Genomic DNA, 57466 nt, shown 5'->3' with positions numbered 1-57466 from the left:
GCTTCAGAATATGATGAAGGGGAACGGCTTCGTTCGTTTCGTTTCGACTCGCTACCTGCGGGAACTCTGTGCCAGAGCAAATAGACGGTTCCTTCCTTTGACGGGTAAAAGTCTCGCTCTCGAGGTCGACGAGAACGGGGACTTTCAGGTGCGGGACCTCCTTAACGGGGGTAAACTCCGATCCATCAAGACACTTTCCGGCGGGCAGACCTTTCAGGCCGCCTTTTCCCTTGCCGTCTCCCTTTCCGAAAGCGTGAGAAGGGGAGGAGAGAGCTTCTTTTTCATCGATGAAGGCTTTGGCTCGCTGGATAACGAGGCCCTCGGCCAGATCTTCGAAACGCTCAAAACCCTTCGGCGGGAGAGAAGTATCGTCGGGATCATCAGTCATGTCGAGGCCCTGCAGGAGGAGATCGATACCTCACTGATCGTACGGCGGGATCCTGTGCGCGGAAGTATGATAAGCTTTAGTGAAGGAGGGCGGGGATCATGACCTCATTTGGCAGGATGCTGGATACCGACCGTATCCTTATCGTTAAAGCCGATAGGCTTATAGACAAGAAAGAGCTGCTTTCCCTTCTGTGTGAGCGGATCAGCAAGGCTTGGGACCTCGTAGGATCTGAGCAACTTCTTACCCTGGTCCATAAGCGGGAAGAGACCTTTTCCACCCGCCTCGGACCGATGCTGGCTGTTCCCCATGCTGTTATTCCGGGTGGAGAGGAGAACCGGATGGCTGCGGCCGTGATTCCCAATGGTGTGGAATGGGATTCCGATACCGACTACCCTGTCCGTCTGGTTTTTCTTCTCGTAGGGGGGCAAGAGGATCATCTGAAATTGCTCAGCGAATTGGCGGCCGCATTGCAGGACGAAACCTTTTTGCTTAGATTGACGACTGCTACCTCTCCCAAGGCCTTTCTTTCCGTTTTCCGAAGGAGGGATGAGGGCCCTGTTCATCCATTCGTTCACCGTCACCGTGATCTTTCGGCAGCCATCTTTGAACAGGCCCTTCGTCTTCGGGATGCTGTCGATGGTGCCAGAATTATTCTCCATGCCGATGCCCTGGGAGACGGCGAATATATTGACGAGTTGATTCACGGAAAAAATGTCCTTGTTGTGAGCGGCGGGGAGACCCTCTTCGATGCATCGTTCCTTGAGCGCTATAAGCCGATAATCATGCCCTTCAGGGGGGTCAGGCGTTCGATCCATGTCCAGTTTATTCTCCTCTATCTCCTTGGCCGAGGGGTGATAGGTGAAGACGATCTCATTGTGAATGCCTATGGAAAGCCGGGGTCGGGCTTTCTCGATTCAATCAGATTGAGCCATCTAAAGCGTGAACTTAATCTTCCCTTTTCCCCTCAATCGGGAACCTTCCCCGCAGATCTCGAGCTTTCCACCTTCACACGTATCCTGCAACTCGCTTCCCAGCTTGCCGCCGAAGGAAGAGAGGGAAAGCCGGTAGGTACCCTCTTCGTCGTGGGAGATCAGGCCGGTGTCTATCCCTATACCAGGCAGATGATTGTTAATCCCTTTCACGGTTATGCCGATAGCGATAAAAACATCCTCGATCCGGGTATAGAGGAGACGGTGAAGGAGTATGCCAAGATCGACGGGGCCTTTATCATACGGGGCGATGGCACCATTCTTTCTGCCGGAACCTTTCTGTCGGGTCAGCCGACGGCCGACGAAATGCAGTCCGGCCTAGGTGCACGGCATGCTGCAGCTCAGGGCATTACCGCGGTGAGCAAAGCACTGGCGATAGCAATCTCGGAATCGACGAGAAAGGTGACGGTCTTCCAATCGGGGAGACGAGTGATGGAGCTATAGCGTACCGCTTTACCGCTTCCTGTTGCTTCAATTGTCCCAGATATATTGTTCCATCTTTGCAATGAGGAAGTCCTTTTCGGTGATGACCGCCTTAACGATATCGCCGATGGAGATGATACCAATCAGTGCGTTGTTTTCCATTACCGGAAGATGACGGAATCGTTTTTTCGTCATCAGGGCCATGCAGGTCTCGACTCCCGTCTCCGGTTTTATGGCGACAACCTCCGTGGTCATCAGTTCCTTTACGGGAAGGTCGCGGGGACACTCTTGGCTTCCAATGGCTCCGATGGTTTTTCTTGCATAGTCGCGTTCGGAAAAAATACCGATCATCTTTTGCTGCTCGTCAAGGACGACAACCGCACCGACATTTTTCTCACTCATCAGGTTCAGTGCCTGAAATACCGTAGTCTCGGGCCTCACCGACCAGATATCGGCCCCCTTTTGTGCCAGAAGGTCTTTGATTGTTTCCATTTTGTACTTCCTCCTTACCTAAGTATGTGAAAGTAGGACGCTTTCCGTCAAACTTCCGGACGAAAAAATCGCAGCAAAGACCTGCCGTAGCGTCGTGTATCGTAGCAGACAAGGGTTCCGACCTTATCCGGCCACTGTTCTTCGGCGGGATGGTGGATCAGAACCTTTGTTTCGTCCGTTATAAGTGAGGAATCGGAGAGCTTCTTGATGAGATCGATTTTTCCGGGCATGGGGAAGGGGGGATCGAGATAGATAATATCGAACGAGCCCCTGCCACGGCGTAAAAAGGATTCCGCCGACATCATCACCAGGGATATCTTCGATTCAACTATTTCGATGTTTTCCAGGATGGTTTCCCGTTTTCCCCTGTCGTTTTCCACCAATACGACGGGTTCGGCTCCCCTGCTTGCCGCTTCGATGCCGACCAAACCGGATCCCGAAAAGATGTCGAGAAACGAGTAGCCGTCGAGAGGTCCGAGGATGCTGAACATCGACTCTCTCATACGATCCATGGCGGGGCGGATGACCCCCTTTGGGCAGCGCACCCTGCGGCCTCGATATGTTCCACCGGTAATTCTCATCTTTCTAAGCTACCCTTCGGAGGCGATTGAGACAAGATCATCAAAGGGAGGGGCGACGGTGTAGAGCCGCTTCAAAACCTGATGATCGGCGTGTTCGAGTTCTAAATCGCCCGAAACGATAGCCGTCGCCTCCTTTCTGCTTGCTTCGAGGATTTCCCCATCTTTGAGCAGGTCGGCAAACTGAAGATTCAGAACTCCCGCCTGCCTCATCCCCGAGAGCTCTCCTGGTCCCCGTAGTTTCAGATCTTCCTCGGCAATGACAAATCCGTCGTTATTTTCCTTCATGATGCGAAGCCGCTGCTTGCCCGTTTCCGTCAAACCCTCGGAAAAAACGAGGAAACAATAGGATTGGCGGTCGCTCCGGCCCACCCGTCCTCTGAGCTGATGCAGGGCCGAAAGCCCGAATTGTTCCGCATGTTCGATCACCATGCAGCTGGCATTGGGGGCGTCCACGCCGACCTCGACGACGCTGGTTGCAACAAGGATATCAAGTTCTCCGGAAAGAAACCGTCCCATCTCCCGCTCCTTTATCTCCTCATCGATGCGGGAATGAAGAAGGGCGATCCTCCTTTGGGGAAAAATCTCCTCCCGCAGCAGACGGTACATACTCTCCGCACTGTCGATCTTTTCCCTGCTTCCCTCTTCGATCAGGGGGTAGACGAAATAGGCCTGTCCCCCCCGTTCGAGTTCCTTCTCCACCGCGGCATAGACCTTCGGCCTGTTTTCGACCTTTGCAAGATGGGTGATGACCGGTTTCCTTCCCGGCGGCATGGTTTTGATGACCGATACCGCAAGGTCTCCGAAGGCGGTGAGAGCCATGGTTCTGGGAATGGGCGTGGCGGTCATCGTCAGAAGGTCGGGAAATTCCCCCTTGTCCAAAAGTCCCTGCCGCTGCATAACCCCGAACTTATGCTGTTCGTCGATGATACAGTAGCGCAGGCGGCGAAAGCGAACGGAAGAGGAGAAGAGGGTATGGGTCCCAACCACAAGATCGATTTCTCCCTCCTGAAGGGCGACAAGAAGCTCCTTTCTTGCCGGGCTTGGTATACTTCCGGTGAACAGGGCTATTCTCACCCCAAGAGGGGCAAGTATTCTGGCGCTGTTTTCCGCATGCTGACGGGCAAGAAGTTCGGTCGGTGCCATGAAGGCAACCTGATAGCCCGCTTCGATGATCGGCAAGGCGGAAAGGAGGGCCGTGAGGGTTTTCCCCGATCCGACATCCCCCTGCAGGAGCCTTGCCATGGGGTAGGGCCGTTTCAGATCTTCTATGATCTGTCCGACCGCCTGCTTCTGATCGGCGGTGAGAGGAAAGGGAAGTTCCCCGATACAACGATCGACAAGGCCTGCTTCCAAGGCCAAGGAGGGACGTTCCCTGCGTTTGCGAAGGGCCGCGCGTCTTGTGACGGCACATTGCAGATGAAAGAGCTCATTGAAGGCGAGGGCCTTGCGGCCCTCCTCCGGCTCTTCGATCCGGCGAGGACGGTGAATCATGATCAGTGCCTCGGCAAGATGGGGCAGTCCGTAATCCCGGCGTATTGCTTCAGGCAGTTCATCATCCACGAATTTGCCGAAGCCCTCCATCGCCTGCTGCATTAAGTCTCGCAGAGCCCCTTGCGTCAATCCCTCGGTAAGGGGATATACCGGCAGGATGGAACCAATGCCTCCTCGTCCCGAGATCTTCGGCACCTCGCTAAGATAATTCTCTTCCCTGGTGAGGGGGTACTTCCCTGCGGGAACGAAATCAAAGGAGGCTGCCTGAAGTTCTCCAAAGCGATGCTGGAGCGGTGCATAGAGGAGAATATGCGCACCAACAGGCAGTTTTCCGGCCAGGAAATTCCGATTAAAGCAGAGCAGCACGGCAACTGAGGTTTCATCCCGAACAAAAACCTTCAGCGTTTGATTATGAGGTTTTCCAAACCAGTCGTGGGCGACAATTTCCACCACGGTGAGAGCGGGCCTGTCATCGGTGGCCCGGACTATGGGAACAAGGCGGCTCCGGTCCTCCCATTGTCTGGGCAGCAGACGGAGCAGATCGGCAATATGCCTTACCCCAAGACGGGCGAGTCTTTCCGTACTTTTTTTACCGACTCCGTGGAGCACGGTGACCGGCTTGCGCAACTCTCCCAGGAACATCTGTCTTTGAACTTATACCGGAAGGGCCTGCAGGACGTTGTATAGCAGACCGAAGAGTACTTTTCCCGCTATATAGAGAACCAGAAGCGAGGCCCCTGTGGTTGCAAGGATGGTCTTATAGGTAACAAATCGTTTGCGGAAAAAAAGCCTTCGCGTTTTTTCCAGGATAGGAGCGATTAGAAGATCCACGGTGCGGGCGAAGGGGCCCACGCTATTGGCTCCGCTGAGCCCCATGAAAAATCGTATGGCGGTTAAAATGATGAAGAGACTCAACAGAAAGGAGACGACCGACCATAGGGCGGAGGTGATGACTGCCAAAACAATGCCGAGGCTCAGTCTCCCCTCCCTGATGAACTGGGATGCAAAATCGATCAGTACGACGATGACAAGCATAGCCGCTACCGGAGAGAAGTCGATCGCGGAAAAACGAAGGAATTTGATCTTCTGGAAGATGCGGAGATAGGGGTCGGTGGCCGCTGCAAGGATACGGTAGGCTTTACCGTAATCGACCCCCTGAAACCAGGTGAGCATCACCCTGATCAATATGAGCAGAAGGTATCCTGAAAGTACTCCGATAAAAATTTTCAATCCAAGAATCATGCATTGCTCCTTGATGATGTCATGCGGTCCAGACATCTTCGATATGAGGATGGCTTCTGATTTGATCGAGGGCGTCGTCCTCCGAGGAGAGGGATATCTGTCGGTTTACCTGTATGATGGTCTCGCCCTGACCGTTTTTCTTTACTATGTGAAAATAGACGGGGCAGGCGCCCTGAAAATCCACCAGAAAGGAACGAAAACCGAGCAGTTTTTCCTCGGTACAGAGGCCCCTGTCGATTCTTATATGGACTTCATAGCCGCCTTTGACCTCAATCTCCGAGGGATCGGAGAAACTTTCCAGCAGCAGTTTCGGCTCACCCCGGGAGAGGTCCATCTTTCCCGTACAGGCAATCACCCCGTCGGTCTCAACCTTGTCCCGAATCTGCTCCCACAGCTTACTGAAGACCACAGACTCGATCTTTCCGTTGTAATCTTCCAGCTGGAGGAAGGCCATCGGCCGACCTTTTTTCGTGATAATGGTTCTCAGGGATGTCACCATGGCGATGAGGGTATAGGTCCGTTCGGGGATGAAACGGTTGGGTCGGGAAAGGTCGATATTGACGGCACTTTTCCAGCGGTCCTTGAAGTCGTCCATGGGATGACCCGAGAAATAGAAGCCGAGAAGCTCACGCTCTCTTCGTAAAACCTCCATCTTTGGAAGGGGCTCTGCGGGAGTAAGTTCTATCTTCCAGGGCATCTCCTCTTCGTTTCCATCGTCGAAAAGGCTCGACTGGCCGAATTGCTCGCCCTCTTTCTTTTTGCTTACCACCTCCATCACCCGTTCGAGGTTCTCCAAAAGGGTTGAGCGGTTTACACCAAAACTGTCCAGTGCGCCACATTCTATCAAGGTTTCCAGGACCTTGCGGTTTACGGTCTTCATATCGACCCGATCCAGAAGATCGAAGATATCCTCAAAGGATCCCCCCTCTTCACGGGCCCGGACAATCTCTTCCACTGCGTTGGTTCCGACATTTTTGATGCCAATCAAGCCGTAGACGATCTTTCCATCGCTTACCGAGAAATTTTTCTCGGAGATGTTGACTTCGGGAGGCAAAAGGTCGATTCCCATGGTCTTTGCCTCGCCGATGTAGAAAGCAAGTTTATCGGGGTTGTTTATTTCGTTTGTAAGGTTCGCGGCCATGAATTCGGCTGGATAGTTTGCCTTTAGATAGGCGGTTTTATAGGCCACCACCGAGTAGGCAGCCGCATGGCTCTTGTTGAAGCCGTAACCGGCAAAGGGAACGAGCATCTCGAAGATTTCGTCGGCGTGTTCCTTTGTATGTCCCTTCTTTACCGCCCCCTCGATGAACTCGACCTTCATCTTTGCCATCTCTTTGACTTTCTTTTTTCCCATGGCCCGCCGGAGAATGTCTGCTTTTCCGAGGCTGAAACCACCGATGATCTGAGCGACCTGCATAACCTGTTCCTGGTAGACAATGACACCGTAGGTCGGTTTGAGTACCTCTTCGAGGCTCGGATCCGGATAGCGAATCTCCTGCTCTCCGCTCTTGGATGCGATGTACTGGGGGATGTACTGCATCGGTCCGGGCCTGTAGAGGGCGTTCAAGGCGATGAGATCTTCGATGCTGGTCGGATGGGCCTGTTTGAGGATGTTCTGCATCCCTGAGCTTTCAAACTGAAATACACAGGTACTCTTTCCCTCTCCCAGAAGTGTAAAGGTGGCGGGATCATCCTCCGGGACCCTTTCGATGTCGAAATCTTTATCCCGGCGATGGATGAGGTCTTCGGTGTGTTTGATCAGGGTAAGGGTTTTCAGCCCGAGAAAGTCCATCTTGACCAAACCGCACTCCTCAAGCTGGTCCATGGTGAACTGGGTGGAGATGGATCCGGTCTTGGAGTCTCGATAGAGGGGGACATATTCGGTCAGGGCTTTTCGGCCGATGACCACACCGGCGGCGTGGGTGGAGGCGTGGCGGGAAAGCCCCTCGAGCCTTCGTGCTGCATCGATCAACTCGCCGTAGACCCCTCCCTGGTCCATAAGCTCTTTGAGTTGCGGTTCCTGTTCCAGGGCCTTGTCGATGGTGATTTTGAGGTCGTTGGGAATCAGCTTGCTGATTTTATCCGCCTCGGCAAAAGGAATATCCAGAACCCTGGCAACATCCTTGACCACCGCCTTTGCCTTGAGGGTCCCGAAGGTGATAATCTGTCCGACCTTGTCTTTACCGTATTTACGGTTGACATAGTCGATCACCTCCTGACGTCGTTCGAAGCAGAAGTCAACGTCAAAGTCGGGCATCGATACCCGTTCCGGGTTGAGAAACCGCTCGAAGAGCAGCTGATACTTGAGGGGATCGATATCGGTGATGGTCAGGGCGTAGGCGACGATGGAACCGGCGCCGGAACCCCGTCCCGGGCCGACGGGAATGCCGTGTTGTTTTGCATAGTGAATAAAGTCCCAGACGATGAGAAAGTAGCCGGGAAAATGCATACTGTTAATGATTCCCAGTTCCTTTTCGGCCCGCTGGACAATTTCGTCGGTCAGGGTCGTATAACGATTTTTTAGGCCTTCGAAGGTGAGGTGACGGAGATAGTCTCCGAGATTTTCGAATTCGGGAGGTATCTCATACTCGGGAAGTATGGGCCCGGGGAGATCGATTTCCAGGTTGCACTGTTCTGCAACCCTCAGGGTATTGGACAGGGCCTCGGGAATTTCCCTGAAGGTTTCCGCCATCTCTTCCTGACTTTTCATGTAGAACTGATCGGAGTGGAAGCGCATCCGATCCTGTTCCCTTCGCTTCCGGTTGGTTCCTATGCAGAGGAGAATATCCTGGGCACTTGAATCGGCCCGATCGAGATAATGGATGTCGTTGGTTGCAACCAGAGGGATTCCCGTTTTCTTCGATATACGAACCAGTTCTTTATTGACGGTCTTCTGTTCGGGAATACCGTGGTCCTGCATTTCGAGGAAAAAGTGTTCTTTTCCAAACAGCTCACGGTAGTAGTTCGCCTTCTGCTCCGCTTCTTCGGCCTTTCCATTCATGATCATTGACGGAATTGCCCCGGCAAGGCACGCAGAAAGAGCGGTCAGACCGCCGTTGTACTGTTCGAGCAGCTCGTCGTCGATACGCGGTTTGTAGTAAAACCCCTCGGTATAGCCGCGGCTGCAGAGCTGGATAAGGTTTTTATAGCCTTCGCTATTTCTGGCAAGAAGCACCAGGTGCTGGTACCGGTTTCCTTTCTCGCTTCCGTTTTTTACGTGGCGGGAACCTGGGGCGACATAGACCTCGCAGCCGATGAGCGGGTTGATCTCATGGGCCTTGCACGCTTTATAAAATCGGAGAACGCCGAACATATTGCCGTGATCGGTGATTGCAAGATGTTTCATACCGAAGGAGACCGCTTTTTCCACCATTTTATCGATTGGAGCGGCTCCGTCGAGAAGGCTGTAGTCTGTATGATTGTGTAAATGGACAAAATCAGGCATGTGGATCCTCTGTTTGTGAATATACCCCGCTCTCCCTGCTTCTGTAAAGTATGGGGGGGATTTTAGTCCGGTTCCCGTAGCACGTGGATGAACCAGTCGAAAAGCTCCCGCGCCCTGTTTTTCTGGAAGGATGATATTCCGGGGCTTTCGGCAATGGTTTTTTCCATCATTGCGAGGGCTTCTTCACGCTCCTTACGTGCAAAGGGTACCTTTTTGCCCGAAAGGAAGGCTTCCAGCTCGCGATTACGTATCACCAGCGGCGAAAAGGTACCGAAGGCACAGCGAAGATCGGAAACCGTCGCCTTGACGATTTTCCCGGTGCAGCAGAAGCTCAAAGAGCTCCGCAGGTCGTTCATTGGTGTTCCGATCTGGCGAAAATAACCGAGGTCCCACTCTTCAAAGGGAATACGTATCCTGGTGATGAGTTCTCCGCTGTCGAGGCTGGGGTTACCTGCCCGGTCGAAGAGCCGCTGCATCGTGATCCAACGATTTCTGCCCTCTCTTCTTAGTTCTATGCGGGCATCCAGAAGAAGAAGAATCGGATATGCGTTTAGTCTCAGGCCCCGTACGGCAAGATTGCCTCCGAGGGTTGCCAAATTTCTCAGGGGCATGGGGCGGAGTAGCGAAAGCCCCTGGCTGAGGGCTGTGGGCAGTACATGCTGACCGACCTGAAGGATCTTATTGAAGGGAACTGCGGCTCCTATTTCCAAATAACGTTCGGTTCTGCTTACCTTTGCAATCTCACTCACCATTGCAAGGCTGATGATCTTTTTGGGCCGTGCATATTGGGGATCGTTTTTTCGTAGGCCGCCGATAGCTGTTCCGCCGGCCCAGAGCAGGGCATTGGGATTTTGGCGATAGATGGCCAAGAGTTCAGCCATGTTGCCGGGCAAAAAGACCCTTGGGGCGATACCGCTAAGCACGGAGATGCCCCTTTATGATACGCCCTGCGCTCCTGATCGCCTTGACAATCTTTTCAGGATCGGTGCAGCTACAGCTCTTCCCGGAAAAAGCATCCAGAATTTCAGCTTCCTTTGGTTCAAGAGTTCGTTCAAGAATGCTGTAGGCGATGAGCATTGTCGAGGGCCTGCAGTAGTCGCAGGGGTGATAGTCGGCCTCGGCAAAGGCAGCCAGAAGGTCTTTGTATTCCCTCTTTTCCCGCAACCCCTCTTCGGTGATGATGTCGGCCCCGGGGGTACGAAACATGGGGACGAGACAGGACTGGATGGGAACGCCGTCTACCAGCACCGAGCATATGCCGCATAGCCCTCCCTCGCAACCTCGTCTGACAGAGGCTATATGAAAAAAGTTGCGAAGGACGTTTATAAGCATCTGTTCCGGAGCGGCATTGACCGTGACCGCTTTACCGTTAAGAAGAAAGCGAAATTCCATTACTCCTCCTCCCTTTTTGCCATGAATGAGTGGATCAACTCGGGAGTAATGGGAAGCGTGTCCAGATAGATTCCCGTGGCCTGGCTTACGGCAGACACAAAGGCCGAGGGGAAAAGGGCCCCGGGGATCTGGGCGACACCGGATGGTTGTGCCGTTTTATTTTCGAAAAAAGAAATCTCGATGGGGTACATCGACAGCTGCTCCGTCTCTTCAAATATTCCCGCCTCCCTTGCTCTTCTGCTTATTAGGAGGTCTCCATTTGTGCATCGTCTCAGACTCCTTGTGATTGCCGTTCTCACGGCTGATGATGCCTCTTTTCGGTCGTATACGTTTCCACAGTCTATGGCACACCAGATTCCCCGGATTGAGGGTTGCCAACTGAAGGGGTCAAGATCTACTTCCACCACCATCGCTCCCCAGGTAAGACGATGGAAGGGCGTCCCTTTGAGTTTTTCTCTGTCCCATACCGCCTGAGAGGGGGCGCGAAAGTTTTTCCTGACATTGATAGGCAGGGGGACATTAAAGCGTTGCCGTTTGATGGCATTGCAGCATTGCTCCACCAGGGCGGTTGTCACGGAAAGGCGTTGTCCACACACCAGGGGGCCGTTACCGCCGAGATCCTGCCAGATTGGATCAATGTCGATCAGTTCCGGATTAATGCCGAGAATTTCGCCGGCCCGATGCTTCCACAGGGCTTTTACCGAACCGGGAAAGGCACCTGCCCTGGTCTGGATGGTGAGTTTGTCGTTCTTGTCGAGGAGTACCGAGACGCTCCAAGGCTCTCTTCCCGCGGGTTTTGCGGTAAAACCGTCTCCGGTAAAGCCGCTGGCAATGCCTATGCCCCGGAAAATCCCCCCTCTTCCCGGAATTGCGGGCCGTTTCTTCATCAGCTGGTAGGCGGCATGCTTTCTGTGAAAGTCCGAAGCGGAGCAGACCTGTTCGATGAGAAGTCGATCACTTCTCTTTTTAAGGCTTCCGCCTGTTGGAATTCGCTTCTTGTCCGCAGCCTCCAGCTTCCTGTCTGCGGGATCTTTCCCAAGGAGCTGGGCGATTCTCGCTTCATGGACCTCTCTGGAAAAGAGACCGGGAATGATGCCGAAGCCACAACGGAGTCGGGTAGGGGAAAGAGAGGTTTTTACTCCGCGGGCCCTGATCAAGGTATTCGGGGTATAGCGGCTTCCCGCGATCCCGATAACCAGCCTCGCCAGCATCTCTTTAGATAAAAAGGAAAAAGCTCCGAGATCGATGGAGGCATCGATGTTTTCTCCCACAACGTTTCCCTTTTCATCAAGGGCTGTCTGAAAGGCGATCCGGCTTCTGGGAGAACGGAGAAAGGGAAGGGGCGCGGGAGGTACATCCCAGGCAACCTTCACCGCCCTGCCGGTAAAGCGGCATCCCAGGGCCGCCCAGACTGCAATGAGGCTGGGAAGCATGATCTTTTCGCCGTCGGTTGGAAAGGGATTGACCGGTTTGATCCTGATCATCGTCTGTGGGATATCCAAAACCTCGGAGACGCTTTTCTTTACCTGCTCAGGCCAGAGGCTGCTTACCTTTATCTCAAGGACCCCTTCCTTCTCCACCGCCAAGGCTCCTATCGGAGCCATGGCATCCCGGATCGGATCCTGCTGGAGGTATTCGCCTTCGACAATTTGATGGGCAGCGGCAAAGGCCTTTTCCATACTGCCCCTTTTTAGGATTGTCTCCTCGTAAAATTGCTCTTGCCTTGGGTGGTCGAAGTCGTCAAGGGTATAGTTGCTTTCGTAATCAATGATGATCTGTTTTTCCGCTTCTTCCAGGACTTCGGGGGCCTCGCCGAGGATAAGACAGATGGCTTCACCTTCGTAGTGTACCTCGCTTCCCGAAAGCACAGGCATCTGTTCTCCATATATTTCCATGCTCTTGGTTCCTGGAATATCGGATTCCTTGTAGAGAAACAGGCCTGGCGCTTGGTCGGGGTATCTGATCGAAGCGATATTTCCCTTGGGGATGGTTGAAAGGATGGGCCGAAGGTAGAGCATTCCCGGCTCACTAAGATCGTCGGCAAATCCCATGCTCATTGAGTTTACGCCCTCCTACTGTTTGGAGAAAGGAGCTCCTTGATCGCCTCGACAACCCGCTCAACCTGTCCGTCGCTCATGGAGGGGTAGATCGGCAGGCTAAAGCAGCTGTTTGAGACCGCCGTGGCAACGGGAAATTGCTCCGGACTAAGATTATAGCGGCTACGATAATAGGGCATGAGGTGAAGGGCGATGTAATGGACGGAGGTTCCGATACCCCGGGCTTTCAATGCCTCCACCATCCCGTCCCTGTCGATTGCCGAATATCCGGGGCGAAGCCGCACGATGAAGAGGTGCCAGGCATGGTCCTCTCCCCGGCCGGGGGGCTTCGGTAGTTTCAGCGCCTCTATGCCTCCCAATTCCGCTTCATAATAGGAAGCAATACGGCAGCGCCTTTCCTTGAATTCCTGTGCCCGTTTCAGCTGAACCCTTCCGATGGCGGCGGCAAGATCCGTGAGATTGTATTTGTACCCTGCATCAACCACCGCATAGCGCCAGGAGCCTTTCGAAGAGGTGTAACGATCCCAGACATCACGATCGATACCGTGCAGGCGCATCACCGACATCCGTTTTGCCAACGCCTCATTGTCGGTGACAACCATTCCCCCCTCGCCGGTAGTAATAGTCTTCGTTGCGTAAAAGGAAAAGACACCTGCATCACCGATGGTCCCTGCCGCTTTTCCCTTGTAGGAGAGGGGAAAGGCGTGGGCCGCGTCTTCAATAACAAAAAGTCCCCGTTTTTTCGTCTCAGTCATTATCCGGTCCATTTCGGCCATCCTCCCTCCGAGATGAACCGGTATCACCCCTTTTACCTTCGGTTCTCTTTCGAGAATTTCGGCAACGCATCGGGGATCGATGGTTAATGTTTCCTCATCAATATCCGCAAAAATAGGGTCTGCACCGAGGTAGCGCAGAATTTCTGCGGTCGATGTAAAGGTAAAGGGCGACGTAACAACCTTATCACCGGGGGAAACCCCCAGGGCCTCTGCCGCAAGATGCAGTCCGGCCGTGGCCGAGTTTACCGCCAGGGCCGAGTGTGTCGACACCGCTTCGGCAAACTCCTTTTCAAAGGAAATAGCCTCCTTTCCAGTCGTAAGCCACCCACTTCTCAAGACCCGAAGGACTGCCTCCTCTTCCTCCCTGCCGATATCGGGAAGGGCGAAGGGAATGGGCTGTTGTTCCTTTGTTTCCATGTGACCCTCTTGCCTCCTTAATACTCGGGCTCGTTCGATACCGGAATCAGCGACGGGAAATGTGGAGCGAGGATCTCCTTGAGCCGCTTTCTGTTGCGATACTCCTGTTCCTTCCCCCCGATAAGAAAACAGACGCTTCGAAGCTCACTCAATAGCTCTTCAAGGTCTGATTGAAGGTTCGCCTGGCGTTTGAGTCTAAGAATACCGGGAAAGTCGGTCGCTTCGGTGGATTCCGATTCGAGCCAGAGCCGTTCGGTCAGTTTTTCTCCCGGCCTCAGTCCTATGTAGCGGACGGCGATCTCTTCGTGTGGGCGGTAGCCGTAAAAGCGTATCATCTGCTCTGCAAGCTCCTTTATGGAAAGGGGTTCTCCCATATCCAGGATATAGAGGCTGCCTCCCTCTCCGACCCCACCGGTTTTGAGCACGAGGGAAGCGGCTTCCGGGATGGTCATGAAAAAACGGGAGACCTTTGGATCTGTGATGGTCACCGGCCCCCCCTTCAGTATCTGTTTTGTAAAGAGGGGAACGATGCTGCCTCTGCTGGCAAGTACATTCCCAAATCTGACGACCATAAAGGCCCCGCCGCCGCGTCCGTTTCTGCTTAGTACGATTTCTTCCGCAATGGTCTTTGTCGCTCCGTATACACAGGAGGGGGCTACGGCCTTATCGGTAGATACCAGCACAAAGCGGCTGGTTCCCGCCTCCAGGGCCGCATCCACAATGTTGAGGGTCCCAAATACGTTGTTTTTTATCCCCTCTACCGGATTCGCTTCGGTGAGCGGGACATGCTTGTAAGCGGCGCAGTGAAAAATAACATCCGCCCGGAGCCGCTTGATAATGAAATGCATATAGTCGCGGTCTTTTAGATCTCCAATAACGGGCACGATGGTGGCCGCTTCGCCGACTCCCTCTTCCTGGAGGAGTCTCAGTTCCTTCTCTATTTCATAGACATTATTTTCACCGTGGTCGAAAAGGTATAGACGCTGAGCTCCTCCCGAAAGAAGCTGCCTGGAGAGCTCTCCCCCGATACTGCCGCCGGCTCCCGTTATCAGGACCCGCTTTCCCCGAAGGTAGAAAAGACTCTCTTTTAAGGGAATAAGGACCGGATTGCGGCCCAGCAGATCCTGGGCACTCAATTCCCGCGTTTGAATCAGGTGGGCGTCTCCGTCGACGATCTGACTGATTCCCGGAAGGATTCTGATTCTTTCAAGATCTGCACGTTTTAGGGCGAGGTATATCTTCCTCAGCTGCTCGCCGGTGGCCCCGGGGACCGCAATAAGCGCCTCCTGAACACGGTTTCGCTTCAGAATATCCGGGGCCTCCATAACAGGCCCTTCCACAGGGATCCCGTCCAAAAGGCCCCCGACCTTTTTGCCGTCATCATCAAGAAAAACAACAACCTTTCCAAATACGCCCTTATGTTCTATCTCCCCGGCAATTTCCCTACCGGCAAAACCCGCGCCGACGATGGCAAGACGTTTTTCCTTACTCATGCTCTTTACCTTCTGCTTTTTTGATCCCATCGAAAGCGAAATCTATAAGAAACGACTGCTCGTAAAGCATCAGCTCTATCTTCGCCCGCCCTTTTCGTTTGTTCACTTTTCTGATGTTCCCCTCTAAGCCCTTCATGGGGCCGCTTAGCACTACGATTCTGTCTCCCGTTCCAAAGGTGACCGTCGACGTTCCGACAACCTCACCATAGTTGAGAAAGTGAACCAATAGTTCTTTCGATGCCCCTGTCAGTGGTTCTATGTCGTAATTACTCTTAAGAAATCGTATAAAACCGCTGTTCTTTTTCAAAAGCCAGTACACCTCTGGTTCCAAACTTTCTGCCTGCCAGAAAAGGTATCCGGGGAAGATCGGGGCCTGTTCCTGTGTCGTTTTACCTCGTTTTCTGATTTTGAGGCTTCTTCTCGGCCACAGCAGTTTACCGATGATCTTTACTCCCTGCTCTTTTTCGAACTGGGCGATTGCGTTCTCGGCGAGCTGCATAAACCTTTTTTCCTGGTGGGTAATCACCTGCATTGAATAATAGTTCATTATGATACTCTGACAACTCTATGAAAATAGCATGGAAGAGGTGCCGGTGCAAGCGGAGCAAGGATTTTCCCATTCTCTGGTTATCCTTTCAAAAAAAATGTCGATATTCTGAGATAGAGAAGCATTATGCGGAAAGGAGATGTCCTTATGCACCGAAATTATGCAAAACGGGTGGTAGTGCTCGGCGTGATCCTCTCATCCATGGTCCCTCTGTTCGGTTTCGGCGAATCCATTCTCGTTTCGACCCACTATCCCGGGGCAAAGCTGTTTGGGAAGGAGGTCGCCGTCTTGTGTGAATCTGGTATCATGAACAGGCTCTTTGGGGCGGGGCATCTTGTCTTCTCGACCGAGGTGAATGAGGTGGCCTATCATCAAGACTTCGAAGCCAGTTCGGTCAGAATCGCTAAAAATTGTGGTGCACAGTACCTGCTTGAGGTCAGAATTGACTTTGCAACTACAGTTGCGGATATCAACGACCCCGAAAAAGCCGTGTACCGTCTCTACGATGTTGCCGAAGATCACGAGCTGAGTGAAGGAAGCTTCCCCTTTTCCGAGTCGGACGAGGAATCACTTGAAACAGCAGGGGCCGGGCTTGCTTCGGCGGTCTTGGAACGGCTGTAACGGCGTGATATGTGAGGAGTAAAGTATGAAACGTTTGAGAGTCATGACAACCATTCTCATGGTGACATGTCTGTCGCTGAATACCGGTACGCTTATCGGACAAGGTGAAGTTTTCGAAGGGAGTATTGCCGTCGGCAATTATGGCAGATTACCTGCCTCCGGTCTCTATGCCGCCTCCAATGCCTTTCCCAAGAATAGTACCGTTCGAGTGACGGATGCCTCTTCCGGGAAGAGTGTGGATGTTCTGGTCGTCGAAGGCCTCAGTAATCCCAACATTTTTTTACTTTTAAGTCCCGAAGCGGCAGAAAAGGTGGGGATGGCCTCGGATGATGTGATCAGGGCTTCCGTTCTTGAGATTCCTGCAGGAGATCCTGTTCCCATAAGTAGTACAGCCGAACAATCCGTTAATCCCGATCCCGATATCAATCCAGCGGCTTCTGTTCCTTCCGATGGAGAACAGGCGATGATCGCCGCTTTTATTAAAGAGGAGCTGGCCGCTGCCGATAGCGCAGAAGCCGAAAATACAGAGCTTGGCGGTCCGAAGTCTTCCGAAGCGGAAGCGGTCAAACCTGTCGTAAAAGAGGGAGAACCGAAAGAGGCAGCGGCAACTCCCCCGGCTGAACATACCAGTGAACCCGATATTCCCAGGGCGATAGCTCTTTCAGAGCGTCTTCCCGACGATGCTTCGAAGGAGTGGGTCGGTGTCGAAAGCCCGGATTTGCCCCAACCTCCAACTGGTTCCCCGGTTGAGGCATCCTCGTCTGCGCTTGATAACAGCGGTCCCGTCATAGCCTCTCTTCCTTCCGGAACGGAACCCTCTTCGGTTGAATCGGGATATGGCTGGTCGTCGCTTCCCGAACCCGAGGTGAGGGAAGGGGACCAGGCTCTTGCGGCTGAAGGTTCTGCTGGTGAAGCTGCCTCCTCTTCCAGACCGGTAAGGATCCTTGCTCTTCCCGTTCTCACAGCAGAGGCCGATGGGACCGGCTGGGATCGTGTCGATACCCCTCTCGTGCCTCGGCCTCATGAAGACCGGCTGATGGCAGGCAAGGCTCCTACGAACGGATCCTACCGGATTGCGGTATCAGATCTGCCTCCGCTTCCAGAGTCGGCGGAATCGATTTCTTCCGGCCTTCTTCTTGCATCAGCCGAAGAACGGGTCGCTCCCGAAGCCGAAGAGCGTGCCGATGTTTCGGCTCTTGCCGAGCCTTCCCTTGTGGAAAAGGCTGAGGAGCCGGGAATGGAAGAGATAGCTGCGGGGCCGGTCCTTGCAGAGAATGAGGGCCCTCGTCCGCCTGCCGAAACGGAGTCTGAAAAGGATGCCGGGGCTGCGGTTCCCACCCCTCCCGAACGACAGATTGCCTCTGTGATGGTCGACGAAGGTAAAAGTGCCGGTACCATACCCGAAAATGCCGAACTTGTAATCGAAAGCGCCGACGCCAGGCCGCCCCAGGTCGATACGGCGGAACTTGATGCTCAGGAAGCGTCAAAGAAAGCGGCAATCGAAACGCTCCCCGAAGCCGAGAAAGCGGCTGTGGCGGTCGATACATCTTCCGAGTCGAAAGCGACTTTACCCCAAACGACTTCCGCACCGGTGCCCATCGATTCCTACCTCGTCAGGAACCTGGATGAGCATGCCTACTATCTGCAGATCGCGGTGGTTAAAGAGGCTGATGCGGCGGGAAGACTTGCACAATCCCTCGCTTCCACCTATCCTGTAACCATCCATCCCAAAGATGATGGAGCCGGCTATCGTGTGATGGTGGGGCCTTTACGCAAGGACGAAAGCGGCGCACTACTGCTCAGTTTCAGAGCCGGTGGTTACCGTGATGCATTTTTACGAAAGGGGAACTAAACCGCGGCAATGAACGACGAGGTACAGAAAGAGAAGGCAACCGAGGAGATCCGCAGGCTTGCGGATCTCCTTTTCCGTTATAACCGTGCCTACTATGTTGAAGGCAAGCCTGAGGTTTCCGATACCGAATACGACCGGCTCTTCCTTCGGCTTCAGGAATTGGAAGAGCAGTGGCCGGAACTAAAACGTGAGGATTCTCCTACCCTTCGGGTCGGAAGTGATCTTTCTTCCGATTTTCCGGAGGTGGAACACCGCGTTCCCGTGCTCAGTCTGGATAAGGCCTACAGTGTCGAAGAATTACTCGGCTGGATGGGGCGCACCAGCGGCAGGGAGGCTTCGGGTCTCTCCTTTGTCGTCGAAGAGAAGATCGACGGGGTTTCCATTGTACTTTACTACCGGGGCGGGATCCTGGAAAAGGCCGTCACCCGGGGAAACGGTTATGTCGGTAACGATGTAACCGACAATGTCAGGACCATAGGTTCCGTGCCTCTCCGTCTCACCGAAGCGGTTGATATTGCGGTGCGCGGTGAGATCTATCTGCCCAAGGCCTCCTTCGAAAGCCTGAATCGGAAGATGGGAAATCTTTATGTGAATCCCCGAAATCTCGCCGCCGGAACCCTTCGGCGGGTTAAAAGCCGGGAAGTCGCAGAGGTACCCCTTACAATCTTTGTCTATGAAGGGTTCTTTTCCGACAGACCCAAAAGTCATCTGGAAATTCTGGAATATCTTCAATCCCTCGGTTTTAGGACCAATCGACGTGTCGGGATCTTTACCAACCGAACGGACCTCGCCGACTTTTCCAGGCGCCACCCTGACTGGCAGAGCGGAACATGGGATGAGCTTGAAGGGTATGTGCGTACGAGTACCGAAGAGCGGGGAAGCCTCGACTATGAGATCGACGGTCTTGTCGTTAAAATAAATGAGCTGGATGTGCGGGAGCACCTCGGTTATACGGGACACCATCCCCGCTGGGCCATCGCATACAAATTTGAAAGCCCTACCGGCACTAGCACCATCAAGTCGATAGATATCCAGGTGGGACGCACCGGGCGAATCACCCCGGTCGCACGGGTGGAACCAGTATTTGTAGGTGGTTCCACCATCAGCAACGTCACCCTCCATAACCAGGACTACGTTGATATGCTGGAGATTGCCGTGGGCGACCAGGTGAGTATCTCCCGCCGTGGCGATGTGATCCCCGCGGTTGAGGAGGTGGTGGCAAAGAACGAAAGCGGAAATCCCGTCTGGAACATGCCCCTTCTTTGTCCCTCCTGCGGAAGCAGCCTGCAAAAGAAAGGGGCCCATCATTTTTGCCTGAATCCCTCTTGTCCCGACCAGGTGCGAGGACGACTTTTCTTTTTTATTGCCGCAGGGCAGATGGATATCGATGGTTTAGGCCCCGAAACGGTAGACCTTATGATACGGGAGGGCTTCGTCAGTGAGCCTGCCGATCTTTACCGGTTCGATTATGAGAGTCTGCTTTCCTACCCGGGCTTCGGCGAAAAAAAGATCGAGGCGATAAGGCGGGGGCTTAAGAAAAGTCTTACGCGCCCCTTTCATACGGTCCTTGCCTCCGTCGGAATCCCGGAAATGGGAAAAAAGGTTGTCGAGTTGCTCATCTCCGCCGGTTTTCGTTCCATGAAAGCTATCTATGCCCTTGTGGAGCAAAAAAATCGCGATGACTTGATTGCGGTAAAGGGTATAGGTGAAAAGACCGTGGATACAATCTTTGAAGAGCTCGGTCGCGAGGCTGTACGTAAACGGATCGATGAGCTTGCCCAGGTCGGTTTGGCAATGGAGGAAGAAGAAAAACTCTCCATAGCCTCAGAACAGCTTATCTTCGCCGGGCAGAGTTGGTGTGTCACCGGGAGTTTTCGGCACTTTAATCCCCGGGGCAAGGCCATGGAACTGGTCTCCCGTTTCGGAGGATCGGTGGTAAGTTCGGTCTCGGGGAAGACAAGCCACCTCCTTGCCGGAGAAGGGGGAGGCAGCAAACTAACAAAGGCTAAAAGCCTTGGAGTGGCGATCCTCTCCGAGGAGGAGTTCCTCGACTTGCTTGCATCTGCCGGAATCGAAATTCCCTCTGTCGATGCCTCGGGAAAGGGAGCTTCATAATGGGGCGGTCCATCGGTGAAGATGAGCGTGCCGCCGCCGAACTGCTCCGGGGCCGGGGCTGGGGAGTCGAGGCTCCCATGCAATTTCGTTCCGACATGGAGGAAGGCTTTTTCGCTCTTTGGCGCCGGGTCGAACCCTTTACCATGACCAGCCTTGAGCGGGGTTACGCCCTCTATCGCAGTGTCCTTCACCTTTTGAACCGAAAACTTCCCGGTTCTTTCATCGAGTGTGGGGTTTGGAAGGGGGGGTCTGCCCTCCTGATGGCCCTGACCATCCTTGCGGAGGGGGCTACACCGAGGGATATCTATCTGTTTGATACCTTCCGGGGCATGCCCGAACCGGGAGAAGAGGATAAGATCGCCTGGAGCGGCGAGTCTGTCAAAGGGCGATGGAAGCGGCAGGACTTTGCCGACTGGGCAGTGGGCAGGAAGGAGGTGGCCGAACGTATTCTTTCCACAGGCTATCCCCCGCAGCGGCTCCATCTTGTTGAGGGGGATGTCGAAGAAACCCTTCCCCCCTTTTCCCGTGAAACGGGGCCCGTCGCCTTGCTTCGTCTCGATACCGATTGGTATGCATCTACCCGAGTGGAGCTCGAGGTGCTTTATCCCCGCCTGCAGCGGGGAGGGGTTCTTATTATCGATGATTACGGCCACTTTACCGGTGCACGAAAGGCCGTGGACGACTATTTTGGAGAAAGGGAAGATGTCCCTCTTCTTTCCCGGGTCGATTATACCGGCAGGGTGGGGGTAAAACCCTGATATGCCTTCCAAAAAGGACGATGTCTACCGATTTTTCCTCGGCCTGATGTAGCTGTGCAGTTGTTCATCACTCCTCCCACTTAGGGCAGCGATGAGAAGCTCGATGCTTTTCCGATAATCGGGATATCGTAGCCCCAATCTCGATACGTAACGTCGTTCATTCTTGACCCGTTTTTGTTTCTCCCTTCCCAATAAGCCGAAAAGAAAGCGGCAGTTCTTTTCTTCCAGGAATAGAGCGACGATGGCAAGTTCCCGATCCGAACGCCTCATCAAGCGATTGGATGATTCTGTGGAAGGCAGGGAATGCAGGAGTGAGATGAGCCTTGCTTCGGGGCCTTGTCCTTGGGGCCGCTTTACGGGATGATCCATATTCCCCCACCGGCACTGTAGTCCAACTCTCCCGATTCGGGATCCCACTCGATGCTTGAAGCAAGAGAGATTGTGGTAATGCTGTTTGGCAACAGCCAGTGCAATTCGATACCGGAGAAGATGGGCCATGCCGCTGCAACCCCTTTCTCAAGGCTCTTGCTTCGTATCGCCGCGGAAAAGGCAAGGCTAAAGGGACCTGCATCCAGCAGAATGGCTCCTCTTCCATAGGCCCAGGCCGTCACCCTCCCTTCTCTTTCTTCCTCATCACCAATACGTTCGGTACTGACCATAAGTTCGGGAGCCAGAGTCACGCGTATCGGGGATAGGGATAACGAAAAGGGGAGGCTCAGGGATATACCGGTAAAATTGGTGCAAGGATCGATCGAACTGTTGTGGAAATATCCCCCCTTCACCAGAGCGGCTGCCTCCGGACCTATTTGCCCTTCATCTTGGAAAAGGGTTTTTGACCACGAAAGGCTTCCGAAAGGAATATCGCTTCCCGGATTACGGGCAATCATACCGCCGGAGATGACTATCTCCTCTCCCTTTGTTCGTGCATATCGCAGGGAAGCTACAGCAGGGATCTGGTAGTCGTATCCTCCTGCGTGGACTAAAGAGAGCACCCCCGCCTGGAGGCTTCCTTGTGGAAAGCTCGGCGGCAGAGGGCAGAAAAGTGTTCCTGCCGCACCGTTGTAGACTGGACGGGAGCGAAGATCGATGCTGCGGTCCACTGCTATCGGAGTTTCAATATTCAAGGGAAGGTCCCCCTGCATTGCCCTAACCACAAGCCGATATTCGCCCTCTTTCGCTATCTGCCCCTTCGTATCCCTGCCATCCCAGACGATTCTATTCAAGCTCCGGGTAAAGCGCACCGGGAAAGGGCCCGCCACGATCTCTCCCCCTTGGCCGACGATGGCCATGCTTCCATCGCCCGGGGCAGACACGGTAACAGAGACGACAACGCTGCCATATGTGCCTGGATCTGTCGGGTCGAATCGCTTCCGCGCAACGGATATTTGTTTAAAAGCAAAGGGAACCGGTACAAGAGCGATCGATATACGGCTAAGCTTTCCTTCTTCAACGGGAACCGTTTTTCGTTCCGTTTCATAGCCAAAGGCACTAATCTCAAGTTCGTAACTACCGACCCCAAGCCGTTCCTCTTTGCCCGGCGTGAAGTCTTTCCATCCGCTGCGAATTTCCGCATCCTGAGGGGTCGTTTCTATGAGCAGGGAACCCTCTATCGCTTTGAGAGATAGTTCGACTTTTGTATACTCATCGCCGATATGGGAGAGGGTGATTAAGGCGCTTTTATAACCGCTTTTTTCCGCCTCGATCAGATAATTCCCCGTCGGAAGGTCCAGAAGAAGCGGGCTATTTCCCTTTAGCTTTCCATCCACTTTGATTCGTGCGCCCGTGGGAACGGTGACGATGCGTATCCCCTGGTCGACCTCTTCAAAATGCTGCTGCCGGTAGGCACTTTCGATGGCTGATGAGGGACCGGCCGCCGCTGCCTTACGAATGGCAGGACCCGAATAGGAGGTACATCCTTCCAGGAACAATAGTACGCTCAGGCCCATGACCGCCGCCGAAATACGAAGAGGTTTCATGTCTCTATTATAACCAAAATTCCGGTAAGATCCTGCCTGATTTTGGCCGAATATGGAGGTATGAGGTTGCGGCTGCCATATCTGCTTTTTATCCTTCTTTTTCTCTCGACTTTTTGTCGTACCGCTATGATCTGGGCCCAGAACGCGGATCAGGCACAGCACGATCCTCCTCCTACCGGGTTCGGAGAAATTCAATTGGGTCTCTCCTTTGCGGATGCTGAAGCGGCTCTCAAACGTGATCCGAATTTTTCTTATCGGGGGAAAGCCGATGTTTCCATGCTGCGGAATCCCAACGAGCGGATGATTGAAACCGGCGGCCTTGGTTTTATTCGCCGGGCATACCTGCAATTTCATGACGACCGACTCTACTCCATTGTTCTCGATATTGACGAGCAGCTGATGGATCACTACGCTCTCTATACAACCTTTGTCGGCAAGTATGGCCCTCCTAATGTCTTTACGCCGGATGAGAGCCGGTGGAAGGGTGATACGACTGCCTTCATTCTGGAGCGTAAGGGGCTTCGGGTGAAGTATCTTGATACAAAGCTTCTGGATGAAATTCGTCGCTCAGGGGCCATCGACCGGTCCTTCGAGGAGATGACAAGGGATCAGTTTCTTCAGCAATTTTAACGGGAATGGTGATGAGGCTATCTGTAAGGTTTCTCTTCGGCTTCTGTTTTTTCCTTGTACTGCTTTCCGGCTGTAAGGGGGAACAGAGCGTCACGTTGTCTATCGGCACGAAACAATTTACCCTGGAAATTGCCGATGATCAGCAGGAGCGGGTCAAGGGATTGATGTTTCGCGAAAAACTGTCCGAGGATCGAGGCATGATCTTTGTTTTTGAACACGATCAGCTGCTTGGATTCTGGATGAAGAATACCGAAATCCCGCTCTCCATTGCCTATCTCGACGGCTCAGGTACCATTGTCGATATTCTGCCGATGATACCACATGATCTGCAACCGGTATATTCTTCAAGGTCGGTCAGATATGCCATAGAGCTGAACCGAGGAGCATTCGAGGCTGCCGGTGTAAGGGAGGGAGATCACATCGATCTTGCTCCCCTGATATCGCGGCAGCCTTAGCGGCTATCGGTTCAAAGCGACTACTGCCCGAAAAGCTCCAGGTTCGGTGTTTCGTCCGGGGCCTCCGGTTCATTGACGAGTATTTCGATCCTCCGTTCTATTTTCGAAAGCTCCTTTTCAAGCCCCTTTGCAAGGGTCATGCCTTCTTCGAAGGTTGCCATCGCTTCAGCCAGGGAAAGGCTCCCTTTTCTCAGTTGATCATTTAGTTCTTCAAGTCGGGCCATCCGTTCTTCAAAGCTTTTCACTGTGTATCTCCTCTATCGTTGCATCTACAGAGCCCTTCGCCAGGCGAATGCAAAGTGCTTCGCCAACCCTCTCTTCCGCAGCATCGGTAACCAGGCCGTCGTCCCGTTTTCGGCTTACCACCGCATACCCCTTTTGGAGAATTGCAAGGGGGTTTGATGTCTCCATCTCCTTGATAATCAGGGCCAGACGATGGCGCTCAGCCGTTATCTTCTCTCCTATGGCCCTGACCGCCTCTTCCCGTTGATCGTCAAGCTCAAAGCGCCGCGGTTGGAGCAGTCGCTGCATCCGCTCTTTCATCTCCTCGCCCGAGAAACGCTGAAGGAGGATCCTTGCCTTCTCTGCGCTGCGAAGCAGATTGTCTTGCATCTCTCCCGCGATAGCCCCGACCCTCAGCAACAACGCTTCACGTTCCTCGCAGACAAGTTCCGCCGCGGCGGAGGGGGTGGGGGCCCTGAGGTCCGCCGCAAGATCCGAAAGGGCCGTATCCGTCTCATGACCGACCGCTGAGATGATGGGAATCGTGCTTTCGGCGACTGCCCTGGCCACTGCTTCCTCACTAAAGGGGAGCAGGTCTTCGAGACTGCCGCCTCCCCGCCCCATGATGATGACCTCGCCCATGTTGTAGCGATTTGCCCTTCTGATTTGGGCCGCTATCTGTTCAGCGGCCCCGTCTCCCTGAACCAAGGTAGGTAAAATGGTGATATCGACCCCTGCACCTCGACGCCCCAGTACCTGCAGAATGTCACGGAGGGCGGCTCCCGTAGGACTGGTGATCACCGCGACCCGCGCTGGAAAGGGTGGGATGGGTTTCTTCTTCTCCAGGTCGAACAAGCCCTCGGCGGCAAGCCTGCGTTTGCGTTCTTCCAGCATCGCAAGGATGGCCCCTTCGCCCGAACGAACCATGGTGTCACATATGATCTGATAGTTTCCGCGTTTTTCATAGACGGAGAGATTTCCGCTTATCTTGACCGTTATCCCGTCTTCCGGGTAGAAATCGACCCTCGCACTCTTTCCCCGAAACATGACAGCACTAATGACCGCGTCCTGATCCTTAAGGGAAAAATACCAATGGCCTGCTGCAGAGGGGCGAAAATTCGATATCTCACCCTCCACCGCAACCGATGAAAAGCCGCTTTCGAGCCGCTCCTTGATGAGAGCCGTAAGCCCGGAGACGGTGAAAAAGGCTTTGGATTCCTCTTCGAATAGCATGCCGACATCCTATACGTAAAACAAACCGACCGCAATTATGGTTTAGGGATTAATCCTTTGTTTTTGGGCGTTCCATAGTTTCGATCTGTTTATGAATACGTTTAAGATTCACCCTTGCAAGGGTTCTGAACTCTTCCGGAGTCGGAACCTTAAGCACTCCTTCGAGCAGGGGTTCTGCTTCGGCCGGTCGTCCGGCAAGCATGTAGGCCATGGCAAGAGCATACATGGTCCGGTAGTCCTCGGGGCCAAGTTCGTTTGACTGTTCAAGTCTCCGAATGCTTTTCCCCTCTTCGCCAAGGTGGTGATATACGACTCCGAGGTTGCGTTCTATGGATGGATTTCGATCATCCAGCCGTTCAGCCTCCTCAAGTATCTCTCTGCTCAGCCCATAATTTCCAAGTTTGAAGTGGGAACAGCCCAGGGCCTCCAATGCCTTTGCATCGTCTCCCCACCGTTTTCTATAGTAATCGAGGGCCTTAACCGCTTTTCCTGCCTCTCCGCTTTCCATCCATGCGGTACCGGCAAGCCGAAGTGCTTCCCTCTCGTCCGGCTCTTCCCTGAGAATTTCAGTCAGGATTTCAAGCGCATCAAGGTAACGATTATCCATTATAAGCAGCTGTGCTTTTTGTATTCGTTCTTCCATCTTGCCCTCTGGCTATAATATAATGACGGCTGAGAAAAAAGGGAAACGGGGGCTGCAATGGGACAACTGCACCGCGACGATAGTTGGTGGAAAGAGGGCGTAATCTATCAAATCTATCCGAGAAGTTTCTTTGATGCCGACGGAGACGGGGTAGGGGATCTCGACGGGATACGCACAAGGCTTGATTATCTCCGGGAGCTTGGGGTTTCAGGCATCTGGATCAGCCCGATCAATAAAAGCCCCATGTTCGATTTCGGCTATGACATAAGCGATTATCGGGAAATCGATCCCGTATTCGGCGATATCGAGGCCTTCCGCCGGCTTCTGGAAGAAGCCCACCGTTGTAATATCGGAATAATCATGGATATGGTGTTCAACCACACCAGCTTTCTTCATCCCTGGTTCATTGAAAGCCGTTCATCAAAGAATAATCCTGATCGCGATTTTTATGTATGGCGGAAACCGAAAAAGGGCGGACGGGTACCGAACAACTGGAAGGCTTCCTTCGGCGGCAGCTGCTGGACTTTCGACGATACAAGCGGTGAGTATTATCTCCACTCCTTTTTGCCGGAGCAGCCGGATTTGAACTGGGCGAATCCCCGCTGCCGGAAGGCGATTTTCGACGAGCTTGAGTTTTGGCTGAAGGAGGGCGTGGACGGTTTTCGCCTCGATGTCATCAATCTGATCGGTAAAGACTCCGAATTTCGGGACAACCCCTTTACCTTCGGCTGGCCTCCGAGGCCCTATGAGATGCAGCGCCATCTCTACGACCGCAACAGTCCTGCCACAGGAGAATATCTTCGTCAGCTTCGCAGGCTCCTTAATCGATATCCGGGAAGCTTTGCGGTAGGGGAGATATATCTCGACAAGCCCGTTGATCAGGAACTCGCAGCATCCTTTACCGGTGTACAGGATCAGCTTCATCTGGCCTTTGATTTCTCGCTTACCTTCTCCCCCTGGTCCGCTCGTCGTTTCGGTTCGATTTTCGAAGGGCAATATCGTGCCGCCTTGCGGTACGGCGGTACTCCCTGTTTCGTCTTTTCAAATCACGATGTTGTTCGTGCGCTCAGTCGCTATGCCCCTTCTTCTGATCGGGAAATGAAGGAAGCTGTGGCGAAATTGATCGGAGTGATGCTGCTGACCCAGGGAGGACCTCCCTTCCTCTACATGGGAGAGGAGATCGGAATGGAAAACGCAGCGGTACCCCGCTCCCGCCTTGCCGATCCTGTTGGAATTCGTTACTGGCCTTTTCACAAGGGGCGCGACGGAGAGCGGCTTCCCATGCAGTGGAATGGCGGCGACTGCGCCGGTTTTTCCTCGAATCCCGCTGCCAGGCCATGGCTTCCTTTGCACCCCAATTATCAAGAGGTGAACGTAGCGGATCAACAAGGCAGGGCGGGATCGGTCCTATCCTGCTTTAAGACCCTCATTACCCTTCGCTCAAAGTATCCCGCTCTTCGGCGAGGCAGTTTCACGTTGGTCCAGGCTGATGAGAAAGAGCTTCTTGTCTACCTGCGGAAAGCCGATGCGAAAGAACGTTTTATCGTCTGCGTTAATTTTTCATCAAAGAGGCATCAATCGCTGAAGGTGGAGAATGGGAGATGGCGAAAGCTTTTTTCCACCCATGCCTCCGATTTTTCGGAGCAGGGGGCACAAGCTGTTATTGAACGGGAGATCATGCTTGCTCCTTTGGAAGGGATCATCCTGATTTCTCAGTGAAGCTTTCTTCTTATGCGATTGTACCTTGAAACGAGGCTGTAAAGGCTTTTCCGGCCGATTCTGCCTTTTCCCGTGACGATGGATCTTTGGCAACAGATCCCGGATAAAAATGGGCCGGGAAGGCAAGCTCTGCGAAAATCTCATAGCCGACGACCTTAATAGCGTCCCTCATGGCGACGATGGTATATCCCATCTCCTTCGGGTCTATTTGTTCACATACCCCAAAGACCAAGGCTTTTTTACCCTTCCCGCTGAGCCGGGAGCTGTAAGGCCCCGGCCGTTGTTGAGAGAAATCGAAATAGGGGTAAAGACGATCGATGAAAGCCTTCATCCAAGGCGTCATATTGTAATTGTATGTCGGCGATCCTAGGATAATACCATCCGCTTTTTCTATCTTGGGATAGAGCAGCTGCATACCGTCGAAAAACTGAGCGCACCGTTTTTCTTTTCGGCACTTCTCGCAACCGATGCAGCCTTCGATATGATATGAAGGCAGATGGATATACTCAGCCTCTCCTCCTGCTTTTTGGACACCCTCAAGCATGCAAGAGATGATCGTTCTGGTATTTCCGTTTTTTCGCGGACTTCCGTTGATTCCAAGAATTTTCATGACGATTCCTGTGCCGCATCATACCCAGTGCAGCTTTCTCAGGTCAAGGAAAGATGTTCGATTTTACTTAGGGTGAGTCCGATATGCGATTCCATAACCGCTTTTGCCTGTGCCGCATCCTGCTTTTGCAGGGCCTCAAGCATTTTATGGTGGTCGGTAATACTGGTTTCAATGCTCCCGTGTACATAGCCGGTCTTTCCAAAGCATTTGACGAGCAGATCGCGTAAGTACCTGTACAGCGACATAAGAATTTTGTTGCCGGTAGCATTGATGATTGATTGATGAAGTTTTAAATCAAGAAGGTTATAGGCATCGATCTCCCCTGTTTGGGCCTTGGCATCAAGTTCTTCCACAATTCGGGTAAATTGTGAGATGAAATTCGGCGGAGGATTCTGGGTTACATCGTATATTGCCTGGACTTCAATAATCCTGCGCGTTTTTGTGAGGTCGAGAAACAATTCTTTCTGTTCGGGAAGATGAAAAACAAACGACGCCATCAGGGTTTCCAAAAAGTAATCGAGATTGTTGTTTTTAACAAAAACACCTTTACCCTGTTTTGTCTCCACCATCCCGCGTGATTCCAGAGAGCGTATGGCCTCTCTGATGGAGCGTGTTCCAACATGCAATTTTGCCGATAGTTCCGCCTGAGAAGGCAATTTATCTCCTGTCTCCAGATTGTTCTCGACGATAAAGTCTTCAATCGCACGAGTTACTTCATCAGAAATTTTCATTCGCGGTAACGGTAAAATGTCTTTCACGTATACTACCTTTTGCCAGCGACGCATCATGCATAAGAATTTTTGTGCACCGCCGATGTGAGTGGATTATACGCCATCATGGACTTATGTCAAGAGTTTAGTGAAAAGTTTAGTTGACATATGACATAAGTCATGATAACGTTTTTTTGTCTTGAGGAATCAACTTAACGAATACAAGGTGTTGAACAGAATGCGAAAAGAAATTGTAAGTGGTGTATATCCTACGATGGTGACACCATTCAAAGAGAATCTTGCCATAGATTATGAGGCACTTGAGCGTCTTATCAACTGGTATAGCGAAAAGGGAATCGACGGTCTGTTTTCCGTATGTCAATCCAGTGCGATGTTTGAATTATCGAGAAGGGAACGGAAGCAGTTGTGCCGAAAAACGGTTGAGCTGTCCGGGGGAAGATTTCCTGTCATGGCCTCGGGCCATATTTCGGATAGCATTTCGGATCAGGTCGAGGAATTGATGGATATGGCAGAATCTGGCGCAGACGCGCTTGTTCTGGTTTCCAATAGGCTTGCATCTCCCGATCAGAATGACGCCGCCTGGCTTACGTCGCTTGAGAAGTTGATGGCGGCCCTTCCCGATACCATTCCCCTCGGCCTCTATGAATGTCCTTATCCCTATAAACGGATTCTCTCCGAGGAGGTCCTTATTGCCTTGATTGCGACGAAACGCTTTCAATTCATTAAAGACACCTGCTGCAACCCCTCCCTTATAGCAAAGCGTGCTGCCTTGGCAAAGGGAAGCAATGTAAGGTTTTTCAACGCAAATGCGGCGACTCTGCTCTATTCACTCCGGCAGGGGTATGCCGGATATAGTGGGGTCATGGCCAACTTCCATCCGGAACTCTACAGGAAGTTATGCCACAACTGGGAGAGCATGGGGAAAAGCGCCGAAGAACTCCAGAACTACATTGGGACCGCTTCGGTCATAGAATGTCAATCCTATCCTGCCAATGCCAAGTATGCACTCATGAAAGAAGGTATTTTCTCAACTGAGATATGTAGGCGCTCTGATGCGCGATACACGGTTTTAAGCGATTCACAACGGCTTGAGGTCGATCAGTTTCGCGCACTTTCGGCGGATATGTGTGCCCGATTCCTGCCGGAGACGGAGAGGGGAGCGCAATAGCGATGGTAGAGTCCCCGAAGATCTTGGTGGTTGGAAGTTTTGTGATGGATCTGATCGTCACAACAGAGGTCTTTCCCGGCTCTGGCGAAACGGTGTTGGGAAAATCCTTTGCAACGGCTCCTGGAGGGAAGGGCGCCAACCAGGCGGTCCAAGCCGCCCGCCTGGGGGCCGATGTCACGATGATCGGTAAGGTCGGCGATGATGAGTTCGGGAAGGCCCTGGTCCTTTCCTGCGAGAAAGCAGGAATCGATACCCAATACGTGACGGTCGCAAAGAAAACCGCTTCCGCGGTTGGAGATGTAATGTTGGAAGAGGTGGCCGGCAAAGGGACGGCGAATCGGATCATCGTCGTATCAGGTGCGAATATGACCATCGGGGCGGAGGACATATCCTTCGTAAAGGAGATTGTCGACCAATATGCAATGGTGATGTTGCAATTGGAGATTCCGATGGAGATCAATGAGTTGGTAGTCGAATATGCCTCATCAAAAGGGGTTCCGGTCATGCTCAACTCCGCTCCGGCTTCCTCACTATCCGATGGCATGCTTGCAGGGCTTAGCTACATCTCTCCCAATGAGCATGAGATACAGGCGCTTACGGGGATACCCATCAGGAAGGAAGATGAACGGGTTAACCGTGATGATCTAAGAGCCGCAGCCGAGGTGCTGCTGAAAAAAGGCGTGAAGAATGTGCTTGTTACCCTGGGAAGCTGCGGCTCTGCGCTGATTAATAGGAATGAGTTTCTTGTTCAACCCTGCATTGATGTTGTGGATGTGAAAGACCCGACGGCCGCCGGGGATTCGTTTGTAGCTGCATTTGTGAGCGGACTGAGTACCGGCATGAACCATGAGCAGGCATTACTGTTCGCAAGCTACACGGCGGCATTGACGGTGTCGCGTCCTGGCGCACAACCGTCGTTGCCGTATTTGAGCGAGGTCACCGATTTAATGGCTAAAGGCCGGGAACAAGGCGTTGAGTCGAACTTGTTGGATGTGCTGAAGGGATAGGAGAGGAGATGGAAGAGTTGAAAGCGGGACAGGAGGCGCTGGACCGATTTGTCGATACGGCGTGCAAAGAATTCGGCCGGTATGCAGAGCTTATTACGAGGGACATGTACGAGGATGCGATCGAACTCATTCTTGCCGCTGAAAAACGGGGGAATCGGGTACATATCACCGGAATCGGGAAGCCGTCGCATGTGGCAGAGTATGTAGCCTCATTACTCTCCTCCACGGGAACCCCAACCTACTACTTGCATGGAACTGAGGCGGTGCACGGTTCCTGCGGCCAATTGGTTCCCGGGGATGTTGTCATTTGTATTTCCAATAGCGGGGAAACGACGGAACTGAAGGCCACCGTCTCAGCGATCAAACGAAATGGATGTAAGGTTATTGCGGTGACGGGAAATACCACCTCGTGGTTGGCACGGGAGGGAGATGCCCATCTCTTTGCCGGGGTCTCCGGGGAAGGGGGCCCTCTTGATCGCGCGCCGCGAATTTCGGTACTCGCTGAAATCCTCATTCTTCAGGGCTTAAGCGTCATCTTGCAGAGCGTTCGGGGAGTGAGCCCTGAAGAGTACGTGATGTGGCACCCCGGCGGAGTGTTGGGCCAGCTGCGTAACCATGAGACGGGGAACGCAGGAAGGCAGGTATGCTGAAGGGGCCGTGTCGGCATACGGAATTTGCAATCATAAATAGTTGACATATGACATAAGTGAGCATATCATTATGCATACTTCATTCAGATTAAGGAGGACGACAATGCAAGTACGATGTTTACGGAAAAAAAGTATCATCCTTTTGGCCTTGGTGATGATTCTTTCCCTTTTGGCAGGGGCTTGTTCGAACGGAGGGCAGTCTGCTGCTAATGCAACAAAGACACAGGAGGATGCACTCCAGAAGATTCTGAAGAGCGGCAAATTGGTGGTAGCCACAGACCTGACAGGACCGCCTGTTCAGTACAAAGATGCGGAAGGAAAACCCGCCGGATTAATCGTTGAGCTGATGGAGCTTGCCGCGAAAGAGTTGGGTGTGGAGGTCGAATGGCAGGACATGGCTTGGGAGAGCCTGATTCCCTCTTTGACTGCCGGTAAGGTGGATATGATAGCGGCAAACATGTCGATGTCCTTATCGAGGGCAAAGGCGATCCGTTTTTCCGATCCTTATATGTTTACCGGTGTGTATGCCATGGTGCGGAAGGACAGCGGTATTCGGGATTGGAAGGAGCTGCTTGAACCTGGCAAGATCCTGGCGGCAACAATGGGTTCTTCGCATGCGACCTATTTGAAGGAAAACTATAACTACGAGCCAAAGCAGTATGAAAGTTCAACCGACTTTATCAATGAGCTGAAGAACGGAAGGATCGACGGTGTAATGGATGATGAACTCCTTTTGCTTGAGTTTTGTAAGCAAAACCCCGAATTTACCCTCACTGCCAACCCCGTACGTCCCGATGTGTACGGCTTGGCTTTCACGCAGGGAAATCAGAATGATGCCTTGGTTGATTGGTTCAATTGGTTTTTGAAATGGGAAAAGCTTAACGGAAATTATGGAAAAATCTACAAAAAATTTGTAGGCAAGGATTGGACGCCAAACCCAATAATTCAATAAGCTTAAAAGACACAGCACGATATGCGGAGGAGGGAAGCCTCTTCCGCAATGTTATTTTCAGGAAGGTTCCATGAAGAAAGAAGAACTCGTTAGAATTACCGATCTATCATTTAAATATGGCACTACACAGGTGCTTTCCGATTTAAGTCTCACTGTAGAGGAAGGCGATATACTTGTTATCTGCGGTCCCAGTGGTTCCGGAAAGAGTACCTTGCTTCGCTGCATCAATCAGCTTGAACACAGTCACCATGGCAGCGTGAAAGTTCTCGGCATGGAGATTTCCGGTGGCAAGAAGAACCGAAAAAATTTGGTTGAAGTTAGAAAGCGATGCGGAATGGTATTTCAGCATTTCGATTTGTTTCCCCATCTCACGGTTTTGGATAATGTTGCAATCGGGCCCATAAAGGTAAAGCATGAAAATGAGGCAGAGGTAAAAGAACGGGCGAAGAAACTGCTCGATCTTGTTGGGTTGTCCGAAAAATATGATGTATATCCTTCGCAGCTATCCGGCGGCCAAAAGCAGCGGGTTGCGATTGCACGCTCTCTGGCAATGAATCCCGAACTCATGCTTTTTGATGAGCCGACCAGTGCTCTTGATCCGGAAATGATTAAGGAAGTCTTGTCGGTTATGAAGGACCTCGCACTTCAAGGAATGACTATGGTTATTGTCACTCACGAAATGGGTTTTGCCCGTGAGGTTGCTACAAAGGTTTGTTTTCTCGAACGAGGGGAAATCCTTGAGCTTACAGATAAAGATCAGTTTTTTCATAATCCTACGAGTGATCGAGCGAAAGAATTTTTGAGAAAAATCCTTTAGCCCTTGGGAGTGTACCATGCAGATATATATTATTATCCAGTATCTCCCGGATTTCCTCAAAGCGGCATTGGAGACATTGAAAATTGCGTTCTTCAGTGCTTGTATTGCGCTTTTTTTGGGGCTCGTTCTGGCGACTGTAAACCAGGCAAGGATTCGGCTGCTTTCCGTGATTATCGATACATATACGATTATTATGCGGAGCACTCCACTGCTGGTTCAACTATATTTTATCTATTACGGCTTGCCTCTGCTCGGTGTCCAGGTAGATCCGTATGTGAGTTCGGTCATAGCTTTTTCGCTCAACACAGGAGCCTACGTCGTTGAGATTTTCCGCGGAGGCTTGGAAGGCATCGATAATGGACAGTTTTATGCCGCCTATTCCCTTGGCATGGGTTGGTTTGCCTGCCTCCAGTATATCATTTTCCCTCAGGTCATACAGCGGGTTATTGCTCCGCTTTTGTCTCAATTCTCATATCTGATAAAGGATACCAGCCTTGCTGCGGTATTGGTTGTCCAGGAGTTGACATATACCTATCGGAATGTTTCCTCCTCTACCTACAGGCCGATGGAAGCCTTAGTCATACCGATGATAATTTATTTCTTGCTCTACATTGTGTTCAGACTTGCTAGTATGTCCTTCGAAACCAAAAAGGCAAGCAGGGGGTAAATCATGTTCTTTGAAGATATTTCCATATTACATCAGATCCTGCGCCTTGGGAAAGCATTTCTTATCAATCTCTCTTTCCTACCAATAGTTTTGCTTATCGGCCTTATCCTGGGGTCTGTTATTGCCGTTGTTCGATATTATAGGATACGTATTCTGTCTCAGTTTTTCTCCCTTCTTGTCGAGATCATCAGGGGAGCCCCTTTCTTACTTCTGGTATATGCAACGTTTTTTATTCTTCCCAATATCGGGATTTCCCTTTCTCCGTTTGGAACGGGCGTTTTCGTATTGTCTTTCACGTCATCCGCCTTTATGTCCGAAATTTTCCTAAGTGGACTTCGCAGCATTGATGCCGGGCAGTATTTTGCCGCTGATTCGATTGGCATGAATTTTTTTCAGAAGATGACGTTGATCATTTTCCCGCAGATGATCAAATTAACGCTGCCTTCGATCGTTGGTCAGGTGATTATGACGATAAAGGATACTTCCATCGTATCTCTCGTCGGACTTGCCGAGGTGGTGAGAACATCACGACAGATGTCTTTGCTTACGCAAAACTCTTTTCTCGCATTTCTGATCGTGGGCGGGTATTTCTTTATTATCTGTTATCCGCTGATCCTCGTTTCTAAAAATCTGGAACGACGTCTTAGTACTCGCCATTAGTTTGAGGTTACCGTTATGCGTCCGACAAAGGCACGTATCGATTTAGGGTTGTATCGTCATAATATTCGGGTCATCTCGAAGAAAACCGGCGGAAGGAAGATTTGTCTGGTGGTCAAAGCAAATGCATACGGCCACGGCTCCGTAAAGATGGCAAAGGTCGGTATTGAGGCCGGTGCACAGGCCCTTGGTGTTGCTACCGTGGATGAGGCCCTTGAGCTTCGGGATGCAGGAATTGCGGCGCCTATCTTTCTATTTACGGTAGCCGACGTTTCCGAGGTCCCCCGGCTCGTTAGGTTTGATATTACTCCCTTTGCCTCCGATTTGGCATACATCAAACAGATTGAACAAGAAGCCCGAAACCAGGGAAAAGTGGCCGAGATCCATCTCAAGGTTGATACTGGCATGGGACGGCTGGGCTGTCGACCCGAAGAAGCTTTGTCCCTGGCAAGCTTTGTCGGTAATAGTAAAAACCTTATGATGGGAGGGATCTGTACGCATTTTTCCGTTTCAGATATCTCTGATCGTGCCTATACGCTCTTACAGATTAATAGGCTGGACCTACTTGTAGAGACCCTTAAATCCCAGCATATCCCTCATGGCCTTGTGCATGCTGCGAACACCGGAGCGATTATTCAGTATCCGGAGGCTTATTACGACATGGTAAGGCCCGGTCTGGGTATCTTTGGGTATCCTCCCGATCTTATCAATATGGGGAGGGATAAAGCAGACCTTCGACCGGTCCTGTCCATGGAGACAAAGATCGGACTCATTAAGACAATAAAAAAGGGGGAGAGTGTCTCCTATGGGAGAACCTTTGTTGCCGAAAACGATACACATATCGGCGTTGTAGCGGCCGGTTTCTGTGATGGCTATCCAAGAAGTCTCTCAAATAAAGGATTTGTCACAATCAAGGAGAAACACTATCCGGTTATTGGAATGGTCTGCATGGATCAATTAATCGTTGATCTTGGTCGGGATCTGCAGGTAGGCCCGGACGATACCGTGATGTTACTGGGCCATGGCCGTAATGAACCGACTATGATCGATCTTACCCAGAGGGGTAATGTCATCGTTAATGAAGTTATTTGTCGAATTCCTGCAAGAGTTCCCAAGGTCTACATCAATGAATAAATCTTGCAGCACATATTACCACAACTATTCGCAGAGGAGAATACTATGGGCAATCATCAGCAGATGAGATTTGGAAGCAAAAAACTACACTGGCTTGTTCCCGACGCTTTTGGTTTTATCCGTGAGATGAAACTGAAGCCTCCAAAAAACTTTGATACGTTTATCGACCTCTCCATCGGCGCCCCGAACCGGGCAACACCAAAAAACATTCTTGATCAATTTGTTCAGGATGTTTATGTAGAGAAGTATCACACCTACCCACCTCAATTCGGGGCTATGGAATTATGTGAGGCCGTCGCCGCGTGGTATGAGAAACGCTTCGCCGTTCGTATTGATCCCCGGACAGAGGTCTTAATCACCGTGGGAATCAAAGAGGCGATCTTCAATGCATTTCACGCATTGCTCAACCCCGGTGAGGTCCTTGTCATTCCGGATCCCGGTTATCCGACCTATTTCGAGGCTGGGGATTTTTGCGGTGCCAAGTTGATCACCTATAACAGTAACGCGAACGAGGCTGCTGTTTTGCAGGAGATCGAGGCAATTGCAGAACTCCATCATCCAAGTTATGTTGTTGTCAATTATCCTTCAAATCCGACGGGTCGACTGGTCGGCATCGACTTTTATCAACAACTCTCCCTGCTTGCATCCCGTTACGATTTCGCGGTCATGAGCGACCTGGCCTATTCGGAGATAGCGTTCGATGATAGGCGTGCTACAAGTTATCTTACAGGAAACAACGGAACCTCCATGGCCTTGGAGTTCTTTGCCTTTTCAAAGACATACAACATGGCGGGATGGCGAGTCGGCGCGATTGTTGCCCAAAAAGAGATCCTCGATGCCGTGAAACTCTACAAATCAAAGATCGATTCGAATGTGTTCTATCCTATACAGCTTGCCGCAGCGACAGCCTTGAAGAGTATGGATGAGACGTTTTATCAGGAACTTTCATCGATGTATCAAAAGCGACGTGACATTTTGTGTGCGGGATTGTCTGCATGCGGACTCCGTTTTACGAAACCGGAGGGTGCCATGTATGTCTGGGTGGAGGTCCCTGCCGGCATGAATGCCTGGGATTTTATCCAGGTGCTATATGATGATTACGGCTTTGTGGGAGTTCCCGGCACGGCGTATGGAAAGAACGGTGGAGGATATATCCGCTTAGGCCTGGTCCAGGAAGAAGCGGTACTGGAAGAGGTTGCCAAGCGTCTCGGATCGGGAAAATTCGCATAGACTCTGTTTATAAGGTTGGCGAAGGTATCGGCATATTTTTTTGAATAAGCGGCCGTGGCTCAGCTCTACGGCCGCTTTCTCTACTCATTGAATGGTTGTAAACCGACGCCTGCGGCTTGCCAAAAGCGTAAATATGATTACCATAATCAAAACCCTCTGTAAGGAGAGCAGCATATGGCAAAGCCGGCAGGGAAGGTGAAAAAGTACATTATCAATGTTCTTAACGGGATGGCTCTCGGGCTTTTTGCAAGCCTCATCATCGGCCTTATCTTGAAACAGATAGGTACCTATGCGGGATGGAGCCTGCTTGCCCGGTTCGGACAGATTGCCCAGTACATGATGGGCCCGGCCATCGGCGCCGGTGTCGCCTCATCGGTCGGGGCAGGGCCATTGGGAATTTTTGCGTCGATTATTACCGGAGCCGTGGGAGCCGGAAGTATAACCTTTTCCGATACCGGTGCGCTTCTTCATATTGGTGAGCCGGTAGGTGCTCTCCTCGCCGCCTTGGTGGGAGCCGAGTTCAGTAAGCTTGTCCAGGACCGGACAAAGCTCAATATCATTCTGGTGCCCGCCGGTACCATCATCGTCGGTTCCCTTACCGGCGCTTTTCTTGCTCCCTGGGTTGCCAAGCTTATGAGTGCCATAGGCGCTTTTATTAATCTGCTTACCACCCTCTATCCCTTACCCATGGGGATCCTCGTCGCAACGACCATGGGTATCATCCTGACCCTACCCATATCGAGTGCTGCCATCGCAATCAGCTTGGGCCTATCCGGGCTTGCCGCCGGGGCTAGTACTATCGGCTGCAGCTGCCAAATGATCGGGTTTGCGGTGATAAGCTTTCGGGAGAACCGCTGGGGCGGTTTGATCAGCCAGGGGCTGGGGACCAGCATGATCCAGATCCCCAATATCGTCCGAAATCCCAGGGTGTGGTTTCCGCCGATTATCGCCAGCGCCATCTTGGGACCCGTCGGAACGGTTGTTTTTCATATGGAAAACAACCGTATCGGAGCGGGCATGGGAACCAGCGGCCTTGTAGGTCAATTTGCAACGATCGAGACCATGGGCCTCAAGGCCATTCCTCAGATCCTTTTGCTGCATTTTATTCTTCCCGCCCTTATTTCGCTGGGGATTAGTGAATGGATGCGACGTAAGGGATGGATCGCCGAAGGCGATATGGATCTCAGAGTATAGAGGAGGATACGATGAACGACGGTCGCTATCGTAAAAACATCAAACCCGGCATGGAGGTCGCCATCGTTCTGAAAAAGGACCAGCGAAGTGGGGCTCTGACCGAGGGTAGAGTGGATCGGCTTCTGACGAAATCCGACTTTCATCCACATGGCATCAAGGTAATGCTTGAGGATGGACAGGTGGGAAGGGTAAAGCAGATCTTCAAATCGGAAGAATAAGTTGTACTTGAAGATGAGCTACCTTACAATAAGGAAATGAGTCAACATCGCAGCAAAGGTGGGTCAATTAAAAGCCGGTTTATCGTAATTGTGCTTTTTTCCCTCTTGCCTTTTCTTCTTGCCGTGGGATCCTCTACCTATGTTGTGTATCTGCTTTCCGCAGATTACCTTCAGACCCAGATTAAGAGCTCTACTCGGACGCTCCATAATCTGATCGGCTCGCTTTTGAGAAATAGCGTGCGTTCTTATCTTCGTTCAAAGGTGGAAGTCGGTGTCGATATCGTCAAAGAAGCGCTTCGCGAACAGGGCTTGGCGGACCTCCCCGAAGAGGAGTGGCCGGTCTCCCTCCCTCCGGAGCTTGAAGAGCGACTGGTAAACTCGCTTTTATCCTTCCATGTCGGAGAATCCGGTTACTATTACGGTATTCGTAGTGATGGTACCGTCTTTTTTCATCCCGATCCCCAAATTGCAGGTAGTAATCAGCGTGAGAGAGAACCGGTGAAAGAACAGCTCTTGCTTCGTAACGGCTATCTTGAATATCGATGGCGTAATAGCGATGAAGAGGAACCGAAAAACAAAGCACTCTATATGGCATACATCCCCGAGCTCGACTGGATACTTTCGGCCACCAGCTATCGGGAGGAATTTGTGCATATCATAGATTTGGCAGCCTTACGCCGTACCATCAACTCCGTATTGATCGGTAAGGGCGGGTATTCCTATGTTATCGACAGGGCCGGAACCTTTATCGCCCACCCCTACCTCTACGGGAAGGACGCGCGAGGATACATGCCCGCCGATGAATTTAGCTCGATTCTTCAACGTTTTTATGCGGAAGGAGAAGGGATTGCCAGCTACTATTGGCGCACTCCATCCGGGAATAAACGGCGCCTGAAGATCGTAAATTTTAAGTATATCCCGGATTTCGACTGGATTGTTGCGACTGCCTTTTACTGGGACGAGATCGGCAGACCCATCCACCGTATCGTTTTCTTTAACCTGCTTATGGCTTTTCTCTCCTCCGTCGTCCTTTTTGCCCTTGTATACCGGACAAACACCTCAATCGGGCGCCATCTTATTCGTATAAGCGAGGCCCTTGAACGGGCTTCTGCCGGAGATCTTTCATCAAGAAGTGCCGAGGGAGGACCAAGGGAGATTCGGGAGCTTTCAAAAAACGTTAATCGTTTTCTTGAAGAGTTGGAGAATAAGACCGGTTCCCTTGCCGCAAGCCTGGAAGAGAAAGAGCGCCTTCTCCAGGAGATCCAACATCGTGTAAAGAATAATCTTCAGATGATCCTCAGCCTTATCAATCTGCAAAGAAACGGAGTTCTGACGGAAGAGGCCGTAAACGCCCTTGAGAAAACACACCGGAGGATAACCGGAATGGCCATGGTATATGATCATCTTTCCCGTACGAGGGAGCAGATGATCGGAGATAGCCTTTCTGTTCGAAATTTTCTGGAGGAATATATTGCGCAAATTGTTTCCTCTCACAACAGCGTCAGTTGCAACGTTGTCAATCGTATTGATGCCGTGATGTTTTCGAGGGACCTTTCCATTTATTGCGGAATGCTTGTAAATGAGCTGATTTCGGCCGCAATAGATTCCAAGGCTATCGGAGGGCAATCGGTTCTTATCGATACGGAGCTGTGGGACGAGGGGGAAAATGTGCGGCTTACAATAAAAACCGACAGTGCCGCCTTTGCCGAAGGGAATCTTCCCGAAGAAGAGTTGGTTGACGTCCTTTCTCAGCAAATCCACGGAACGGTACACCGAGAGGTTTTTGACGGGGGATCACGCTTTGAGATCAGATTTCCCGTGGGAAAGGCGGTATGATACATGAGGAGGGACGGGTGGAAGCGATCGTGAAGCGACTCATTGATACCCTGGGACTTGAGCCCCTTCCTGTAGAGGGAGGGTATTTCAGGCAAAGCTACCGATCGAAGGCGGCGCTTATGGGCGGGCGTCCCGCAGCAACTGCCATCTATTTTCTTCTTACCGCTCCCGACGGCTTTTCGGCACTACACCGTCTGGATGCAGATGAACTATTTCACTTTTATCTTGGAGATACGGTGGAAAGCCTCTTCCTTTACCCCGACGGCAGGATGGAACACATGGAATTGGGGCAAAATATTTTTTCCGGCCAGAAGCTCCAGGCCCTCTGCCCGGCAGGAACTTGGCAAGGCCATCGGATCAAACCGGGGGGAACCTGGGCCCTGATCGGTTCCACAATGGCTCCCGGTTTTTCATCGGACTGTTTTACGGGAGGCGAACGGACGGCACTTATGGATAGCTATCCCGAAGCCTCGGAACTAATAGCAGAGCTTACCCGACCGGGAAGTGATGGAGCCATGCCCGAAGGGTATTGATGGAACGGCCTGGACGCGATAGGCTTAAAAACGGAGGTTGCCTATCACCAGCTTTGAACGACAATTTCTCTATTCGGTTTTTCGCCTGATTGAACATATCAATCGACAGGAGCTGCGAAACAGCAGCAAACACCTTATCCGGAATTATATCGAAGAGTCAGGCGAGATTTCTCTTGCCGACAGGGGGCGGGAAGCCGTGGAGCGTTATACCAATACCATGCTGCCTTCTCTTCAGCGGCTGCGGGAAAAGGCAAAAATTGCCCCGCTTGAGTCCCTGGACCATCTTACCCTTCAGTTGGAGTGGGCCGCACGCCAGGCCGAAAAAGCCTGACGAAATAAGGACCAGCAAAAGATGAAAAGAATCTGGTTGACCGGCGGGACCATCCTGACCGGTTATATGAAGATGGATGCGTGCAGCCTCATGATAGAGGGGGAGCGAATAGGCGATGTCGTCACCGATCGCCGCTTTGCAGCGAAATCGATCGGGGATGATGATGTGGTCATCCCTCTTCACGGGGCCTATGTGAGCCCCGGTTTTATCGATAGTCATATTCATGGCTTTGGCGGCTTCGGTGTGGACGACTGTAGCGTCGAGTCGATCCTCGGTATGTCCCGGGCCCTCGTTTCCCATGGGGTGACAGGCTTTTGCCCCACCGTCTATACCGGAGAACGTCGGACCATGGAGAGCTCCCTTGCCGCTTGCGCCGATGCCATGGGGCAAGAGGATGGGGCGAGGATACTCGGCATCCACATGGAGGGGCCCTTTATCTCCCCCAAACGGGTCGGGGCACAATCGGCCGACGGAGTGGCCGCAGTGGACCTCGCCCTTATGGAGCGTCTCTGGCACGTCGCAGGTAAGAAAATAGTCACCATGACCGTGGCCCCCGAACTCAAAGGGATGCGGGAACTTGCCCTCTGGTGTATGAAGCGGGAGATCACCCTGCAGGCAGGCCACACCAATGCCGATTATGAACAGATGCTCGAAGGAATGCAGGCAGGCATACTCCATTCCACCCATTTTTTCAACGCCATGAGCAGGCTTCACCATCGCAACCCCGGAGCGGTGGGAACCATCATGATCCATCCCGAAATATCGTGTGAGATTATCGCCGACGGCCATCATGTCCATCCCGGACTGATAAAACTCCTCTTACGCGACAAGCCTGTCAGCAAGGTTGTTCTTGTTACCGATGCTCTTGCCCTCGCCGGGACCGGCAAGTCTGAGGGCAGGGCCAACGGTATGAAAATTTCCGACATCGACGGTGTTTTCCGCCTCGAGGACGGGACCATTGCCGGGAGTTCCCTGACCATGCTGAAGGGGATCGCCAACCTCACCGAATGGGGCGTACCTCTGGAGCATGCGGTCCAGATGGCGGGGAGTAATCCTGCCCGCATCTTCGGCTTCTCCCGCAGGGGGCTTCTCATTCCCAGTTACCAAGCCGATATCGCCGTTTTTGACCACAACTTTCGTCCCCTGATGACCTTCATCGGAGGGGATCTTGCGTTCAAAGCGGATAAGATCACATGAGAAGACGGGAGAAGCGGCAGGCCTATTTCACCCGTCTTTTGATCTCGTTCTTTCTCGTCGGAATTCTTCCCCTTGCCGCTGCAAGTATCAGCTTCTACGCCTCCAGCCTTCGCGCCATTCTCAGAGCCAACAGCCAGCGTGGTAGAGATGCGGCGGCCATCGCCGCCTCGGCCCTGGCCGATCAGCTGGATATCTATCGTCATATCGCATACTCGGTTTCCAAGCTCCCGATTGTCCTCGATGCCTTTAGTCTGGAAGAAAAAGCCCGGGACTCCGCATGGCTCAAAGAGCTTTACCAATCCCTTTACGCCGAGATCGGCGGCCATCTCTACGAAACCTCGGTCCATATTCTCGGATCCGGGGGGCAGATTTCCTATTCCACCCATCAGCTTCCCCATCGATACGACCTCTCCTATTACGAAAATATGGAGGGTATTTTTTCCGAGAGCAGACCCAATCCCGATCGCACCTACCTCTACCTCGATCCCTTTCTTTCCGAGCGGGGAGAACGGGTCGCCTGCTCGTTTTTGCGGGATATTCCCGGTGGTTATGTGGTGGTCGATGTTCTTGCCTCTGCCCTGATATCGGCAGGGGCGCAACCCGTTTTTGATTCCATGATCCTCATCGACCAGGAGCGGCTGAAGGCCTTTGATTTCTTCCGTCCGGAGAGAGACGGGACCTTTGATCACTTTCCCGAACTCACCTTTATGGGCGAGGCCGAACGGAGCATGATTGCGGAGGGCAAAACAATCATGGAGGGAAGTCTATTGGTTATTCCCAGGGCCGTTGCCGATACCTCTCTTGTTTTGCTGGGGACCGTCCACTCCGATCAGTATCGCCTTGCCCTGAAGCCGCTCTGGGAAATCGGTCTCTGGATACTCCTTGTCCTCATCGTCACCGTGGTACTGACCGCCTGGCGCATCAGCAGGCAGATTGGAACCCCTGTCCATGCAGTCGTTGCTGCCATGGAGTTGATCACCGAAGGGGTTCCCCCGAAACTCCCCGAAACAAAGCGCCATGATGAGCTTGGGCTTCTCGTCACCAGCTACAACCGCATGGTGGAGCGGCTCGACGAGTTGGTGGAGCGTACCCGGGAGGAGGAGCGCGCCCTTCAGGCGGCCGAACGCAAGGCCCTGCAGGCTCAGATCAATCCGCATTTCCTCTATAATACCCTCGGCACCATCAAGTCCATCGCAAAGTTGCGTGGCGTTCCCGAAATCGTTGATATTACTACGGGCCTGGGACGGCTTTTTCGAGCCGCCGTCGGTGGCGACGGGGCTTTCGTTCCTCTTCGCGAAAGTATCGATATTCTCAAAAGCTATATTGCCATCCAACACTATCGTTTCGGTGAGCGTCTTTATGCCCGATTCCTTATCCCGGAGGAGCTTGCCGATTTTTCCGTTCCCCGGCTTATTTTGCAGCCGATTGTTGAAAATGCGGTGGTCCACGCCCTTGACAGCTCACTAAAACCGCTGGAGCTCACGATTTGTGCCCGGAAGGCGGCCGACCATGTTATCATTACAATCAGAGACGATGGTCCGGGGATCGAGCCCGGCCGTTTACGGCAGGTTATTGAGGAATCCGATCGGGTCGGCATTGCAAATGTTCGCAGACGTATGGAGCTGCTCTATCAGAATAGGGGCGGCTTTTCCATAGAATCCCCGCCGGATGGAGGAACCCTCGTCACCTTTCTTTTCCCCTTGGAGGAGTGATGTATTCGGTGCTGATTGTCGAGGACGAACCCTATCTCCGGCAGGAGCTTGTCGAAACCGTTCCCTGGGAGCGCCACGGTTTCAGGGTTGTCGCAGAGGCCGGAACCGAAGAGGAAGCAGAGGCTCTCTATCAGGAGCATCGTCCCGACCTTGTCGTAACGGACATACGGCTGCCCGCCGGCAGCGGACTTGACCTCTTGCAGCGCACCTCTCCCCGGGTCGCGATTGTCATTACCGGTCATGACGAGTTTGACTATGCACGACGTGCCATCCGCCTTGGCGTCGTCGATTTTCTTCTTAAGCCCATCGATGATGCAGAGCTTGAAGGGGCCTTGAGAAGATGTCAGCTCTTACTTGCCGGTAAGCCTCCTCTTCCCGACACCGTCCCCGCTTCCCTGATCCCCTATGATATGGAAAATTACGACAGCAGAGAACGCCATGTCGTAGCAGCCGAGGATTTTATCCGCAGACGCTACCGGGAAGATATTTCCCTCTCCGCCGCGGCATCGGAACTGGGATTGAGCGAAAGCTACCTTTCGAGAATCATCCGGGATCTGAGAAATCGTACCTTTGTAGAGATGTTGACCTCCTACAGGCTGAGGGCCGCAGTTGAACTGCTTGGCGACCAGCGTTTGAGGGTAGGGGAGATTGCTTCACTGTGCGGATTTCGTGACCAGGGCTATTTTGCCCGGACCTTTAAGCGCAGCTTCGGTCTCTCCCCGACCCTGTATCGTTCACGCATCCAAAACGTCGATGGCCGAAACGGCAAGGAAGGATTCTAAGCCGGCCCTTCCGGTAAAACGGTGAGAGCGTATTCCTATCCCCTGTGCCGCCTTAACATTTTCTTCCAGATCGTCGGTGAAACGTGTCTCTGCTGCCGTAGCCCCCTCTTTTTTCAGGATGTAGCGAAAAAACTGCGGATCCGGCTTTGCCAGACCCATGATGTGGCTGGCATAAACCTTGTCGAAGACCCCGTAATCGCCCGCCTTCACGTGGTGTTCGTAATGGGAGGCTATGGTATTGGTCCCGCATACCACGCGGTGACCTGTCCGCCTCAAGCGATCGATTACATCGACCATGGAGGCATCGACCACCGGCTTGAACAGGGTTGAGAGATAATCTTCTTTCACCTCGATACCGTAGTGTTTTGTAAAAATCCTCCAGAACTCCCGGGTATCGATCCTCCCCGTACTCAGGCCCCAAAACTCATCCCCACAGACCCTTCTCAAATCGGCAAGCTCGATTCCTGTTTTTTCGGCTATCTGTGGAAGGACCTCAACATTGCTGCTGACGACATTTCCCATATCGAATATGATCAGCATGCTTTAGCCCTTCCTGCTTGAGTACACTGCCGCCCCGCTGACAAAGTAGTTGCTTAGGGCAAAAAACAAAATAAACATCGGAACACTTGCGATCAATGCCACCGCCATCATTGCACCCTCGTCGGTGTGCATTTCGGCGGTAAATTTCACAATATAGAGGGGAATGGTCTTCATCTTCTCGGTCTGGGCGATCAGAAGCGGCCAAAGCAGGTTGTCCCATTGAGAGCGAAAGGCCAAGATGGCCAAGGTTGCAATGGCAGGCCCGGTATTTGGCAGAATCACCTGACGATAGATGGCAAATTCGCTCATGCCGTCGACCCGTGCCGCGTCGATGAACTCATTCGGAAAGGTTATCAGGTATTGTCGCATCATAAAGACCCCGAAGGCGTTCACCAGAAAGGGAAGAATCAGGCCCTGATAGCTGTTTTGCAATCCCATCTTGGTAATGACCATATACAGCGGTATCATGATCGCCTCAAAGGGGATCATCATGGTCGCCATGATCATAAGAAAGACAAGATCGCGTCCCCGATAGGAGAACTTCGAGAGGCTGTAGCCGGTCAGGCTGCTGATGAGCACCGTGGTAATACTGACGACCGAAGCGACAACCAGGCTGTTGAAGATATTGCGAATAAAGATGAAACTTCCGTCGTTTCCCGCAACGGCATGGACGAAATTCTCCACATGAAGATGCTTTGGTATCCAGCGATAGGGCATCTTTACGATATCGGATGCGGGCATGAGACTTGCCGTAATCATGAAAACAAGGGGAGCTGCGACAAAGATCAGGGCAAGGGCGAGAATGATGCGGGCGAGAACGCCGGGTAGAGATATTCTGTTCATTAGTAACTTACCTCATCGCTTTTGGAGGTGGAGAACTGGAGCCAGGTAAAGAAGAGCATGATGGCAAAGAGGATGATACTCATGGCGCTGGCTCTCCCGATCCGCTGATCCCTAATTCCCGTATTGTAGATATTCATGGTGATGACGTTGATCGGTCCCTGGGGAGCCCCTGACTGGGTAAAGAGGTACTGGGTGCTGAAGGTCTTCAGGCACTGCAGCATCGACATAATGGATACCAGTACCACCGTCGGTTTTAAGAGTGGGAGGGTGATCCTCCAGAATGACTGCCAGCTGCTTGAGCCGTCGATCCTTGCCGCCTCGTAAAGCGTCGGCGGAATGGATGCGATCCCCGAGATAAAAATGATGACGAAGTAACCTACATACTTCCAGAAATAGACCAGCATGGTTGCCATCTGGACCATGGTGGCATCTGCAAACCACTTATGATCGACCCCCGGGGTATTCATGACGAAATTCACCCACTGGTTGGCAAGCCCTCTCGGGTCGAAGATCAAAAGCCAAATAGCAGCCGCCACCACCGACGATAGTACCGCCGGGCTGTAGTAGGCCATCTGCAGAAACTTTTGCCCCCGCCTCATCTGGGTGATGAGCACGGCGAGAATCAGGCTTGCCACCAGGAGGGGAATAAAGGTCCCCAGGGTAAAGACGATGGTTGCCCTGATCGAGTTCCAGAAATCGGCGGAAGTGAGCAGGTAATGATAGTTCTCAAGGCCGATGAAGGTCGGCGGCTTGAGGCTCAGCACCTTTTTTCGAAACAAGCTCGTGAAAAGGGCGTTGATGATCGGGTAGAAGCTGAAAAGACTAAAAAAGAGGATCGCCGGCAGGACAAAAATCATCCCCCAGCGGTCCTGATGCCGCTTCAGCGGCGATGATGCGTGATGTCGGGACATCTGATTATACTCCGGATAAAGAATTGAAAGAAACGGGCGGGGAAGGTGGAAAAGCCTTCCACTCCTTCCCTTCGCCCGAGCATACAAAGGATTACTCCTCGTCGAGAAGTTCCTGGGCCTCGGCCTTGAGGGTTGCATAGGCCTTTTCGCTGGAGACGCCGCTGAGCATGACCGATTCGACGGCCTGCTTGATCAGCTCCTGCATCTTAGCGCTGTTTTCGCCGTAATAGACAATGTGACCCTTTTCCATATCGTTGCTGAAAACGCTGGAGTAGGGCATGTTTTTAAAGGTCTCCGACTCCATGAGCTTTTTAGTAGGCTGGATGATATTGACGGTGGTTAAGTACTCCTCTCCGTGGCCCAGCATATAGCCGATGAACTTCCACGCGGCCTCCTGGCGCCTCGATGATGTTTGCCCATTTACCATGTAATAGTGGCCGTAATAGCAGCCTGCCACCTCGTTCTTGGCATTGGCAAACTGGGGATAGGGGACCACCATCCAGTTCCCGCTGTCGTAGAATTCCGGATCGTCCGCCTTGATCCGCCCCTGCTGATAGAGCCCGGTCATAGCCATGGCAATATCGTTATTGTCGTAGTTGAAAAGTTTTCGGGCGTTTTTGTAGGTCGGGGCCCCGAGATTTCGTCCGTTCGGTCCCCATGCCTTCATATAGTTGAGGAACTCGATCCACGCCTCTTCCCCGACAATAGCGGTCTTTCCGTCATCGCTGATCAGCTTTCCGCCCAGCTGCTCCACCATGGGCACCATCGAAACCAAATAGTAGGGATAACGAAAATCGAAACCCCGGCGGGTAATGATATCGCCATTGCGAATAATCAGCTTCTCCGAAACATCGGCGACCTCTTCCCACGTCTTGGGATAATCGGTCTCCGGATCAAGTCCGGCATCGCGAAACACATTCTTGTTGATGTAGATGCACCAGTTGGTCAGTTCCAAAGGCAAACCGTAGATCTTACCATCCATGATGACGGGATCAAGCACTTTCGGAATGTAGGCATCTTTCAGTGCCGTCAGGTTATCATACCCGACTGCTTTCGGATCGACCGGTGAAAGCCGCCCGTTGGCGATGTAGGCGTACTCATCCTCGATGGACATATTGAAGATATCGGGCCCCTGATTTGCTGCAAAGGCGGTAAGCACCAGCTCCTGGATCTTAGTGGACGAATGGGTGACCCGTTTGATGGTGATTTCGGGGTTTGCGGCCTCGAATTCCTGGATGTATCGCTCTTCGATAACCGTCCTGTTTGGATCTTCATGGGTCCAGAACACTAGTTCTATGGGCCCCTCTTCGGCCGCCTGTTCCTGGCCTCCGTTTGCAAAAAGCGAGACGGATACCAGCGTGCAGATCAGCAACGGCAGCAGTAGACGCTTCATGTGATTCCTCCTGTATGGTTCGTATACAAAAATTGTACCCGCACCAAGAGGAGACGAACAATCGGAACTTTTTGTCTTCCTTGGTAGAATTTTGACCTATTGGGCGGGGGAGTGCCCCCGCGCTTCATAGCCGCATCTTCCCCTTCGCTTTTTCCGGCTCCGCTTCTCCGCTCCGCCGGGCGAAGGGGTCGGCTATTGCGCTCCCCCCTTTAGCTCAAGGCTTCCGTGAAACGGTGACGAAGCTCCTGGGCCCGGCTCGGATGCATCCGTTTCGGCAGCCGGATCCCATTCGGTTTCAATCGTGAAGCGGCAAGCAAAAAGAGCTCATCGTTTGAGACCACTCTGTTGGGCGGCAGATCAAGCTCTCGTGCATACTCATCCCGTATGGAAAAAAGGCGTGAGAATTGGTCCCTACCGCTCTTGGGCATACAGAGAAAACGCTTTTTCTTGAAAAGGCCGGGTGTACCCTCCTTGTCAATCGGGCGGCTCGTCACCTCGCTGTTCTGCCGCTCGTACTCATTGCTGAGCCCCTCTTTTTCCAGGCGCCTGAAAAGCTCCTCCTTGAGCGTGAAAAGGTGAAGTACGTCGGCGGCGGCATATTCCAGGGCATCGCCATCGATGGGGCGGCTCATCCAATCGTACTGCTGAAACTTTTTCTTCGGCTTTTCCTCGATATGCAGGACCGAAGAGAGCACCGAAGCAAGCCCCTTTTTCTGGAAATCAAGCAGAACCACCGCAGGCATGAGATCGCACACCTCGTTGAAATATATACCGTACCTTCGATAGAGCAGGGTTCTGTCGCTGCTGCAATCGTAGACAATCTTTCGAAAGGAGCCGGACTCGAATATCTCTCTGACCAGGGCAAGGTCCACAGCCAGGGGATCGACAACGGCAAGAACTTCGCCGTCCCATACCTGGACCAGGCAAAGATGCTCGCCGTAGCGGTGGAGGTTGAACTCCCCCTCGATGTCCACGGCGATCTCACGAACTCCCCTCGCCTTGATATCATCAAGCCAGGCCGAAGTGGCCTGGTCACTGTCAAGAAACCGAATATGCTCACTCATTGAAGCCACCATACCCCATCTTTATGCGGGAAGGCAAGCTGATTGTGGAAGGCAAATTGCTCGTTGCAGACACTCCCCTTGCCTTGAGTACTATAATATCGTCAATCTTTCTTTCATCATAAGGCATTACACAGTCGAATGTTCCATGGATTGACTTTCGGAAAAGCGGCATTATATAGTAGTGCAAGGCATGAAGCCCCATTCAGGATAAAAAGGCCTGAGCCATTGTAGAAAGTTTTCCCTCAAAGGTTCCCATGAAGGGACTCTATCGGAGACGAACTCCTTACTAACATTTTTACGTGAAGATCGGAGTTCTCATGTCTGATGTAAAATCGCACATCCAAGCGTACTGGCGCGGACGAAGTGCTACGTACGACCGGTTTCCTGCTTCAAGAAAAGAAGAGGAAGAGATACAGGCCTATGAAGCGGTCCTCGGCCGCTATATCCCTCCCAATCGGGCGGAAATTCTCGATGTCGGAGCTGGGACAGGTTTTTTCTCGCTTCTTTTGGCACAGAAGGGGCACCGTATTACTGCCCTGGATTTGACCCGGGAGATGCTGGACAGGGCCCGGGAGAAAGCGGCCGCTCTTAATCTGAATCTCAATTTTGTGATTGGCGATGCCGAGAACCTGCCTTTTGAAAGTGAATCATTCGATTTTGTCGTATCCAGGTGGCTTTTGTGGACCCTTCCTCATCCCAATCGGGCGGTACTGGAGTGGAAACGCGTACTAAAACCCGGTGGCTGCGTGCTCTGTATCGACGGACTGTGGCATAGCAACGGCCTTACCGGTCGCCTGAAAGCCGTATGCCGCAAGGCCGGTCTCATCCTGTACAACAGGACAAAGCCCTCCGATCTGGGCTATAGCGAAGAGGTCAGCAGTCAGCTTCCCTTTCGTCGGGGTGTTGAACCTGAACAAGCCGTAGAACAGTTTCGGCAATGCGGTTTGTCCGACATCACACGAGAAACCCTTCATGAGATACGAAGGATACGGGCACGGAATATGCCGCTGCTCTACCGGCTTTCCCTTGCCCCCGCCACCGAATTAATCAAAGGAGTAAAAGAATGAATATAGTATCATGTGTGAGAAAAACCCTTCTTCATGCTGTCGTTGCTGCGATTCTTATGCTGACCGCGGCCCTGTCCCTTTTTGCCGGTGGTGCAACGGAACTACAGTCATCTACAGCGGAAATGCAGGCAGCTACTCCCATAACCGATCTTGCAGGAAGGGTCGTGAATGTAAAGCTGCCGGCAGAGCGTATCGTTCTTGCATCATCCCGCCATCTGCATGAATTTGCCGCAGTCGGTGGGGCCGAGGTGTTTGACAGGATATGCGGCTGGGGATCCGATCTGAAACTATACGATATGGATACCTACCGTACCTATAAAGAGGCTTTTCCCCAAATTGATGAAATCAGGGATATCGGTTACCACTATAAGGGAACATTTAGTCTGGAAACCGTCGTCGGTCTGGCTCCCGATGTGGTTGTCTTCCCTTTGTGGCTGCAATCCCAGGACGGCATAGACGCTGACATTGAATCCCTTGCCCAGGCAGGCATTCCCGTCGTATATATCGACTACTATATCGATCCCTTCAAACATCCTGTACCCAGTACCCTTATCATCGGGCAACTTCTCGGTAAGCAGGAGCGGGCAAAGGAAATCACCGATTATTATGAACATCAGATACAGGTGGTGACCGATCGCTTGAACGAGTCCGAAGTCCGAAACGTAACGGCATACATTGAATCCGGCTCAAAGGGATCTTCGGAATACGGCAACACCTATTCATCGACTCAGGGGCTGGGAGCGCTTATTGCCACCGGCGGCGGAACCAATATTGCCGATGGGATCATTCAGAACACCGGTCCCATCAATCCGGAATACCTTCTGGAAGCCGATCCCGATGCCATCATAATCAGCGGCTCCTACTGGCCGGCCAATGAAACATCCATGCGGCTCGGCTATCATGCCGAAGAGGCCTCTTCCCGTGTCCTGCTTGAGAATTTCACACACCGCGAGGGATGGGAGTTTCTCAAGGCCGTACAAAATAAACGAGTCTACGGTTTGTTTCACGGATTCTCTTTCAGAATCTACAATTTTGCCGGAATACAGGCGGTCGCCTGCTGGCTCCACCCCGAACTGTTTGCCGACGTCGATCCCGCAGAAAACTTCAGAGAATTCCATGAACGGTTCATGCCGGTTCCCTACAGCGGTGTATGGATGTTGGGACTCGATGACTGAAACAGATAAGAAAGGGGTATCTCCTTCACGGGCACTATACCGGATCATTACAGGCAGAAAGAAAATCATGCTTACGGTTCTGCTTCTGGTCATCATGCTGTTATTGATGGGAGATATCGTGACGGGGCCGGTACCTCTTTCCCTAAAGACGGTTATCCGATCCCTGTTGAGGCCGGGGCATGAGGATCAAATGTCCGGTTTCATCATCTGGCGTCTGAGGCTGCCCGTTGCCCTCATGGCGATACTGGCGGGCGGGGGGCTTTCGGCGGCGGGAGCCGAAATGCAGACTATCTTGCATAATCCTTTGGCCAGCCCCTTTACCATGGGGGTGTCCGCAGCCGCCGGGTTTGGGGCCGCCCTCGCCATTGTGCTCGGCGTCGGCATACTACCGTGGGCAGGGCCGGTTTTGATTCCTGCCAATGCCTTTCTGTTTTCCCTCCTGACCAGTGCGCTGGTGCTGGCCTTGAACGGAAGAAGGGAGCTGAGTTCCGAGACCATGGTTTTGGCGGGGATAGCCGTACTGTTTCTCTTTCAGTCCGGTATTGCCGTGCTTGAATTTTTTGCCGCTGAAGAACAGCTGCAGGCCATCGTTTTCTGGCTGTTCGGCAGCCTGACAAAAACGACCTGGCCCCGATTGGGGGTAACGGCTCTGGTATGCGGCATTGTCCTTCCTCTGTTTGCAAAGGAGGCCTGGAAACTGACGGCTCTCAGGCTGGGAGACGCAAAAGCCGTCAGCCTCGGCATCAATGTGGGGCATCTGAGAATGCGGATACTGGTTCTGATTTCGCTCTTGACAGGTACCATCGTCGCTTTTACCGGAACCATAGGCTTCATCGGCCTGGCAGGTCCCCATATCGCCCGCATGTTCACAGGGGAGGACCAACGCTTTTTCCTTCCTGCCTCTTTTCTTTGCGGTTCGCTGCTGCTTTCCCTGGCGTCTATTCTGAGCAAGCTCATCATTCCGGGAACCATTTTTCCCCCGGGGGTGATAACCTCGTTCATCGGTGTGCCCTTTTTGCTGGTGCTGCTCCTTAAGCCGGGAAGGAGGTTTCGGTGATGCTTGTTACAGAAAATTTGACCTTTGCCTACACGCCGGCCGTTCCTGTTCTCCGCGGGATTACCATGACCGCCCTTCCCGGAAAGATTACGGCTTTAATCGGCCCGAATGCGGCCGGAAAATCGACCCTCCTGAAATGCCTTTCCCATATGGAGGGGGCAACGGGAATCGTAAGATGGGACGACTGTGTCAAAAACAGAAAGAACAGGGCAAGGTGGCACCGCCTTATCGGCTATCTGCCTCAGTACCATGATATGCGGACCCGGATGACTGCATTTGAGTTTGTACTTCTTGGCCGTCTGGATGATCTTTCCTGGCGCCTAGGGGATGAGGACCTCGACCAGGTTATGTCGATTCTGAACAAGCTCGGCATTGCTCATCTTGCAACCCGCTATGTCGACGAACTGAGCGGCGGGCAGCAGCAGATGACATCCCTGGCCCAGACGCTGGTCGGCAGCCCTCGCGTCCTTCTTCTGGATGAACCGACAAACAGCCTTGATATCAAAAACGAGCTTCAGATGCTGGACAGAATTACGTTCTTTACGAAAGAGCATAATATAGCAACGGTTATGACCATTCACAGCCTCTCTCAGGCGGCCCGCTGTGCCGATCATGTGGTGTTGCTGCATGAGGGGCATATCGAAGCATCGGGTGCTCCCGAAGATATCCTCAATCCCGAACTCATACGAAATGTGTACGGCGTTGAGACCAGGATCATCAGGGATGGTAGGGATTATGCCGTCATTCCCAGGAGCATCGCACAGTTGTGATCAGGATATCTCAGGCCGGGGCGTCTACGTGTGTGCAGTGCTGGCCCGGATCGGTACATTGCTGTACCTTCATCGGTGCGGAAATGTGTTTAGGATTCCTGTTCGATATGCAGCCGATAACCGGCGCCCCATTTGTTGATGATATAGCGGGGAGCCTTGGGATCCTGTTCCAGCTTTGTCCGAAGACGGCGGATATGTACGCGAACAGCCAGTGCCAGGTCATTGGGCGGGGCCTCCGGCCAGAGGCCTTTTGCAAGCTCCTCGGTGGATGTATAGGAACCGGCCCTTTTTGCAAGAAGAAGAAGGAGTTTTAATTCGATGGGAGTCAGCGGCGCATCTGTCTGGTCGATTCGGACCCGCTGCTGCTTCATGTCGATGGTCCATTGTCCCAATCGTAGCGTCCCCTCCTTCTTGCCGTCGAAGAGCGTATTGCGTGAGAGAAAATGGGCAACCCTTACTGCAAGTTCTTCGCTGTCGACAGGTTTTCTTAGATAATCCTCGGCTCCGGCCTGAAATCCGAGGATGGCATCGCTGGGAAGGTCCCTTGAAGAGATCATGAAAAAGGGAATGTTGCGCTCTTTCAGCTCTTTTGCGATCTTGAAACCATCAATATCGGGAAGAACGACGTCGAGGAGCACCAGATCAAAAAAGGTTTCCGATAGTAGATACAAAGCGGTTTTTCCATCCGGAGCAAGCGATACTTCCGACTCTCCGAGGAGCGGATGGCCCAGGGCCTGTTTCATCTGGGCACCGGTGTACGATTCATCCTCTACAATCAAGATCTTGGTTTTCACGATCGGCACCTTCTCCTTCCCTATATCCTTTTATCGCTCTGCTTATCCTGCGGCAGATCTCTATTCCTTCGCTTCGCCGGCCCTCATGAACACGCTTATCGAGTTCTTCAGCCAGGGAGAGCAGAACGGGATTAGGATGATGATACAACATCGTTCTAAAAAATCCCTTTAGGCTGTGGCTGATCATCTCCGCTTCCTTTTCCTCATCCTCTTTCGACAATACGGCCTCAAGCCGTTGCAGCTCATGCGGCACGTTACGGATAAGTTCGGTGCTTATCAACTCCCAGCGCCGCTGCTCCCAGGGGGGAGGGGAGGGGAAACCTTCCGGACCGATCGGTCGTTCTTCCAAAAAGAGCCGGAGAATCGGTTCCAGGTCTCTTCCCCTCACCGGCTTTGCGATGATTGCATCAAAGCCATCGTTTGTGAGAAGTTCCGTATCTTCAGCTGCATAGGCGGTTACTGCAACTACGGGCATATCCCCTATGGCATCATTTCGTTTTCTGAGTATCTCCACTGCCTCCCTTCCGCTTAGGATCGGCATCTGACAGTCCATGAATGCAATGTCGAAGCGCTCATGCTCGATACAATCAAGGGCAAGGCGTCCGTTTTCCACCTGTTGGACCTCGCAGCCGTAACTATTCAGCAGGGAGCTGATGATAAACCGGTTCGCCTCGTCGTCTTCTGCAAGCAGGACCTTACCAAAAAACGTTTTTCTTATTGTCTCTGGTTCCTGGTTCCATGGCCTCTTCTCTTCGCTTTTCGGCAGCAGCAGGGTAAAGAAAAACCTGCTGCCCTTTCCCGCTTTGCTCTCGACCTCAAGTGTCCCTCCCTGTTTGGCAACAAGTGCGGCGGCGATATGCAAGCCCAGCCCGCTACCTCCGAAATTCTGGACCTCGGTATTGTGAATCTGGGTAAACTTCTCAAATATCGTTTCTATCTTTTCCTGAGGAATGCCGATGCCGGTATCCTGTACCGAGAAGTCATGGCGGTACATTAATTCCCCGTCTTCTTTTTGTATCCCCGTAGATCTGCAATCAAGGCGTATGCTTCCCTTCGGGGTAAATTTCAGGGCATTGTGGAGAAGATTCATCAAGATCTGCCGAAGCCTGATGGGATCGACCAGATATTCCTGCTTTTCATCCACTTCGCACGTAAGGAAAAGCTCCAACCCTTTTTTGCGGCATCGGGGACGAAATATGGTGGCAAGTTCGGTCAGGAGAACGGAAAGATTGGTTGGTCTGGGAACGATCTCCATCGCTCCCAGCTCCAGCTTGGAAAGATCAAGGACGTCGTTTACCCCGCTCATCAAGGCCTCCGAGGAGCCTTGAAGAATCTGCAGAAAATGCTGCTGTTCATCATTCAATGCGGTATTCTGAAGCAGCTCTACAGCCCCTATGATTCCCCCTATTGGAGTGCGGATTTCATGGGAAACATTGGCGAGAAAATCGCTTTTTGCGCGATTCGCTTCCTCCAGACGCTGCATGGCGTCTCTGTTTTGTTCGTCTAACTGTTGCAAATCGTGGCGCATCACATCCAGGGCATTGTAGAGTTCCGAGAGGGGATGTTCGCCGGGCAATTCGGGAATGAGAACATCATAATCCCTGTTCCAGACAATGGTGCCTATGATCTCCACCAACTTTCTGATTTCGCTCTGCTGATATACAGGCAGGAGCGATTCCTGCTTGCCGAGCTTTTTGGTGTATTCGTTCACAAATTCGATGGCCTGGCGATAATCTCTGCAGATGATGATTTTCTCAGAGAGGCCTGATATCTGAACCGATAGCCGTACGATGGTTCGGACCGTTCTATTCATGCCGTAGAAATAGATACGCTTGAGTTTCCCTGCTGTTTCACGTAGGTTTTTCAATACTCTGAGCCTGTTGGCGATGGGAGGATTTTCCAGACCTGAGTAATCAAAAAAGGCATGGAATGTGGTTCCTGGAGCAAAAACCTCATCGATAGCCCGGTAGATGTGCCTGGTGACACCCTCCCCATCCTCCAAGGCGGGAACCCCTTTGGGTTGCCAAACCATAACGTGCTCTCCCACCAAATAGAGACGCCCGGTATAGTTGCTGTTTGAACTTCTGTAAAACCAGTGCTTCGGCTCAAAGATCGCGAGGCCGGTTACGGGGCATACTGCTCCAACATCCATGATAAATTGTACCAAACAATAGATGGGCTGTCGCCTTGTCTCTGTAACATTTTTGTAACGAAAATACTACTTTTCTGTTTCTCGACCCTCCTCTTCTTCGGTCACATAATAACAACATGTCATCACACTCTTTTATAGAGGAGCACTGTATGAGAACGAAAATCTATTTACTGGTACTCTTTCTCGCTTTAGGCCTTGGAAGCTTTTGCTATGCTCAGAATAGTAACGCCGTCAGTTTTATCAACCATTCTGGGGATAGGGGGGTCTCCGTAAACTTCGCACACGGTTTTTATGAAGTTGTCGAAAAGCGAAACGGC

Annotated in this window: 56 protein-coding genes (2 of these 56 cut by a window edge); 31 read left to right on the top strand and 25 right to left on the bottom strand. The window is 52.3% G+C overall.

The features are described from left to right. On the top strand, positions 1–490 hold the 3' portion of the coding sequence (locus tag F459_RS0105490) for an AAA family ATPase (protein ID WP_020611733.1). The gene continues 2555 nt to the left of window position 1, outside the view; the window shows 490 of its 3045 coding nt (coding positions 2556–3045); its start codon lies off the left edge, out of view; the stop codon is at positions 488–490. Further along, complete coding sequence (locus tag F459_RS0105485) at positions 487–1821, top strand: diadenylate cyclase (RefSeq protein ID WP_020611732.1); 1335 nt, start codon at positions 487–489, stop codon at positions 1819–1821. Before F459_RS0105490 ends, F459_RS0105485 begins: the two co-directional genes overlap by 4 nt. A gap of 27 nt (positions 1822–1848) precedes the next feature. Here the strand turns inward: F459_RS0105485 and F459_RS0105480 are convergent, their stop codons facing one another. From F459_RS0105480 to F459_RS0105430, 11 genes are all read right to left on the bottom strand, one after another. Beyond that, on the bottom strand, positions 1849–2292 hold the full coding sequence (locus tag F459_RS0105480; RefSeq protein WP_020611731.1) for a CBS domain-containing protein: 444 nt from the start codon (positions 2290–2292) through the stop codon (positions 1849–1851). A 47-nt stretch (positions 2293–2339) separates the two neighbouring features. Then, positions 2340–2873, bottom strand: a complete 534-nt coding sequence (rsmD, locus tag F459_RS0105475) for a 16S rRNA (guanine(966)-N(2))-methyltransferase RsmD (RefSeq protein WP_026294908.1) — start codon at positions 2871–2873, stop codon at positions 2340–2342. A gap of 9 nt (positions 2874–2882) precedes the next feature. Continuing rightward, entirely contained in the window at positions 2883–5006 is a 2124-nt protein-coding gene (gene recG, locus F459_RS0105470; RefSeq protein ID WP_020611729.1) for an ATP-dependent DNA helicase RecG, read from the bottom strand. A gap of 12 nt (positions 5007–5018) precedes the next feature. Beyond that, positions 5019–5606 carry a YggT family protein gene (locus F459_RS0105465; protein ID WP_020611728.1) on the bottom strand — a complete coding sequence of 196 codons (588 nt, stop codon included), beginning with the start codon at positions 5604–5606 and terminating at the stop codon, positions 5019–5021. Positions 5607–5625: 19 nt separating this feature from the next. After that, positions 5626–9051 carry a DNA polymerase III subunit alpha gene (dnaE, locus tag F459_RS0105460; protein ID WP_020611727.1) on the bottom strand — a complete coding sequence of 1142 codons (3426 nt, stop codon included), beginning with the start codon at positions 9049–9051 and terminating at the stop codon, positions 5626–5628. 62 nt (positions 9052–9113) lie between these two features. Further along, positions 9114–9974: an FAD binding domain-containing protein gene (locus F459_RS0105455; RefSeq protein ID WP_020611726.1), complete on the bottom strand. Its 861-nt coding sequence runs from the start codon at positions 9972–9974 to the stop codon at positions 9114–9116. Next, the gene (locus F459_RS0105450; RefSeq protein WP_020611725.1) at positions 9967–10443 is read right to left on the bottom strand and encodes a (2Fe-2S)-binding protein; all 477 of its coding nucleotides are present in this window, start codon (positions 10441–10443) and stop codon (positions 9967–9969) included. Before F459_RS0105450 ends, F459_RS0105455 begins: the two co-directional genes overlap by 8 nt. Beyond that, positions 10443–12500: a xanthine dehydrogenase family protein molybdopterin-binding subunit gene (locus F459_RS0105445; RefSeq protein ID WP_020611724.1), complete on the bottom strand. Its 2058-nt coding sequence runs from the start codon at positions 12498–12500 to the stop codon at positions 10443–10445. The genes F459_RS0105450 and F459_RS0105445 overlap by 1 nt, the downstream gene beginning before the upstream one ends. 5 nt (positions 12501–12505) lie before the next feature. Then, positions 12506–13693 (bottom strand): DegT/DnrJ/EryC1/StrS family aminotransferase, encoded by a 1188-nt coding sequence (locus F459_RS0105440; RefSeq protein WP_020611723.1) that lies wholly within the window; start codon positions 13691–13693, stop codon positions 12506–12508. 17 nt (positions 13694–13710) lie between these two features. Beyond that, positions 13711–15186: a polysaccharide biosynthesis protein gene (locus tag F459_RS0105435; RefSeq protein WP_020611722.1), complete on the bottom strand. Its 1476-nt coding sequence runs from the start codon at positions 15184–15186 to the stop codon at positions 13711–13713. After that, positions 15179–15733 carry a transcription termination/antitermination NusG family protein gene (locus F459_RS0105430; protein WP_026294907.1) on the bottom strand — a complete coding sequence of 185 codons (555 nt, stop codon included), beginning with the start codon at positions 15731–15733 and terminating at the stop codon, positions 15179–15181. The genes F459_RS0105435 and F459_RS0105430 overlap by 8 nt, the downstream gene beginning before the upstream one ends. Positions 15734–15880: 147 nt before the next feature. Between F459_RS0105430 and F459_RS0105425 the strand changes: the two genes are divergently transcribed. From F459_RS0105425 to F459_RS0105410, 4 genes are read left to right on the top strand one after another with little or no spacing between them, the layout of a single operon-like run. After that, positions 15881–16354, top strand: a complete 474-nt coding sequence (locus F459_RS0105425; protein WP_020611720.1) for a hypothetical protein — start codon at positions 15881–15883, stop codon at positions 16352–16354. Positions 16355–16379: 25 nt separating this feature from the next. Then, positions 16380–18206, top strand: a complete 1827-nt coding sequence (locus F459_RS0105420; protein ID WP_020611719.1) for an SPOR domain-containing protein — start codon at positions 16380–16382, stop codon at positions 18204–18206. Between the two features lie 9 nt (positions 18207–18215). Further along, positions 18216–20321, top strand: coding sequence for an NAD-dependent DNA ligase LigA (ligA, locus tag F459_RS0105415; protein WP_020611718.1), 2106 nt, complete (start codon positions 18216–18218; stop codon positions 20319–20321). Next, entirely contained in the window at positions 20321–21079 is a 759-nt protein-coding gene (locus F459_RS0105410) for a TylF/MycF/NovP-related O-methyltransferase (RefSeq protein WP_020611717.1), read from the top strand. The genes ligA and F459_RS0105410 overlap by 1 nt, the downstream gene beginning before the upstream one ends. A gap of 24 nt (positions 21080–21103) precedes the next feature. Here the strand turns inward: F459_RS0105410 and F459_RS0105405 are convergent, their stop codons facing one another. Next, on the bottom strand, positions 21104–21349 hold the full coding sequence (locus F459_RS0105405) for a hypothetical protein (protein WP_245540089.1): 246 nt from the start codon (positions 21347–21349) through the stop codon (positions 21104–21106). A gap of 83 nt (positions 21350–21432) precedes the next feature. Next, positions 21433–23055 (bottom strand): PEGA domain-containing protein, encoded by a 1623-nt coding sequence (locus F459_RS0105400; RefSeq protein ID WP_020611715.1) that lies wholly within the window; start codon positions 23053–23055, stop codon positions 21433–21435. Positions 23056–23115: 60 nt separating this feature from the next. On the opposite strand from F459_RS0105400, the gene F459_RS0105395 reads away from it, so the two are divergent. Continuing rightward, complete coding sequence (locus F459_RS0105395) at positions 23116–23685, top strand: hypothetical protein (protein ID WP_020611714.1); 570 nt, start codon at positions 23116–23118, stop codon at positions 23683–23685. An 11-nt stretch (positions 23686–23696) separates the two neighbouring features. Then, positions 23697–24140, top strand: coding sequence for a DUF192 domain-containing protein (locus F459_RS0105390; RefSeq protein ID WP_020611713.1), 444 nt, complete (start codon positions 23697–23699; stop codon positions 24138–24140). A gap of 20 nt (positions 24141–24160) precedes the next feature. Here the strand turns inward: F459_RS0105390 and xseB are convergent, their stop codons facing one another. Genes xseB through F459_RS0105375 form a run of 3 tightly spaced genes read right to left on the bottom strand, consistent with a single transcriptional unit; the run spans position 24161 to position 26238 of the window. Further along, positions 24161–24385, bottom strand: a complete 225-nt coding sequence (gene xseB / locus F459_RS0105385) for an exodeoxyribonuclease VII small subunit (RefSeq protein ID WP_020611712.1) — start codon at positions 24383–24385, stop codon at positions 24161–24163. Continuing rightward, complete coding sequence (gene xseA, locus F459_RS0105380; protein ID WP_020611711.1) at positions 24372–25595, bottom strand: exodeoxyribonuclease VII large subunit; 1224 nt, start codon at positions 25593–25595, stop codon at positions 24372–24374. The genes xseB and xseA overlap by 14 nt, the downstream gene beginning before the upstream one ends. Positions 25596–25644: 49 nt before the next feature. Next, positions 25645–26238, bottom strand: a complete 594-nt coding sequence (locus tag F459_RS0105375) for a tetratricopeptide repeat protein (RefSeq protein WP_020611710.1) — start codon at positions 26236–26238, stop codon at positions 25645–25647. A gap of 57 nt (positions 26239–26295) precedes the next feature. Here F459_RS0105375 and F459_RS0105370 point away from each other — a divergent pair, with 57 nt between their 5' ends. Continuing rightward, positions 26296–27957 (top strand): glycoside hydrolase family 13 protein, encoded by a 1662-nt coding sequence (locus tag F459_RS0105370; RefSeq protein ID WP_020611709.1) that lies wholly within the window; start codon positions 26296–26298, stop codon positions 27955–27957. 10 nt (positions 27958–27967) lie between these two features. On the opposite strand, the gene F459_RS0105365 is transcribed toward F459_RS0105370, so the two are convergent. Together F459_RS0105365 and F459_RS0105360 are read right to left on the bottom strand one after the other, a co-directional pair. Then, entirely contained in the window at positions 27968–28567 is a 600-nt protein-coding gene (locus F459_RS0105365; protein WP_020611708.1) for a flavodoxin family protein, read from the bottom strand. Between the two features lie 38 nt (positions 28568–28605). Next, positions 28606–29298 (bottom strand): FadR/GntR family transcriptional regulator, encoded by a 693-nt coding sequence (locus F459_RS0105360; protein ID WP_020611707.1) that lies wholly within the window; start codon positions 29296–29298, stop codon positions 28606–28608. 217 nt (positions 29299–29515) lie between these two features. On the opposite strand from F459_RS0105360, the gene F459_RS0105355 reads away from it, so the two are divergent. The 17 genes from F459_RS0105355 to F459_RS0105275 all read left to right on the top strand — a co-directional run bounded on the left by F459_RS0105355 (position 29516) and on the right by F459_RS0105275 (position 45383). After that, positions 29516–30466, top strand: a complete 951-nt coding sequence (locus tag F459_RS0105355) for a dihydrodipicolinate synthase family protein (protein WP_020611706.1) — start codon at positions 29516–29518, stop codon at positions 30464–30466. 2 nt (positions 30467–30468) lie between these two features. Then, entirely contained in the window at positions 30469–31473 is a 1005-nt protein-coding gene (locus F459_RS0105350; protein WP_020611705.1) for a ribokinase, read from the top strand. Positions 31474–31481: 8 nt separating this feature from the next. Further along, on the top strand, positions 31482–32123 hold the full coding sequence (locus tag F459_RS0105345; RefSeq protein WP_020611704.1) for an SIS domain-containing protein: 642 nt from the start codon (positions 31482–31484) through the stop codon (positions 32121–32123). Between the two features lie 103 nt (positions 32124–32226). Beyond that, positions 32227–33075, top strand: a complete 849-nt coding sequence (locus tag F459_RS0105340) for an ABC transporter substrate-binding protein (RefSeq protein ID WP_020611703.1) — start codon at positions 32227–32229, stop codon at positions 33073–33075. A gap of 70 nt (positions 33076–33145) precedes the next feature. Beyond that, entirely contained in the window at positions 33146–33892 is a 747-nt protein-coding gene (locus tag F459_RS0105335) for an amino acid ABC transporter ATP-binding protein (protein ID WP_020611702.1), read from the top strand. Positions 33893–33908: 16 nt separating this feature from the next. After that, positions 33909–34559 carry an amino acid ABC transporter permease gene (locus tag F459_RS0105330; protein ID WP_020611701.1) on the top strand — a complete coding sequence of 217 codons (651 nt, stop codon included), beginning with the start codon at positions 33909–33911 and terminating at the stop codon, positions 34557–34559. Positions 34560–34562: 3 nt separating this feature from the next. Next, positions 34563–35219, top strand: a complete 657-nt coding sequence (locus tag F459_RS0105325) for an amino acid ABC transporter permease (RefSeq protein ID WP_020611700.1) — start codon at positions 34563–34565, stop codon at positions 35217–35219. Positions 35220–35234: 15 nt separating this feature from the next. Beyond that, positions 35235–36350, top strand: coding sequence for an alanine racemase (alr, locus tag F459_RS0105320; protein WP_020611699.1), 1116 nt, complete (start codon positions 35235–35237; stop codon positions 36348–36350). A gap of 45 nt (positions 36351–36395) precedes the next feature. Beyond that, on the top strand, positions 36396–37580 hold the full coding sequence (locus tag F459_RS0105315) for a pyridoxal phosphate-dependent aminotransferase (RefSeq protein WP_020611698.1): 1185 nt from the start codon (positions 36396–36398) through the stop codon (positions 37578–37580). 174 nt (positions 37581–37754) lie between these two features. Beyond that, entirely contained in the window at positions 37755–38774 is a 1020-nt protein-coding gene (locus tag F459_RS0105310; protein ID WP_020611697.1) for a PTS transporter subunit IIC, read from the top strand. 11 nt (positions 38775–38785) lie between these two features. After that, positions 38786–38992, top strand: coding sequence for a YwbE family protein (locus F459_RS0105305; RefSeq protein WP_013253949.1), 207 nt, complete (start codon positions 38786–38788; stop codon positions 38990–38992). Positions 38993–39028: 36 nt separating this feature from the next. Next, positions 39029–40828 carry a cache domain-containing protein gene (locus tag F459_RS0105300; protein ID WP_020611696.1) on the top strand — a complete coding sequence of 600 codons (1800 nt, stop codon included), beginning with the start codon at positions 39029–39031 and terminating at the stop codon, positions 40826–40828. Further along, entirely contained in the window at positions 40825–41361 is a 537-nt protein-coding gene (locus tag F459_RS0105295) for a cupin domain-containing protein (RefSeq protein ID WP_020611695.1), read from the top strand. Before F459_RS0105300 ends, F459_RS0105295 begins: the two co-directional genes overlap by 4 nt. 37 nt (positions 41362–41398) lie before the next feature. Next, entirely contained in the window at positions 41399–41692 is a 294-nt protein-coding gene (locus F459_RS0105290; protein ID WP_020611694.1) for a hypothetical protein, read from the top strand. A 21-nt stretch (positions 41693–41713) separates the two neighbouring features. Further along, positions 41714–42889: an N-acetylglucosamine-6-phosphate deacetylase gene (gene nagA / locus F459_RS0105285; protein WP_020611693.1), complete on the top strand. Its 1176-nt coding sequence runs from the start codon at positions 41714–41716 to the stop codon at positions 42887–42889. Beyond that, positions 42886–44601 carry a sensor histidine kinase gene (locus F459_RS0105280; protein ID WP_020611692.1) on the top strand — a complete coding sequence of 572 codons (1716 nt, stop codon included), beginning with the start codon at positions 42886–42888 and terminating at the stop codon, positions 44599–44601. The genes nagA and F459_RS0105280 overlap by 4 nt, the downstream gene beginning before the upstream one ends. Then, positions 44601–45383: a response regulator transcription factor gene (locus F459_RS0105275; protein ID WP_020611691.1), complete on the top strand. Its 783-nt coding sequence runs from the start codon at positions 44601–44603 to the stop codon at positions 45381–45383. The genes F459_RS0105280 and F459_RS0105275 overlap by 1 nt, the downstream gene beginning before the upstream one ends. Here F459_RS0105275 and F459_RS0105270 read toward each other — a convergent pair. The 5 genes from F459_RS0105270 to F459_RS0105250 form a co-directional block, all read right to left on the bottom strand. Continuing rightward, a complete protein-coding gene (locus F459_RS0105270) occupies positions 45336–45923 on the bottom strand; it encodes an HAD family hydrolase (RefSeq protein WP_020611690.1) in 588 nt (195 codons plus the stop codon). The two genes, F459_RS0105275 and F459_RS0105270, sit on opposite strands and share 48 nt — an antisense overlap. 3 nt (positions 45924–45926) lie before the next feature. Next, on the bottom strand, positions 45927–46766 hold the full coding sequence (locus F459_RS0105265) for a carbohydrate ABC transporter permease (RefSeq protein WP_013253957.1): 840 nt from the start codon (positions 46764–46766) through the stop codon (positions 45927–45929). Next, positions 46766–47764: a carbohydrate ABC transporter permease gene (locus F459_RS0105260; RefSeq protein WP_020611689.1), complete on the bottom strand. Its 999-nt coding sequence runs from the start codon at positions 47762–47764 to the stop codon at positions 46766–46768. The genes F459_RS0105265 and F459_RS0105260 overlap by 1 nt, the downstream gene beginning before the upstream one ends. A gap of 4 nt (positions 47765–47768) precedes the next feature. Continuing rightward, positions 47769–49070, bottom strand: coding sequence for an ABC transporter substrate-binding protein (locus F459_RS0105255; RefSeq protein ID WP_020611688.1), 1302 nt, complete (start codon positions 49068–49070; stop codon positions 47769–47771). Positions 49071–49279: 209 nt separating this feature from the next. Continuing rightward, a complete protein-coding gene (locus tag F459_RS0105250) occupies positions 49280–50134 on the bottom strand; it encodes an HRDC domain-containing protein (RefSeq protein WP_020611687.1) in 855 nt (284 codons plus the stop codon). Positions 50135–50451: 317 nt separating this feature from the next. Between F459_RS0105250 and F459_RS0105245 the strand changes: the two genes are divergently transcribed. Genes F459_RS0105245 through F459_RS0105230 form a run of 4 tightly spaced genes read left to right on the top strand, consistent with a single transcriptional unit; the run spans position 50452 to position 54203 of the window. Continuing rightward, a complete protein-coding gene (locus F459_RS0105245; protein WP_020611686.1) occupies positions 50452–51201 on the top strand; it encodes a class I SAM-dependent methyltransferase in 750 nt (249 codons plus the stop codon). Beyond that, positions 51198–52376, top strand: coding sequence for an ABC transporter substrate-binding protein (locus tag F459_RS0105240; protein WP_020611685.1), 1179 nt, complete (start codon positions 51198–51200; stop codon positions 52374–52376). Before F459_RS0105245 ends, F459_RS0105240 begins: the two co-directional genes overlap by 4 nt. Next, entirely contained in the window at positions 52369–53433 is a 1065-nt protein-coding gene (locus F459_RS0105235; RefSeq protein WP_020611684.1) for a FecCD family ABC transporter permease, read from the top strand. The genes F459_RS0105240 and F459_RS0105235 overlap by 8 nt, the downstream gene beginning before the upstream one ends. Next, positions 53433–54203, top strand: coding sequence for an ABC transporter ATP-binding protein (locus tag F459_RS0105230; RefSeq protein WP_020611683.1), 771 nt, complete (start codon positions 53433–53435; stop codon positions 54201–54203). Before F459_RS0105235 ends, F459_RS0105230 begins: the two co-directional genes overlap by 1 nt. 89 nt (positions 54204–54292) lie before the next feature. Here the strand turns inward: F459_RS0105230 and F459_RS0105225 are convergent, their stop codons facing one another. Both F459_RS0105225 and F459_RS0105220 read right to left on the bottom strand, forming a co-directional pair. After that, positions 54293–54997: a response regulator transcription factor gene (locus F459_RS0105225; RefSeq protein ID WP_020611682.1), complete on the bottom strand. Its 705-nt coding sequence runs from the start codon at positions 54995–54997 to the stop codon at positions 54293–54295. Continuing rightward, on the bottom strand, positions 54966–57029 hold the full coding sequence (locus tag F459_RS0105220; RefSeq protein ID WP_245540088.1) for an ATP-binding protein: 2064 nt from the start codon (positions 57027–57029) through the stop codon (positions 54966–54968). The genes F459_RS0105225 and F459_RS0105220 overlap by 32 nt, the downstream gene beginning before the upstream one ends. Before the next feature lie 269 nt (positions 57030–57298). Between F459_RS0105220 and F459_RS0105215 the strand changes: the two genes are divergently transcribed. Continuing rightward, positions 57299–57466, top strand: partial view of a hypothetical protein gene (locus F459_RS0105215; RefSeq protein ID WP_020611680.1) — the 5' end (the start) only. It continues 195 nt past the right edge of the window; only the first 168 of its 363 coding nucleotides appear in the window; its start codon is at positions 57299–57301; its stop codon lies off the right edge, out of view.

The sequence above is a fragment of the Sediminispirochaeta bajacaliforniensis DSM 16054 genome, assembly GCF_000378205.1.
Lineage (GTDB): Bacteria > Spirochaetota > Spirochaetia > DSM-16054 > Sediminispirochaetaceae > Sediminispirochaeta > Sediminispirochaeta bajacaliforniensis.
The sequence above is the reverse complement of the archived record's forward strand: the minus strand, read 5'-3'. Positions and strand labels throughout refer to the sequence as shown.

Coding starts and splice junctions, on each gene's coding strand:
- F459_RS0105410 (WP_020611717.1), top strand. CDS start 20,321: ATGGGGCGGTCCATCGGTGAAGATGAGCGTGCCGCCGCCGAACTGCTC.
- F459_RS0105450 (WP_020611725.1), bottom strand. CDS start 10,443: ATGGAATTTCGCTTTCTTCTTAACGGTAAAGCGGTCACGGTCAATGCC.
- F459_RS0105430 (WP_026294907.1), bottom strand. CDS start 15,733: ATGAACTATTATTCAATGCAGGTGATTACCCACCAGGAAAAAAGGTTT.
- dnaE (WP_020611727.1), bottom strand. CDS start 9,051: ATGCCTGATTTTGTCCATTTACACAATCATACAGACTACAGCCTTCTC.
- F459_RS0105245 (WP_020611686.1), top strand. CDS start 50,452: ATGTCTGATGTAAAATCGCACATCCAAGCGTACTGGCGCGGACGAAGT.
- F459_RS0105315 (WP_020611698.1), top strand. CDS start 36,396: ATGGGCAATCATCAGCAGATGAGATTTGGAAGCAAAAAACTACACTGG.
- F459_RS0105335 (WP_020611702.1), top strand. CDS start 33,146: ATGAAGAAAGAAGAACTCGTTAGAATTACCGATCTATCATTTAAATAT.
- F459_RS0105400 (WP_020611715.1), bottom strand. CDS start 23,055: ATGAAACCTCTTCGTATTTCGGCGGCGGTCATGGGCCTGAGCGTACTA.
- F459_RS0105365 (WP_020611708.1), bottom strand. CDS start 28,567: ATGAAAATTCTTGGAATCAACGGAAGTCCGCGAAAAAACGGAAATACC.
- F459_RS0105220 (WP_245540088.1), bottom strand. CDS start 57,029: ATGGTTTGGCAACCCAAAGGGGTTCCCGCCTTGGAGGATGGGGAGGGT.
- F459_RS0105395 (WP_020611714.1), top strand. CDS start 23,116: ATGAGGTTGCGGCTGCCATATCTGCTTTTTATCCTTCTTTTTCTCTCG.
- F459_RS0105370 (WP_020611709.1), top strand. CDS start 26,296: ATGGGACAACTGCACCGCGACGATAGTTGGTGGAAAGAGGGCGTAATC.
- F459_RS0105325 (WP_020611700.1), top strand. CDS start 34,563: ATGTTCTTTGAAGATATTTCCATATTACATCAGATCCTGCGCCTTGGG.
- F459_RS0105440 (WP_020611723.1), bottom strand. CDS start 13,693: ATGGAAACAAAGGAACAACAGCCCATTCCCTTCGCCCTTCCCGATATC.
- F459_RS0105255 (WP_020611688.1), bottom strand. CDS start 49,070: ATGAAGCGTCTACTGCTGCCGTTGCTGATCTGCACGCTGGTATCCGTC.
- F459_RS0105265 (WP_013253957.1), bottom strand. CDS start 46,766: ATGAACAGAATATCTCTACCCGGCGTTCTCGCCCGCATCATTCTCGCC.
- F459_RS0105310 (WP_020611697.1), top strand. CDS start 37,755: ATGGCAAAGCCGGCAGGGAAGGTGAAAAAGTACATTATCAATGTTCTT.
- F459_RS0105295 (WP_020611695.1), top strand. CDS start 40,825: ATGATACATGAGGAGGGACGGGTGGAAGCGATCGTGAAGCGACTCATT.
- F459_RS0105425 (WP_020611720.1), top strand. CDS start 15,881: ATGCACCGAAATTATGCAAAACGGGTGGTAGTGCTCGGCGTGATCCTC.
- rsmD (WP_026294908.1), bottom strand. CDS start 2,873: ATGAGAATTACCGGTGGAACATATCGAGGCCGCAGGGTGCGCTGCCCA.
- F459_RS0105390 (WP_020611713.1), top strand. CDS start 23,697: ATGAGGCTATCTGTAAGGTTTCTCTTCGGCTTCTGTTTTTTCCTTGTA.
- F459_RS0105360 (WP_020611707.1), bottom strand. CDS start 29,298: ATGAAAATTTCTGATGAAGTAACTCGTGCGATTGAAGACTTTATCGTC.
- F459_RS0105420 (WP_020611719.1), top strand. CDS start 16,380: ATGAAACGTTTGAGAGTCATGACAACCATTCTCATGGTGACATGTCTG.
- F459_RS0105240 (WP_020611685.1), top strand. CDS start 51,198: ATGAATATAGTATCATGTGTGAGAAAAACCCTTCTTCATGCTGTCGTT.
- F459_RS0105250 (WP_020611687.1), bottom strand. CDS start 50,134: ATGAGTGAGCATATTCGGTTTCTTGACAGTGACCAGGCCACTTCGGCC.
- F459_RS0105435 (WP_020611722.1), bottom strand. CDS start 15,186: ATGAGTAAGGAAAAACGTCTTGCCATCGTCGGCGCGGGTTTTGCCGGT.
- F459_RS0105350 (WP_020611705.1), top strand. CDS start 30,469: ATGGTAGAGTCCCCGAAGATCTTGGTGGTTGGAAGTTTTGTGATGGAT.
- nagA (WP_020611693.1), top strand. CDS start 41,714: ATGAAAAGAATCTGGTTGACCGGCGGGACCATCCTGACCGGTTATATG.
- F459_RS0105485 (WP_020611732.1), top strand. CDS start 487: ATGACCTCATTTGGCAGGATGCTGGATACCGACCGTATCCTTATCGTT.
- F459_RS0105340 (WP_020611703.1), top strand. CDS start 32,227: ATGCAAGTACGATGTTTACGGAAAAAAAGTATCATCCTTTTGGCCTTG.
- F459_RS0105465 (WP_020611728.1), bottom strand. CDS start 5,606: ATGATTCTTGGATTGAAAATTTTTATCGGAGTACTTTCAGGATACCTT.
- F459_RS0105405 (WP_245540089.1), bottom strand. CDS start 21,349: ATGAGGCGTTCGGATCGGGAACTTGCCATCGTCGCTCTATTCCTGGAA.
- F459_RS0105305 (WP_013253949.1), top strand. CDS start 38,786: ATGAACGACGGTCGCTATCGTAAAAACATCAAACCCGGCATGGAGGTC.
- F459_RS0105270 (WP_020611690.1), bottom strand. CDS start 45,923: ATGCTGATCATATTCGATATGGGAAATGTCGTCAGCAGCAATGTTGAG.
- ligA (WP_020611718.1), top strand. CDS start 18,216: ATGAACGACGAGGTACAGAAAGAGAAGGCAACCGAGGAGATCCGCAGG.
- F459_RS0105375 (WP_020611710.1), bottom strand. CDS start 26,238: ATGGAAGAACGAATACAAAAAGCACAGCTGCTTATAATGGATAATCGT.
- F459_RS0105355 (WP_020611706.1), top strand. CDS start 29,516: ATGCGAAAAGAAATTGTAAGTGGTGTATATCCTACGATGGTGACACCA.
- F459_RS0105480 (WP_020611731.1), bottom strand. CDS start 2,292: ATGGAAACAATCAAAGACCTTCTGGCACAAAAGGGGGCCGATATCTGG.
- recG (WP_020611729.1), bottom strand. CDS start 5,006: ATGTTCCTGGGAGAGTTGCGCAAGCCGGTCACCGTGCTCCACGGAGTC.
- F459_RS0105235 (WP_020611684.1), top strand. CDS start 52,369: ATGACTGAAACAGATAAGAAAGGGGTATCTCCTTCACGGGCACTATAC.
- F459_RS0105330 (WP_020611701.1), top strand. CDS start 33,909: ATGCAGATATATATTATTATCCAGTATCTCCCGGATTTCCTCAAAGCG.
- F459_RS0105345 (WP_020611704.1), top strand. CDS start 31,482: ATGGAAGAGTTGAAAGCGGGACAGGAGGCGCTGGACCGATTTGTCGAT.
- F459_RS0105275 (WP_020611691.1), top strand. CDS start 44,601: ATGTATTCGGTGCTGATTGTCGAGGACGAACCCTATCTCCGGCAGGAG.
- xseA (WP_020611711.1), bottom strand. CDS start 25,595: ATGCTATTCGAAGAGGAATCCAAAGCCTTTTTCACCGTCTCCGGGCTT.
- F459_RS0105300 (WP_020611696.1), top strand. CDS start 39,029: ATGAGTCAACATCGCAGCAAAGGTGGGTCAATTAAAAGCCGGTTTATC.
- F459_RS0105280 (WP_020611692.1), top strand. CDS start 42,886: ATGAGAAGACGGGAGAAGCGGCAGGCCTATTTCACCCGTCTTTTGATC.
- F459_RS0105230 (WP_020611683.1), top strand. CDS start 53,433: ATGCTTGTTACAGAAAATTTGACCTTTGCCTACACGCCGGCCGTTCCT.
- F459_RS0105445 (WP_020611724.1), bottom strand. CDS start 12,500: ATGAGCATGGGATTTGCCGACGATCTTAGTGAGCCGGGAATGCTCTAC.
- alr (WP_020611699.1), top strand. CDS start 35,235: ATGCGTCCGACAAAGGCACGTATCGATTTAGGGTTGTATCGTCATAAT.